This window comes from Puniceicoccus vermicola (assembly GCF_014230055.1).
Lineage (GTDB): Bacteria > Verrucomicrobiota > Verrucomicrobiia > Opitutales > Puniceicoccaceae > Puniceicoccus > Puniceicoccus vermicola.
Genome location: NZ_JACHVA010000101.1, coordinates 230,687 through 288,357, shown reverse-complemented (window position 1 = coordinate 288,357; position 57,671 = coordinate 230,687). Strand labels below are relative to the sequence as shown.

At 53.2% G+C, this 57,671-nt stretch carries 39 protein-coding genes and 2 pseudogenes (1 of these 41 cut by a window edge); 13 read left to right on the top strand and 28 right to left on the bottom strand.

Annotation, left to right across the window (positions count from 1 at the left end; genetic code table 11):
- Positions 1 to 149: 149 nt before the first annotated feature.
- Complete coding sequence (locus H5P30_RS13280; protein WP_185693415.1) at positions 150 to 1,166, bottom strand: LacI family DNA-binding transcriptional regulator; 1,017 nt, start codon at positions 1,164 to 1,166, stop codon at positions 150 to 152.
- 107 nt (positions 1,167 to 1,273) lie between these two features.
- Between H5P30_RS13280 and H5P30_RS13275 the strand changes: the two genes are divergently transcribed.
- Positions 1,274 to 2,008 (top strand): SDR family oxidoreductase, encoded by a 735-nt coding sequence (locus H5P30_RS13275; RefSeq protein ID WP_185693414.1) that lies wholly within the window; start codon positions 1,274 to 1,276, stop codon positions 2,006 to 2,008.
- A gap of 7 nt (positions 2,009 to 2,015) precedes the next feature.
- Positions 2,016 to 3,491 carry an FAD-dependent oxidoreductase gene (locus H5P30_RS13270; RefSeq protein WP_185693413.1) on the top strand — a complete coding sequence of 492 codons (1,476 nt, stop codon included), beginning with the start codon at positions 2,016 to 2,018 and terminating at the stop codon, positions 3,489 to 3,491.
- Between the two features lie 325 nt (positions 3,492 to 3,816).
- On the opposite strand, the gene H5P30_RS22085 is transcribed toward H5P30_RS13270, so the two are convergent.
- From H5P30_RS22085 to H5P30_RS13260, 3 genes and pseudogenes are all read right to left on the bottom strand, one after another.
- Positions 3,817 to 4,101, bottom strand: coding sequence for a hypothetical protein (locus H5P30_RS22085; protein WP_246459716.1), 285 nt, complete (start codon positions 4,099 to 4,101; stop codon positions 3,817 to 3,819).
- 261 nt (positions 4,102 to 4,362) lie between these two features.
- Positions 4,363 to 4,446 (bottom strand): annotated as a pseudogene (locus H5P30_RS22705) (type IV pilin protein); the annotation flags it as partial.
- A gap of 32 nt (positions 4,447 to 4,478) precedes the next feature.
- The gene (locus H5P30_RS13260) at positions 4,479 to 8,459 is read right to left on the bottom strand and encodes a sugar-binding protein (protein ID WP_185693411.1); all 3,981 of its coding nucleotides are present in this window, start codon (positions 8,457 to 8,459) and stop codon (positions 4,479 to 4,481) included.
- Between the two features lie 219 nt (positions 8,460 to 8,678).
- On the opposite strand from H5P30_RS13260, the gene H5P30_RS13255 reads away from it, so the two are divergent.
- The 4 genes from H5P30_RS13255 to H5P30_RS13240 all read left to right on the top strand — a co-directional run bounded on the left by H5P30_RS13255 (position 8,679) and on the right by H5P30_RS13240 (position 14,338).
- Positions 8,679 to 9,623 carry a helix-turn-helix transcriptional regulator gene (locus tag H5P30_RS13255; protein ID WP_185693410.1) on the top strand — a complete coding sequence of 315 codons (945 nt, stop codon included), beginning with the start codon at positions 8,679 to 8,681 and terminating at the stop codon, positions 9,621 to 9,623.
- Positions 9,616 to 10,944, top strand: a complete 1,329-nt coding sequence (locus tag H5P30_RS13250) for an FAD-dependent oxidoreductase (RefSeq protein WP_185693409.1) — start codon at positions 9,616 to 9,618, stop codon at positions 10,942 to 10,944. Before H5P30_RS13255 ends, H5P30_RS13250 begins: the two co-directional genes overlap by 8 nt.
- Positions 10,945 to 11,150: 206 nt before the next feature.
- The gene (locus tag H5P30_RS13245) at positions 11,151 to 12,077 is read left to right on the top strand and encodes a hypothetical protein (protein WP_185693408.1); all 927 of its coding nucleotides are present in this window, start codon (positions 11,151 to 11,153) and stop codon (positions 12,075 to 12,077) included.
- A 116-nt stretch (positions 12,078 to 12,193) separates the two neighbouring features.
- On the top strand, positions 12,194 to 14,338 hold the full coding sequence (locus tag H5P30_RS13240) for a heparinase II/III family protein (RefSeq protein ID WP_185693407.1): 2,145 nt from the start codon (positions 12,194 to 12,196) through the stop codon (positions 14,336 to 14,338).
- Positions 14,339 to 14,392: 54 nt separating this feature from the next.
- On the opposite strand, the gene H5P30_RS13235 is transcribed toward H5P30_RS13240, so the two are convergent.
- On the bottom strand, positions 14,393 to 15,814 hold the full coding sequence (locus H5P30_RS13235) for a sulfatase family protein (RefSeq protein WP_185693406.1): 1,422 nt from the start codon (positions 15,812 to 15,814) through the stop codon (positions 14,393 to 14,395).
- Between the two features lie 90 nt (positions 15,815 to 15,904).
- Here H5P30_RS13235 and H5P30_RS13230 point away from each other — a divergent pair, with 90 nt between their 5' ends.
- Entirely contained in the window at positions 15,905 to 16,771 is an 867-nt protein-coding gene (locus H5P30_RS13230; RefSeq protein ID WP_185693405.1) for a helix-turn-helix domain-containing protein, read from the top strand.
- Between the two features lie 355 nt (positions 16,772 to 17,126).
- On the opposite strand, the gene H5P30_RS13225 is transcribed toward H5P30_RS13230, so the two are convergent.
- Both H5P30_RS13225 and H5P30_RS13220 read right to left on the bottom strand, forming a co-directional pair.
- Complete coding sequence (locus tag H5P30_RS13225; RefSeq protein ID WP_221774362.1) at positions 17,127 to 18,740, bottom strand: alpha-amylase family glycosyl hydrolase; 1,614 nt, start codon at positions 18,738 to 18,740, stop codon at positions 17,127 to 17,129.
- 66 nt (positions 18,741 to 18,806) lie between these two features.
- The gene (locus H5P30_RS13220) at positions 18,807 to 19,937 is read right to left on the bottom strand and encodes an SGNH/GDSL hydrolase family protein (RefSeq protein ID WP_185693403.1); all 1,131 of its coding nucleotides are present in this window, start codon (positions 19,935 to 19,937) and stop codon (positions 18,807 to 18,809) included.
- A 157-nt stretch (positions 19,938 to 20,094) separates the two neighbouring features.
- On the opposite strand from H5P30_RS13220, the gene H5P30_RS13215 reads away from it, so the two are divergent.
- On the top strand, positions 20,095 to 21,888 hold the full coding sequence (locus H5P30_RS13215) for a glycosyl hydrolase family 28-related protein (RefSeq protein WP_185693402.1): 1,794 nt from the start codon (positions 20,095 to 20,097) through the stop codon (positions 21,886 to 21,888).
- Between the two features lie 3 nt (positions 21,889 to 21,891).
- Here H5P30_RS13215 and H5P30_RS13210 read toward each other — a convergent pair whose 3' ends face one another.
- The 5 genes from H5P30_RS13210 to H5P30_RS13190 all read right to left on the bottom strand — a co-directional run bounded on the left by H5P30_RS13210 (position 21,892) and on the right by H5P30_RS13190 (position 31,387).
- On the bottom strand, positions 21,892 to 22,581 hold the full coding sequence (locus tag H5P30_RS13210) for a hypothetical protein (protein WP_185693401.1): 690 nt from the start codon (positions 22,579 to 22,581) through the stop codon (positions 21,892 to 21,894).
- A gap of 80 nt (positions 22,582 to 22,661) precedes the next feature.
- Complete coding sequence (locus H5P30_RS13205; RefSeq protein WP_185693400.1) at positions 22,662 to 25,934, bottom strand: hypothetical protein; 3,273 nt, start codon at positions 25,932 to 25,934, stop codon at positions 22,662 to 22,664.
- A complete protein-coding gene (locus tag H5P30_RS13200; protein ID WP_185693399.1) occupies positions 25,931 to 28,621 on the bottom strand; it encodes a hypothetical protein in 2,691 nt (896 codons plus the stop codon). The genes H5P30_RS13205 and H5P30_RS13200 overlap by 4 nt, the downstream gene beginning before the upstream one ends.
- Before the next feature lie 283 nt (positions 28,622 to 28,904).
- On the bottom strand, positions 28,905 to 30,251 hold the full coding sequence (locus tag H5P30_RS13195; protein ID WP_185693398.1) for a polysaccharide pyruvyl transferase family protein: 1,347 nt from the start codon (positions 30,249 to 30,251) through the stop codon (positions 28,905 to 28,907).
- A gap of 83 nt (positions 30,252 to 30,334) precedes the next feature.
- Positions 30,335 to 31,387, bottom strand: coding sequence for a LacI family DNA-binding transcriptional regulator (locus H5P30_RS13190; protein ID WP_185693397.1), 1,053 nt, complete (start codon positions 31,385 to 31,387; stop codon positions 30,335 to 30,337).
- A 132-nt stretch (positions 31,388 to 31,519) separates the two neighbouring features.
- Here H5P30_RS13190 and H5P30_RS13185 point away from each other — a divergent pair, with 132 nt between their 5' ends.
- Both H5P30_RS13185 and H5P30_RS13180 read left to right on the top strand, forming a co-directional pair.
- Entirely contained in the window at positions 31,520 to 33,445 is a 1,926-nt protein-coding gene (locus tag H5P30_RS13185) for a heparinase II/III domain-containing protein (protein WP_185693396.1), read from the top strand.
- Between the two features lie 169 nt (positions 33,446 to 33,614).
- Positions 33,615 to 34,478 (top strand): hypothetical protein, encoded by an 864-nt coding sequence (locus H5P30_RS13180; RefSeq protein ID WP_185693395.1) that lies wholly within the window; start codon positions 33,615 to 33,617, stop codon positions 34,476 to 34,478.
- Between the two features lie 60 nt (positions 34,479 to 34,538).
- Here H5P30_RS13180 and H5P30_RS13175 read toward each other — a convergent pair whose 3' ends face one another.
- The 15 genes from H5P30_RS13175 to H5P30_RS22700 all read right to left on the bottom strand — a co-directional run bounded on the left by H5P30_RS13175 (position 34,539) and on the right by H5P30_RS22700 (position 53,058).
- Positions 34,539 to 35,318 (bottom strand): alpha/beta hydrolase family protein, encoded by a 780-nt coding sequence (locus H5P30_RS13175; RefSeq protein ID WP_185693394.1) that lies wholly within the window; start codon positions 35,316 to 35,318, stop codon positions 34,539 to 34,541.
- Positions 35,319 to 36,276: 958 nt separating this feature from the next.
- The gene (locus H5P30_RS13170) at positions 36,277 to 37,080 is read right to left on the bottom strand and encodes an SDR family NAD(P)-dependent oxidoreductase (protein ID WP_185693393.1); all 804 of its coding nucleotides are present in this window, start codon (positions 37,078 to 37,080) and stop codon (positions 36,277 to 36,279) included.
- Between the two features lie 3 nt (positions 37,081 to 37,083).
- Complete coding sequence (locus H5P30_RS13165; RefSeq protein ID WP_185693392.1) at positions 37,084 to 38,580, bottom strand: GH39 family glycosyl hydrolase; 1,497 nt, start codon at positions 38,578 to 38,580, stop codon at positions 37,084 to 37,086.
- 10 nt (positions 38,581 to 38,590) lie between these two features.
- Positions 38,591 to 39,757, bottom strand: coding sequence for a galactonate dehydratase (dgoD, locus tag H5P30_RS13160; protein ID WP_185693391.1), 1,167 nt, complete (start codon positions 39,755 to 39,757; stop codon positions 38,591 to 38,593).
- A 183-nt stretch (positions 39,758 to 39,940) separates the two neighbouring features.
- Positions 39,941 to 41,218, bottom strand: a complete 1,278-nt coding sequence (locus H5P30_RS13155) for an FAD-dependent oxidoreductase (protein ID WP_185693390.1) — start codon at positions 41,216 to 41,218, stop codon at positions 39,941 to 39,943.
- A gap of 50 nt (positions 41,219 to 41,268) precedes the next feature.
- Positions 41,269 to 42,045, bottom strand: a complete 777-nt coding sequence (locus H5P30_RS13150) for an SDR family NAD(P)-dependent oxidoreductase (protein WP_185693389.1) — start codon at positions 42,043 to 42,045, stop codon at positions 41,269 to 41,271.
- Positions 42,046 to 42,112: 67 nt separating this feature from the next.
- Positions 42,113 to 42,814 (bottom strand): H-X9-DG-CTERM domain-containing protein, encoded by a 702-nt coding sequence (locus tag H5P30_RS13145; protein ID WP_185693388.1) that lies wholly within the window; start codon positions 42,812 to 42,814, stop codon positions 42,113 to 42,115.
- Between the two features lie 24 nt (positions 42,815 to 42,838).
- Complete coding sequence (locus H5P30_RS13140) at positions 42,839 to 45,460, bottom strand: carbohydrate binding domain-containing protein (RefSeq protein ID WP_185693387.1); 2,622 nt, start codon at positions 45,458 to 45,460, stop codon at positions 42,839 to 42,841.
- A 31-nt stretch (positions 45,461 to 45,491) separates the two neighbouring features.
- A complete protein-coding gene (locus H5P30_RS13135) occupies positions 45,492 to 46,004 on the bottom strand; it encodes a carbohydrate binding domain-containing protein (protein WP_185693386.1) in 513 nt (170 codons plus the stop codon).
- 43 nt (positions 46,005 to 46,047) lie between these two features.
- Entirely contained in the window at positions 46,048 to 48,048 is a 2,001-nt protein-coding gene (locus tag H5P30_RS13130; RefSeq protein ID WP_185693385.1) for a hypothetical protein, read from the bottom strand.
- Between the two features lie 164 nt (positions 48,049 to 48,212).
- Positions 48,213 to 49,136 carry a PEP-CTERM sorting domain-containing protein gene (locus H5P30_RS13125; RefSeq protein WP_185693384.1) on the bottom strand — a complete coding sequence of 308 codons (924 nt, stop codon included), beginning with the start codon at positions 49,134 to 49,136 and terminating at the stop codon, positions 48,213 to 48,215.
- 392 nt (positions 49,137 to 49,528) lie between these two features.
- On the bottom strand, positions 49,529 to 50,581 hold the full coding sequence (locus tag H5P30_RS13120; protein ID WP_185693383.1) for a LacI family DNA-binding transcriptional regulator: 1,053 nt from the start codon (positions 50,579 to 50,581) through the stop codon (positions 49,529 to 49,531).
- A 743-nt stretch (positions 50,582 to 51,324) separates the two neighbouring features.
- Positions 51,325 to 51,996: a hypothetical protein gene (locus H5P30_RS13115; RefSeq protein WP_185693382.1), complete on the bottom strand. Its 672-nt coding sequence runs from the start codon at positions 51,994 to 51,996 to the stop codon at positions 51,325 to 51,327.
- Between the two features lie 19 nt (positions 51,997 to 52,015).
- The gene (locus tag H5P30_RS13110) at positions 52,016 to 52,534 is read right to left on the bottom strand and encodes a hypothetical protein (RefSeq protein WP_185693381.1); all 519 of its coding nucleotides are present in this window, start codon (positions 52,532 to 52,534) and stop codon (positions 52,016 to 52,018) included.
- Between the two features lie 338 nt (positions 52,535 to 52,872).
- A complete protein-coding gene (locus H5P30_RS22700) occupies positions 52,873 to 53,058 on the bottom strand; it encodes a type II toxin-antitoxin system RelE/ParE family toxin (RefSeq protein ID WP_185693474.1) in 186 nt (61 codons plus the stop codon).
- A 108-nt stretch (positions 53,059 to 53,166) separates the two neighbouring features.
- Between H5P30_RS22700 and H5P30_RS13100 the strand changes: the two genes are divergently transcribed.
- Positions 53,167 to 54,912: an SIR2 family protein gene (locus tag H5P30_RS13100; protein WP_185693380.1), complete on the top strand. Its 1,746-nt coding sequence runs from the start codon at positions 53,167 to 53,169 to the stop codon at positions 54,910 to 54,912.
- A 631-nt stretch (positions 54,913 to 55,543) separates the two neighbouring features.
- On the top strand, positions 55,544 to 56,089 hold the full coding sequence (locus H5P30_RS13095) for a gluconokinase (protein WP_185693379.1): 546 nt from the start codon (positions 55,544 to 55,546) through the stop codon (positions 56,087 to 56,089).
- 62 nt (positions 56,090 to 56,151) lie between these two features.
- Here the strand turns inward: H5P30_RS13095 and H5P30_RS13090 are convergent, their stop codons facing one another.
- Entirely contained in the window at positions 56,152 to 56,946 is a 795-nt protein-coding gene (locus tag H5P30_RS13090) for an AraC family transcriptional regulator (protein ID WP_185693378.1), read from the bottom strand.
- Positions 56,947 to 57,084: 138 nt separating this feature from the next.
- On the opposite strand from H5P30_RS13090, the pseudogene melA reads away from it, so the two are divergent.
- Positions 57,085 to 57,671, top strand: a pseudogene (melA, locus tag H5P30_RS22830) (alpha-galactosidase) (its annotated part continues 688 nt past the right edge of the window); the annotation flags it as partial.

Genomic DNA, 57,671 nt, shown 5'->3' with positions numbered 1-57,671 from the left:
GCTTGTAGGGAGGAGTCTCGATAAATATTCCGGTTTCCATCCTGCTCGTAGATGCGTCAAGCCTTGCTTGATGGTCTGCTAACGGTTCTGCCTAAAAATACACCACTTCTATCTTCAAACCCCATTCAAAGCGAAGGGTTTGCGCTACACTAGAATCCCCCCCTAACCCACAGCCCTTCATGAAGAACCGTCTTCGGATGGCTCGGTACGCCTCGCTCGTTCCGCAACAAATCAGCGGTGACGAGGTCCACGGCGTTCATGCCCGCTCTCTCGTTTTGCTGGTCCAGCCCCGCGATTCCCTTCTCCTCCATTTCCGGTAGCCAGTCCAGTGTGGCATAGGGGATGAATGGCTGAACTTTCTCCGACCGAGCTTCCAAGAAAGAATCGATCTCTCCACCCTGAAAAAGAACAACTTCCGGCTGGCATTTTTGCAGCCAGGCCTCGACTTCACTCTCGGCAAGATTCTCTTCGACCAGCATCAGTGACTCTGCCTCACGGACTCCCAGGGGGTGATGGAGAAGGAAGCTCCCTTCCCAACGGCGGTCCTGACGCCGAAAACTCCCGCCCCCCAAACATAGAGCGATCCGACGATAGCCCAATTGCCGCAAGTTCGAGATCGCGCAGGACATCCCCTGAAAATGATCCGGACCGGTTCGATGCAACGGAGGCCCAACCTGCCCTCCTCCGATCACGACCGTCGAAAAGCATTCCCATCGCAAATCGAGATCGAACTCCAGATGGTGGTGCAGCGGCGAGATCAACACTCCGTTGATCCCACGGGTGTGGAGAATCGTACTCAATCGATCCATACTCAGCCCCTCCTCTTCGAGATAAAACTCCTCGACTCCGTAGCCGCGCATTTCGGCCCGCACTTTAACCCCTCCCAGAATGCGCTGCGCATGCGGATTCGCGCGCACTTCGCGCTCGGTCGCATCCAGCCACAGGTAAGCTAGATTCTCCTGCGTTCGATGCTCACGGGAGGATCGCAAGTACGCCATCATCCTCGCGATTTGCGGATCGGGCCGGTAGCCTAACTCTTCCGCAATCGCCAGTACTCGGCGGCGCGTCCGTTCGGAGACCTCAGGATGCGCGCGCAACGCACGCGACACCGTCATCTCCGAGACCCCGGCGACTTTCGCAATATCCTTGAGAGAAGGATTTCCCATTTCCCGTTACCTTAACGAAAACGGCGTGTGGCAAAAGAAAAAAGATCGGAATCTACTGGTTCAAAATCTCCTACAACCCCATCTGCAAACATTCCAAGAAACATACCATGAAAAACGAAAAACTGATCGCAATCGTAACCGGAGGCTCGGGCGGCTTTGGAGCCGGAATGGCCGAGGCATTGTCGCAAGTCGGCCACATCGTCTACATCACTGGACGGAACGAAAAGAAGCTGACGGAAGCCGCCGAGCGGGTTGGAGCGATTCCGGTCGTATCCGATGCCACCAACCCCGCCGACTGGGACCGAGTCGTCACCAAAGTCATGGAAGATCAGGGACGGATTGATGTCTTGGTGAACAATGCCGGAGCCGGTGGTCGCATCGCACCTCTGGAGGAACAGACCGACGAGGAGATCGCCCACTCGATCAGCCTCAACCTCACCTCCGCGATCTTCGGATGTCGCCGGATCGGCGCAATCATGAAGAGACAAGGAAGCGGCTGCATCATTAACGTTTCCAGTGTCTGTGCCAAATACTCCTGGCCCGGCTGGTCCGTGTATTCCGCGGCTAAGGCCGGTGTAGAACGTTTGGGCAAAGGACTGTATGCCGAATTACGCGAGTTCGGTGTACGAGTCACGACCCTCACTCCCTCTTGGGGCGCCACGGAGTTTGGAGCGGCTTCTTCCATCGAAGGACATCCGACGCTGGAACCTTCGGTCCGGGAACGCTGCATTCAACCCGAAGACATGGGTCGGTTGGTCGTCGATGTCGTCAACACTCCCTCGCACCTCGAACTGCTGGAACTGACGGTGCTCCCCACGGTCCAGGAGATCGCTCCCCTCTGATCCCGCGATGTCGGGTCAACCTAACCCAGAAAAGACTTCCTATGACCTGATCGTCGTTGGCGCTGGCAGCGGAGGGTTTGGCGCGGCTCTCGCGGCGGCCCGCCAGGGCTGCCGCGTGCTGCTGGTCGAAAAGTCGGGCTCTCTCGGAGGCAACGCCGTGCGAGGTGGCGTGAACGTCTGGGAGCCGGGAGTCGGAGGCACCGGAATCCCCTTCGAACTCTACAAGCGCCTGAAGGGCCGTGAGAATGCCGTTGCGATCTATTCCTTCGGTCGGCACGTCGCGTGGGAATCTCCAGAAATCCAGCCTCATTTCCCCGGAGGCGAACTTGTAGTCGATCCCGAGAAGAGTTACCTGGATACGCTCCGTCGCTTCGGCGCGCCTCCCGATTTCGGGGAAGAACACTTTCGAAGAAAATACTGGCACGGCGTCCTCTTCGAGCCCGACCCTTATGCAGCGGAGATGGAGTCCATGCTTCGCGAAACGGGTCGCTGCACCGTACGCACCGGAACCGCCTTCTCAGAAGTTCATCGGGATGGACGCCTCATCACCGGCCTGACCCTGGACAACGGCGAACAGGTTACAGCGCACTACTACGTGGATGCAACGGCCCACATCGTCTTCGCCAGAGCTGCTGGCGAAGCGTCTTCCTTGGGAAGGGAATCCCGTTCGCTTTACGGCGAAACAGGCGCTCCCCCCGAACCCAGCCCCCAACTGAACGGTGCCTCCTTGATCTTTCGGGTTTCCGGTAGCAAGAAGCTTGGCGTAGAACCCTTACCGGATGATATTCCGTCCCACTGTTGGTGGCAGAGAGAGTTCCCGGCAGCAGTCTTCGCCCAAAGCCCCGCAGGCGATTACACGATCAATCCACTCCCGACGATGGCGGGACTTGAAGTTGAAGAACGAGGATATCCTGCCGCCTATCGTGAATGTCTCCGGCGCACACAAGCGCTGTGGCATCACATCCAAGTCACCTATCCCGAATTTCAAAATTTCCGCAAGGTCTGGGTCGCGCCGGCTCTCGGCGTCCGCGAAGGTCCACGAATGGTCGGTCGATACGTTCTCACCGAGCACGACTTGGATGCGGGCCTTTCCTACCAAAACCACAACGACCTCATCGCGATCTCTGACCACGCCAAAGATACGCACGGGGATTCCGAGGCCGGTGGCGGAGCCAAAGAGCTCAACGAACCGTACGGCATCCCCTACCGCTGCCTTCTCCCCCGAAATACGGACAACCTCCTGGTCGCCTGCCGGGGAGCCAGCTTCTCTTCGATCGCCGCATCCAGTTGTCGCCTCTCGCGCACCATGATGCAGCTCGGTCAGGCAGCCGGAACGGCTGCCGCAATCGCCTCTTCGGAAAAGATCTCCTCCTTGGTCGATGTTCCCCCTGAATCGCTACGCCAGTCCCTCATTGAACAACGAGTCGAACTCTCTTGGCCACGTTCGCCTGAATTGAACGAATGCTTGCGAAACGGAGAGTGAGACGACTTCGCTCAATGGACTGATAACCCCAAAAGGACCAAGAGCCGGTCCCATCATTCACTCTTCCGGAAGAATTTTTGGGATATCTCTCCATTGAATACCCGCAGCCTGAAGGCTGGACAACGAACCGGAGAGGCAGTTGGAGGTTGAACGAGTAAAAACCTTTCTTCCCAAGTGGTGCGAACCAAGACTTCGTGTAATTCTCGAAGAATAGCTCTCTCACGAGGAAACACGGCGTCAGCGATACGAAGAATCTCCAAGCACGGATGACTCCTCTTCAACGAGTGCGATTCTGAACGGCCCCCCTCCCAAAGGTGTTTGAAAATCAATTGATTTCCCCAAAAGGATATAGAGGCAGTTCGCGGTACTTTCGGTTGATCTTTGCGGGATCCAAAGACTCGACGTGCATGTCCACGAAGATCACATTCGCGTTCCCATCATGCCTTGGAGCGAAGCTTCTCTCGTAGAGGTAAGACATATCTCGAACCAAAGAGTCGGCGAGGAGGAAGGTCTTCTCAGGATAGGGAATCTGGGTGACTTTCACAGTCCTAGAGGGGCTTCCGTTCAGTTCGATGTTCTTGGAATAGTGAGAGCGATGGCTCCCGGTCATGGTCATATCATGTTCTTCCGGACATGAAAACGGGTCTGGAGGAAGCTTTCCTTGATTGACGGGTCCCAGAAAATCAATCCCTACGTAAGGAGCTACTCTCTGTTCCCAAAGGAAAGGAGAATCTTTTGAACCTGTATTCGCAGGGAACAAACCCCGATGGTCATTCGCATAGAGCTGAACTCCCGATCCAAGTTGCCTCAGGTTCGACATGCATCGACTCGATCGACTGTTAGCTACCGAACTGCGGACAACAGGGAAGAGAATGGCGGCGAGAATTCCAAGAATCACAAGAATAACCAAAAGTTCGACCAGAGAGAATCCTTGCGGAGATTTGAGCGTCTTCATTTTTGGAGGTAAACTGCAGTTTGCATATGCTTTCATGGGGCAACTGAACGGTTCTCGATTAAAAACACATCGTGATAGAGATAGGGACGTTCGAAGGGCTGAGTTCCGGCAGGGGTGAGAGTCAATGCCTGCGCTCGCCCTTCTCCATCGTTATCATTGATGATCAATGAGAATCCAAAAACCTGACCCGATGAAAAGTCCACCTGTGGCAGGCAAACCCGAGGGATCAGAATCTCATAGACCGTTACACCGTCCTCGCCACGCACAACGGACACCTCGACTTCTCGATCCAGTCCTTGCGCCTGATTCGCCTCTCCGACATAGCGACCCTCGCTGTTTTTCTCCAACCACGCATAGTGCTCTCCGTCTATACTCGATATGGCATAGGAAACGTCATCACCGTCGTAAAAGTCATTGCCAATCGATGCATTGTTGCGTTGGTCAAAGTATAACTGAAGCGAATCGAACTTCCACGCAGCACTTGGTGAATTGGGCGTAACATGAAGATCATCTTTTACGACCACTGCTATGGCCAGGTATTCGGGAGACCATGCCAATCCCAGAGAGGCACTCAAATCCTCCTCCCCGCCATAGGTTTTCTTTGGATCGAATACAGTCCGATGATTTTCCCCCAACGTAACCCACTGAGCTTGATTCCATTCGGATAAATCACCGTCTGAAACGATTGCGTCGTTTCTAGAGATCATCAGAGGCGAGAACGACATTTCCTTTCTGACAAAAGCCTTGTCTTCCGACTGGATCAGAGCCGTCAACGAGTATCTTTCACCCGCACTGATCTTCAAATCACCCTCGAACTCAATCACAGTTTCCTCCCCCGGCTGGAGGGACTCAAAATCCGCCATACTGCTGTCCAAGGACCATCCGAATGGAAGATTCGTCAACTCTACACGTCCACCAATCGTTTTATTCAACCGGTTGGATATGCTGATTCCGAGAGTGTCTGAATCTATCATTCTCAACTCCGCGGTGAAGGGCTCTCCCAACCCCAAAATTTCGGCCTCTCGGAGAAACGCTTCAATTTCCGAAACTTTGGTTCCTTCAGGGAACCGCAGATAGACCGGTAAGGGCGAGAGGGGGAAGGATTTTTTCAATTCACCGGACGCAATTTCATTCCCCATCGGGTCAAACACCTTCACGCAAGAAGCCGCGATGGTCATCTGTCCGTCAGTATCGAAATCTCCAACCGTATTGACGGTCAGCAAAGGTCCAGTTTGAGCATCCGGAAATAGGAAACTGCGCATTGCGCTACCGACCTCAATCTCTTCGGCGATCCCGGCATCCACGAGAAAGCGAGTCGCCGCATTGTATAACCCAAATGCATAATACAAATAATAGCGATCGTATCCTCCATAGCGAAACAAGGTTCCCGGCGGCGTAAAGAGGTAGTAGGGTATTCCCAAGGCACTATGATAAAGATAGTTTCGAATGATCTTCGAAGCCGCTTCCAACTCGCGTTCATCGGGGGAGAAATAGTTTCGAATCGCTTCGGAATCATGGGCTGCCATTATGAATTTATCCGCACCGAAATATTGCTCGCTATTGATCACCGGACCAGTGAATCCGGCGCTAGAAAGCATGTTCTTGAATCTCAACAAATCGGCGTATACGTCCGGTAAATCAGGAGACGCTCGATAAGAATGATAGGAAAAAACATCCATGTACTCGCTCCCGCCAAGATCGAGAAATTCTTGCAGGTAAGAGAAATCCGCACCGTTGAGGCAGCCCCCAACCACCTGAAGCTGAGGATCGATCTCTTTGATCGTTTCATAAGAGACCTTTAGAATCTGCGCATATTTCTCGGGAGGCATTGTCTTGACTCCCTGCTTCGGCCCCGATCGGTATCTCCAGATATTCGGTTCGTTGAGAATTTCCCAGTACTTCACTTGCCCCCTTAAAGGAGTGACTACGCCACGAAGATATTCGGTATATTGGCTCAATAACTCATTGCTAAGAATCTCAGCATCCAAGACTTCGCTTCGAATCGAATGGGGAATTACCCCCACACAAAATAGCGCCGAAGTCATCCCACCTTCCATCTGAAGTTCCAACCGCCGCCGGATGGACTCGATTAGATCCGAATTCGTAGTAAGACCTTCCTGATTTCCATGATTGAAGAATGATCGGAAAGACTGAACCCCGAGCATTCGCCAAACAGTCAATTCCTCGGCGATCATCCAATCCGGAAGCTTGGGTATTTCGATCGCCGAACTAAAGATACCAATCGGATCATCCGAAAATCGCGCTTCCTGCAACACCGCATAGCGCGACTCGCACCTCACCAACAAATTTCCGACAAAGTCTTCTACTTTCGCTTCGATGTCGAATACTCCCAAAGACTCCCCCGGCAAGCTGAGTGGGACCACATTTTCCCCTTCCCCAATTTCCACATTGAACTGCGAAGATCCAACCGAGTTTCCCCAAGCATCCCGGACAACGACAAACGCCCTTACAGAATCATATTTTTGCGAATTCGCTAAAATCTTGAGATTCAACTCAGGATTCTGCTCTCCCTGAAGAAAGAAATTTCGAGAGCTCGAAACAAGTCCGGCCTGAAGGATTCCAGCATCGTATTCACTCAGATCCCCTTCCTCAAGTTGGACGTTATCCAGCAATACTTGCCTACCATCGAAACGAGCATAGAATTTATCTCGAAGAGAACTTTCGTTCCACCGGAAATGAAATGACACTCGGCGCCACTCACCAGTCGTAAGGTTTACATTTCCTTTTCGAAAAACATTCCAGCCCGGATCAATCACAAACAGAGACAGCTGCGCATCGTCGGCCAACGCTTTGGCATACGCCGAGAGCGTATAACTTTTCCCTTCTTCCAAAGGCATACTACCGGAAACCAGAGAATTATTATTCGACAACAACATGGCCGCAGATCCATCGATACCACTGCCAAACCGTATCCCGGGAGTGTTGATTCCGAAATCATACTGGTTCCCGAAGAAATTATACATCCAGCCATTCATTCCGAGTTCGAAGCCCGGATTCCATACCATATTGCGATTTCCCGGATACAAATCTACGTAGGTTGAAGGATTCTCCGACTCACTGTTTTCTTCGGCCCAAATGAGTCGCACATCATCAATCATCGCAGAACCTCCATCCGCGAGGCTCAGGCGGGCATGACAAAAAGGATGCTCCTTCACCTGCTCGGCCACATTTGTCTCCATCGAGTATTCCTTCCATTCCGAAGTTAATCGGAACTCTTCTCGAGAGTTCCAATTGTAACGGTCTCCTAGCAGGAAAGCTTTGATCACGGTATTGGGCCGATCTGAACGCGCCCAGAAACTGAACGTGTAGACACCATTCGTCTTCATCGGGAGCAGAGAGCTCTGAATCGTCGAAGTTTTCTCGGGATCGCCCAAAAAAAGCGAGCGTTCTCCGCTGCGAAAGCTAGTACTCTCCACGATTTCCGCTACTCCCTCTTCGGTTTGATACGCCCACTGCCAAGATGGTGGCACCCAACCGATTTGCCCGATCTCAAAATCACTGTTCAGCAAGAGATTCTGACCACTCGGAACCTCAAAAGGTCGAATCCGCAATTCTTTCAAAAATACCTCAGCGCCCTTCTCAAACTTAGACGGATCCTCAATGCGAAGTACAGGAACTACAGACTCATTCAACCGAAAGTAGACTGCAAACGGAGCCCATTGATCCGAAGGTGCGACCACCTGCCATGGATTCAAGACCCCCTCCCCGTAAACATCCAATACGAACCGACCATCCGGTCGAAATCCCGTGGTCCTATACTCTCCGACCAACTGATACCAGCCGGGCTCTACTTTTTGAGCAAAGGTGGCGCGCAATGACACCTCTTCGGTCAGTTCACGGTCAGTGACCCATTCCTCATTGCTTTCGTTTCGGAACCCACGCAGCTCCGAGAATTCAAGCTTCTCCGGTCGGGAAACAGAAATTCCCAAGCAGGACTCCATGAATCCGCCAGCCAATAAAGAAGAGCAAATCAAGTAGGTCTTTAATTTCATAGTAGGGTAATTGTATCTTTGCCCCTCAGCCTGAGAAATGGACCGATTGCTCCGGTAGAGACATTCCATATCCCTCAAAACAACCCAATATCCTCAAGTGTAAGGTGTTCGCATTATAAGGAAAACAATACCGGATGTGTTAGCCTTATCATGATGCAATAGATAGCACATTCTTGACATGATCTTGATTCGAAAAAGGGAATGAGATTCAATGAAAAGATGGGAAAACTATTAGACACGATGGATCTTTCCGATCTATCCCATCTTCGCCTTCTTCCCCATAAAGATTATCTCCGAACCCCGATTATCGGACACTACTTCGCGAAACACGCAGTGGAAGAACCGAAGCACGACCACGATTTTTTCGAGATCCAGATCTGCGCCAGCGGCCAGGGATGGCAAAAGCACGAAAAAGGAGATTTTCGATTCAATAGAGGGAGAGCACTCCTCATCCGGCCCGGCGCATGGCACTATCATCACAAAAATGAACAGGTCGAATGCTATATCTGCTGCTTCGGAGCGGAGATTCTCAAAAGCGAACTGATCTGGACGCTCGAAAATCCGGTATTCAATCGACTTCTATGGAGAGACGATCCCCTGAACCATTCCGGAGTCACAGAACTTGAAATCCCGGAATCCATCCTCGTTCCCACAATCAAAACACTCCAGCTCCTCATTGATACCTACGATGACTCTGCGCTGTTTGCTCGCTATCAAAAAATTTCATATCTTACTCTAATCCTCTCGTATCTTGCCGAGGCGTACTCTCTGAAAAACCAAGAATTGATTCCCAGCGAGTCCAATCCGACTCATCCGGCCATCAAAAGATGTATCGGGATCATTGAAGAAAGTATCTCCGCCGAATGGAGCACCAACAATCTCGCAGAGAAACTCAACATCGCCCCATCCTATCTCTGTCGACTTTTCAAGAAAGCCCTGGACCTCTCTCCCATTGAATACCTGACACAAACACGAGCTCGCCGGGCTTCCCATCTACTACTGAATACCGAATTACCGATCTCCGAGATCGGCATCGAAGTCGGCTGGCCCGATCCGAATTACTTCGCCCGCCGGTTTCGAACCATCTTCGGCGTTTCCGCTACCGAATATCGAAAGCGCCAGCGGAAACACATGGAACATCTTTCCTTGAAAAACTATGACTAATCCCTCTTCTCTCCCCTCTCACGCCAAAGCACTGAACGATCGCATCCAACAAACAATCTGCGCCGAGGTCGCCGAAATCACCGATGTCGTGGTCTGCGGAGGAGGTCCAGCTGGAATCGCGGCGGCCCTCAGCGCCGCCCGTCAAGGAGCAAGGACCACACTGCTGGAAGCACAAGGATGTATCGGAGGCGTTTGGACATCCGGTTCCTTGAGCCTGATCCTCGACAGCGACAACAAAGAGGGAATCATGAAAGAGATTCTGGAAAATCTTCGGCTCTGTGGGGGCATGGGCGTTACAGAATCAGGAAAGCGATCCAACATATACGATGCCGAGAAGATGAAATTCCTCCTCGAACAAATGGCATCGGATGCCGGTATCCACATCCGACTTCACACTCGCATCGTCTCAGCCGAGACAAATCCGGATAGGCGACTTACCCACGTGGTCACGGAATCAAAATCAGGTCGCGAAGCTTGGAGAGCAAAAATATTCATTGATGCCACTGGAGACGGAGACCTCGGCGCACAGGCGGGATGCTCCTTCTCAATGGGACGTCCCGAAAACGGACAGACTCAGCCTATGAGTTTAATGGCCATGCTCACGGGCCTTCCTCCGCAGTCTGTCCAGAAATATTGCTTGGGTGGAACGGACTCCTCACCCCGGGAAAAATTGAAAGAGCTGCTCGCAAAACAAGGAGTCACACCATCTTACGGAGCCCCAACTCTCCTGCATGTGAATGGCCAGTCCTTCGCACTGATGGCCAATCACGAATACGGTTACAACTCGATACGAGCAGAAGATTTGACCCGCGCAACCCTACACGCCCGACGCGAAATCAATCAGATCGTCGATGCACTCAGGAGATCCGGCCCTCCTTGGGAAAAGGTGCATTTGGTCTCCACCGCGAACCATATTGGAGTCAGAGAAGCCCGTCGCATCCGGGGTCGCTATAGGGTCTCACGCGATGATTTAGTCGAGGGACGAGTTCACAATAATCCCATCTGCACAGCCACTTATTGGGCTGACGTTCATTCCACGGATCCCAACAGCGGCAAGACCTACGGTTCCGAGGGAACCGAAGTAAAGCCCTACCAAATTCCACTCGAAGCCGCCATCGCAGCAGACGTGGACGGTTTGATGATGGCCGGTCGCTGCATCAGCGGAGATTTCATCGCCCACTCCAGCTACCGAGTAACCGGAAACGCTGTAGAAATGGGAGAAAACGTCGGCAAAATCGCGGCATTAGCAGCAAAGACGAATAGACTCCCTCACGAAGTAATTCTTCCCGGCTCCGAGTCATTCGATACGAAAGCTTCCTAGCGAATTTCGGAAGGGATTCCGGTAATTCAATCTTCACGCATGACACTCCCGATGAGGAGATTCTACCTCTTTTCTCTACACAGAGCTTCGATCAAAATTATGCTACTGTTTTTAAAAAGCTGTCCTAACCACTTGCGGGGAAATCCGATATCATGGTTTCGATAGGCGGTCGTCCGAACCGCCCCAGAACCTCAATCCACCACATTATGGAAATCAACCTGACATCCCCCTTAAAATTCCCCAAATGGCTAGGTTTCGCAACGGCGGCAACCTGCATCGGAGCAGCCATAGCCGGCTCCACTCTCCATGCGGCAACGACGATCTTTAGCGACAACTTCGAGCGCAGCGCTTTAGCGCCCTACAACTACGCGGGCAAGGGCAACGTCTGGGCGACCTACGGAACGAGTGCCGGATCGATCGGCATCGTCGATTCCGAGTATTTGGAGGTCAACCAAACTTCAACCGATCCGGGAGGGGCATTTGCCGCCCGAGCCGACCTCCAGATTGCCGCAGACTTTGATACCTCTCAAGCGGGACAAGGAACAATGAAACTTACCTTCGACCTCGACATCAGTAGCTATCAGAATAATACGATCAACACAATAAGTGTCGGCTACTACAACGAGGCGTCACTGACTAACCTCTTTTTAAATTTCGGTGCCATTGACATTGAAGGGACCCAACACAACGCCCTCTTTCTTTCCCCTGGGCGGGACTCCTTCCAAGCAACCGAAAGCCAGATTATCGGGTACGATGCAGGCACCAATGAATGGGCGAGCGGTTTCGATTTTGGAGTCTATGACAACTCTACCTACAGCAACAACGGAACAGGATCTTTAAACGTAGAACTGATCTACGACACGCTGAACGGCGTAGGATCTATCGTTGTTACTACTGCCGGAGGCGATGTCGCCACCAAATCAATCAATCTTGAGAACTCCGGCCCTTGGAGCAATCTAACGAATAAAGCCAGCCTTCGCTATTACGGACCGGAAAACGGCGGGACCGGTAGTTATACGGTGGACAACATCAATCTTACGGCAATACCGGAGCCAGGGCAGATCGGAATGGTACTGGGAATGACCTCTATTCTGATCCTGAGTCTCCGCCGCAAGCAAAGACACCAAAAGTGAACGAGTAAGTTCATCCCGGGAACATCCATTCTCAAATCGAGATGCTGAATCCTCTCCTCACGCCCACGAATCCAATCGCTGATCCGCTCCCCTCAGAGCATGATCGAGGATCCACTTTGTTCTCTCGACTTCCGCACCCCTTCGTTTCCAGCACAGCTTCTCAAAGGGACGAAATCCTTGAAAACGTAAACGACCCTCTCTGGCAGCGCTTCCTTCTCGAGGCCGAGTCTCATTTCCAAAAGGCTGGGTCCATTGGTCAGCCAAAAGCTGGCCAGCTATTCTGCCACGACGGCAAGTTGGACGAAGTCATGGCGATGGCCGTCCTCGCCTATGTCCGCGATGACACCGGATATTGGCATCAGGTCGGGGATTGGCTTCGCTCTCTCTTGAAGATCTACGAATCCCTGAAGGATGAGTGGGAGATCCGCTATCGACAACTGACCATAGGCAGGATCCCCGAATCTGCGATGAGCAATCCACGGCAGTTCATCGACACCTTCACTCCGGCCTATTGGCTAGAGGGCGGTTTCATGATCATGGTCCTTGACCTCTACGACATGCTGGAGGCCTACAAACCGAACGAACTTACCAATGACGAGAAGCACCATCTCGAAGAGCTCTTGATCAGCTTCGCCTCCCGCTACATCTACCACGAGGAATCGAATAAATTCTCAAATCGCGGCCTATGGGCCAACAATGGAATCCTCGCTGCCGCATTAGTTCACCCGAATCCGAAGACTGCAGATATTCTCTTGGAGCAATCGTGGGAGCGATACCAGATATTCCGATCAACATTCTTCGATGACTGTCTTCACGGAGAAGGTTCAACCTCCTATCATGTAATGTCGGTCGAGGGGGTATTTTACTATGCGCTAACCGCATCCACCGTCTTCAAAGATCGCGATTGTTATGAAGGGCGTAAGCCTGAGAACCCGGAACTTCAAAACCTCCGCTACCCCGACTACGTTTCAATCGCGCGCGCTTACTACCAAACTGCCATTCCGGGCCCAACTCCCATGAGTAGTCCCCGCGGAGCCGCCTTCTTCAAACCGGTTTCGATCAATCCCGCATTTCTTCATGCATATTCAATGAGTAAATGCCCCGAACTGGGATGGATGATCCGGCAAAGAGCGTCCTCGATCAACTCGAAGATGCCGACTCCTCTCAAGGTGAGTAACTACGACATCTTGGGGTTAGGTCTCTATGAACCCCTGAAAAGCTTCTGGGTATATCGTCCTATCGAAGAAGTAAGACCACCGAGGCGACGTTTTCATGTTTTCCCGGATCACGGAGAAGTATTCAGCAGGAGCAGCTGGAAACCCGATGCTACCTGTGTCACCGCCAGATTCGGATACGAGGGAAGCGGAAAAGGACATAGGGACCACGGGCACGTGACCCTCTATCACAGCGGCCTGAAGGTTCTAGCGGACCCCTTTCCCGAGGGAGAAATTGACGGACATGATTCCAGCCTTTTTCACAATACGGTGACGTTGGACAATATGGAGCCCCGTGCTGTCATCGGATCGATCTCTACCCCTCAATCCCTTTTTGATGCGGATTCATTCATGATTTTGAATCGAGGAGGTTTCATCCCCCCTCGGAACTACCTTCATGATCTTCGAGAAGATGCAAACAGCTGGTTTTGCAATCAACCCCATGAGCCCAACCACGAGTATAAGCGAGCGGTTCTCCACATCCACGACCAAGCAGTCCTGATTTTTGATTCGGTCAGCCGAGAAACCTCGGAAACCCAATCCCCCCATATTGACTGGTTCTTCCATTCCGAATTCAGTCCCACACTTGGGACTCCCGATTCTGTCGTTCAAACTGAAATCTACCGATTACAAAAAAAGAAAATCATCGATTCAGAGCAGAACCTTCAAAGGAAATTCAAGATTTCCGAAAAACCTGTCGAACGGGGAACCTCGAAAGAAATTCAGTGGAAAAATTCTCACCACCAAGCCACGTTGAGAATCTATCCTCAAAGCCGAGCCCTACAGCTCTCGACCTCGCACGACAGTCTCGAAAGAAAAGAATGGGGAAAGGTCCGAACAGAAGCCTATTCTTCTCTACGAGCACGGCAGAACGGACTGAACGGAAGCGTGCTCTGGGTGTGGGATGTGACCACTCCCCTGATCGACGTTTCAACGAATACTCTGGAAGATGGTAAATTTGAGGTTTCTATAAAGCGGAAAAGTGGATCGAACCTCTCTTGGGTCGTCGATTTCACGGAAAATCAAACCACCCTTTCGGTCCGGTAATCCCACCTCGTTAGGGTTATCTAATCGCCAACCGCGAAAAGGGGGCAGCTGAAGCTACTCCCCTACCTTTGATGACTGAAACGGGTAGGAATCCCAGAAGGGCTTACCCTTGTCGTGTTCTGGGTCGTCCCAGGCCTCAGCGCTTGCGATCAGGCTCTGTCGCATCGTGGAGACTTTATCCTGACAATCCGCCGCCTCGGCCAAGTTCGTCATTTCCCAGGGGTCGTTCTTCAGGTCGAAGAGCTGCGTCTGAATGTGCTTCCCGTCGACGACATACTCGATCAATTTAAACTGCCGATCCTTGTAGGCCCGCTGAAAGGTCTCGTAGCCGAAAAACAATCCATCGCGAATGCGGTCGTCTCCGGTGATCGCTGGGAGAAGACTTTTGGATTCCACGGATTCCGGGATCGAAATCCCGGTGAGATCGCATAGGGTCGGGAAGATGTCCATCAGGTAGGCATAGGCTTCCGTTTGCTTTCCTTGGGGAACTCCCGGCCCGGCAAAGATCAATGGGACACGAACGCTGTGTTCGTAACAGTTCTGCTTCCCGAAGAGACCGTGCTGGCCGAGGGCGAGTCCGTTGTCGCCGGCAAAGACCAGAATCGTGTCCTCGTAGATTCCCTTCTTTTTTAGAGTCTCGATCACCCGGCCGAGTTCATGGTCCAAATGCGTAATCATCGCATAATATTCGGCGAGGTGCTGACGGACCTCTTCTGGACGACGTGGGAATGAGGCCAACATCTCATCGCGGATGTTGAGATGCCCAGTGTCGAAGGGATGACCCCCGAGAAAGTTGGGCGGCAGCTCAATCTCATCCGGATCGTACATTTCCAGAAACTCCTGTGGCATCGACCGGGGATCGTGAGGAGCGAGAAAGGAGATGTAACTGTAGAAGGGAACATCTCCTTCGTGACTCTCGATAAAATCAATGGCGGCATTACAGACCGACTGAGAAGAATGTTGGCCACTGTTGATATGATCACACTGCCGATAGGTAACCTCCCGGGATTGTCCCGGATTGCGGATGATGGGCAACTGCGTGTCATATTTGCCAGTGGGATCGTAATGGTACGCCGGCACATTCCAGTGATCACTCATCCCTCCGAAGAAGATTTCATCGCCATCGCTGAAAGATCGATTGAAGGATTCGCGACCATTGTGCCATTTGCCGGTCCCAAAAGTACGATACCCATTAGAGCGGAGGGCTTGCCCGAGGGTTGTGTGATCGAGAGGAATACTCTGCCCCGAGCCTTCCAAGTGGTACAAAGTCCGCCCTGTATTGAGCATTGCGCGGCTCGGCATACAGACCGCCGCGCTCGTTCCACTCGGGATATGCGCCTGTGTGAAGGAGCAACCTTCCTCGACCAACTGATCGAGATGTGGGGTTTGAATCGCACCGTTCCCCAACGCGCAAATGGTATCGAAGCGTTGGTCGTCGGTAAAAAAGAAGACGATGTTGGGTAATTTCTTGGTCATAACTGCAGGATTGTCTGGGTTCAAAATCAAATTTCCATGACAGTATATGATTCCATGAAACCGATTTGAATGGCATAATCCGGTATTTTCATGACAAAATCGCCTACAGATAAGCCTGAGGACAATCTCCTCCGCCTCCTGTCTCCGGTCCCGGGCCAGAACCATTTTCGGTTCACGACTATCGGACGGAAACTGGTTGTCCCCCCTCAATGGCGGATCCAGCGACGGATCATCGAGGATTTTCACCTGCTCTTCGTCTGCGGCGGCAAAGGCACCTACCGCGTAGGGGATCGGGACTATCCGCTCAAACGGGGCTTGGTGGTCTTTCTGACCAATGGAGTCCCCTATTCCGGGATCCAAGACCCCAATGACCCCCCTCAAATCAGACCCATTCGCTTTTGCCGATACGACAACCATACCGGCAAAATGAGTCCGTGGCTGGGAAAGCCTTTTTCGGTAGTCTGCCAAACCCTTCGCAGCAGCTACTTTGAGGAACTCTTCGAAGGGCTCCAACGATGCCAGATGACCCTCGGCGAAGAACACAGAGATCTCACAACTTCCTACGCCAGCACGATTCTCTTCGAGCTAGACCATGAACAAAGGACACTGCAGACGAATCACGATTCCGTCGAAAACCGGATTCAACAAGTAGCGACCTGGATGGCCGACCATCCCTTGGAGCGGGACAATCTCCAGGCTCTGTCCACTCGGGCGGGATTGTCCCCCAAGTATTTTTCGCAGGAATTCAAAAAGCGGTTTCAAGTTTCTCCGAAGACCTATCAGGTCCAGCAGCGCCTAATCTACGGACGGACGCTTCTGGAAAACACTCATCTCAATGTCGCCGAAGTCTCCGAAGAACTCGGATATCCGGATCCGTTTGTTTTCAGCCGACAGTTCAAAGAACTGTTCAATCGCCCGCCGAAAGACTTTCGTCAATCGAGCCAGCTGCGGGAATGACTGACAGAGAATCAAATAGCGGCTTCCGCCGACTCGTAGAAATGGCTCTCGCCATTCCTCTACGCGGATGCCCACAAAGGCAGGGGATCTATCGGCGCGGAAGCGCGATAGCGATTTCGGGAGGCTCCCGAGAAGTCTGATTCCCCCAAGCCATTCCGTAGAAATGGCTCTCGCCATTCCTCTCCGCGGATGACCACAAAGACAATGGATCTATCGGAGCGGAAGCGCGATAGCGATTTCGGGAGGCTCCCGAGAAGTCTGATTCCCCCAAAGCCAATCCTTAGAAATGGCTCTCACCATTCCTCTCCACGGGAAGCTGCCTCGGAAATGAGACTCCTTGGCTCGAACCGAAAAATCAGCGCAACGGAATGATCCCGAATCCATGTCCTGCGACCGTAACGGAGAGGGATTCACCATGACGCTCGCAGACACATCCTTGACCCAGAAGAACCTCACAGGGCTCTCCCGCGACCCTGAGATCGACCGAGCGCGCGTGCCGAGATGGATTGATAACGACGAGGCAACGCGCGCCATCCAACTCGCGCAAATAGGCGAAAGGATAATGCTGCTCGGTTGTATTCAAAAAGGTAAACTCGCCATCGGTTCCCAGCACAGGGTTTGCCTTGCGGAGACGAATCAGTTCACGGACAAAATTGAGCAGGGAATTGGGATCCTTGTCCTGTGACTCCACGGTCGGTCGGTCCTCGTCGGGATCGATAGGAAAATACAACCGCTCGGCAGGAGCGGTGGAGAAACCCGCATTTTTCGAATCATCCCATTGCATCGGCGTCCTCGTCCCGGCGCGTTCCCCGAGATCCGTTCCGGCGTTGACCGCAGTAATTCCGGCTAAGGTCGATCCCTCCTTTGGCTCCAGGTTTTCGACGAAGCGCATCCCGATTTCCTCACCATAGTAAATGGTCGGCGGTCCGGCTTGGGTCATAAAGAACACCCAGGCACACCGCAGCTCATCCCAACCTCGGGGGGCGCACCGCAGACGCTGAAAATCGTGACAGCCGACCGGGAGGGTGATCAACCCTTTGCCTCGGGTTGCTTCCCGCTGCTCGGAGTACGATTTCAAAAAGACATCGAGACTCCCCTGCCCCTCGGCGTCAAAATAGCAGTAGGCCTGATCCTTCGGAGGCGCCAGCGTGCCCTTGCCGTTGAAAAACAAGGACGAATACCCCGGAGTGTTGAAATGCAACATGAAGTCGAGATGGAAACCGGCATTGATCGACCGACTGGGAAAACTCCATTCGGAGAGTAAGACCCGATCAGGATACGCCTCATCCATCCATGCGCGGACTTCCTGCCAAATTGCTTTGGTTGCCTCAACCGACGCGGGAGTATCCTGCGGCTTGACCAACGAACCTGCCATATCAACCCGGAACCCGTCGCACCCGCGATCGAACCAATAGGCGAGAATTTTTCGCATCTCCTCCCGGTTCTTCTGCGGCCCGGGGGCGTGCAGCGGATCCTGCCAAGGCTCGGTGATCTCGGAATACCCGAAATTCAGCGCCGGCTGATACCAAAAGAAATTGGAGACGAAGTCGCCCTTCTGCGGTCCGGTAGCCGGGTCGAAATCCCGATTTCTCCAGATGTAGCGATTCGAATCCGCCGAATGCGGTTTCTCAGCTTCGGCCTGAAACCAGGGATTGTCCATCGAGGTGTGGCCGGCCACGAAATCCAGTACGACCCGAATCTCCCGCGCGTGCGCCTCCTTTACCAATTCCTCAAAATCCTCTTCGGTGCCATACCGGGGTGCGATCTTATAGAAATCACGAATATCGTAACCCGCATCCCCAAACGGCGAATCGAAACAAGGATTCAACCAGATGGTGTTGATCCCGATGCTGCGGATATAGTCCAGCCGCTTGATGATCCCTTGAAAGTCGCCAATCCCATCCCCGTTGGTATCCTGGAAGGACTGAGGGTAGATTTGATAGATTACGGCCTCTTTCAGCCAGTCCATTGCCTGCATATGCTATTAGATCCTTGAGAGGGTTTAAGTTCTTTATTCGAGAGGCCTTACTCGCCCCTACCCGTCGACGAGCACTTGGCCACCGGCAATACAGACGCTCTCCAATCGAAGCTCTTCGTCTCCCTTCAACTTTGGAAGGATCGAGATCGTGTGGGCTACGTCCGGCTTCAGGTCCATGGCTACGATCTGCAAGTAGCGCATACTTCCTCCCGCGCATACGGTCGGATACTCCTGCGGCTCACCTTCATCGATGCGAATTTCAAAAGATCCGGACCTCTGAGTTCCCTCACCGAAAAGAAGAATGGATTCCCCGACGAACGAAAGCATCAGAGGCTGGGGAGCCTTGCCCTCTTTGCTGCTAGCAATGGCCAAGTCGTCCATCCAACGCGAGCAGATGAAGTCGAAGGCAATGGCGTCCCGGCGTGGGACTCCCCGGCTCCAGCCTTCCGGCAAATTTTCCAAAGTGCAGAGCGGGAAGCGGTCGATCCGCATATAACGGTCTGTATGCACCATCGCCTCTGGGACCTGACAAATCCGCTTCTCTTCTACGGCAGAAGAATAAGCACCCCAAGCAGCCTTGGCATAGAGAGCATACCCCGCATCGCCAGGATGCGTCGAATCGTACGGCAAATCCCACAACTCCTCCGGAGTCACCTCGCCCGAATTGACCGCCGCCCGCATCACCGCGACCGCGTCGCCCACGGGCAGCCCGTAGGCCTCCCCAATCTCCCGATGAAGGGCGTCCAGGGGACGGTCCGTGACCTTCTCCACATCGACCTTTACAGCCAAAAGCATCTGAACCACGGGAATACCAGCCGACACCATCCTGCGAATGATCGATTCGTAGGAGGAGAGCCGATCGTCCTCGGGAATCTTCGAGGCCCCATCATTGACGGTAAAATCCAAAAAGACCAAATCCGGCTCATGGGCCAGCACATCGCGCTGCAAGCGGAATGCCCCCAGTTGGGAGCCGGTTCCACCAATCGCCGCGTCGACAAAAGTAAAATGGGCCTCCGGATAGCGCTCCTGCATCTTTTTCCCGATCAAGGCGCGATACGAGGTTTTCAGGGGATCCGTCGCTTGCGCGCCCCAAGTCAGGCTTCCCCCAAAGAAAGTCACAGTTAAACGTTCACCCGCTTCGGCTCGTTTGGCAAAAGCGGCAAAATCAAGAGTATTGGATTGGGTCATAAAAACAATGAATCTAAAGAACCGTCTCCGGAAAACCAAGTCACTGATTCCACAAAATCACGTGAGCTCCATGAAACGAGTTCAAAAACCCGGCGATTGAGGCTAGAAAGAATTCGGGCCAGAACTCTGAGAAGAACCTATTTTCAGACCCCCGTTCATGAAATCCTCCATCCCACTCGCCCTTACGGCCCTCTTTGCCACTGCTGCCTCTCTCTTTGCATCCGATGCACCCACCGCCCCATCGTCATCCTCTGAATGGCGGTCGGAGCTCTACCCCGTCGATTGGGAGCCAGGAAAGGTTTTTCTCGATGGATACTCCCTGAATGATTTCTCGTATGCTGGCTATCATTCCGGCCAAAAACCTCTCCCCATTGCGAACTCCCGGGAACCGGTATTCGACGTAACCGAAGCCCCATTCCTCGCCGACCCAACCGGAACTCGGGACAGCACCACGGCAATTCAAGGCGCCATTGAAGCCGCAAGCCAAGCTGGTGGCGGAGTCGTATTCATTCCAGAGGGAGTATTTCGCATCTCCCCGCAAACCCCATACATCGACGGAAGAAAAAGGACGGTATTTCATATCCAAACCAGCAACCTCGTTGTTCGTGGAGCGGGTCCGAAAAAGACCCATCTGTTCAACGATGATCCGATGATGCGGACCACGAGCATTTTTCACGTATCGCCTCGGATCCGGCAAAACGGCCCTCCGCTCTGGTTTGTCCCAAAGTCCGAGACCACTCCTCTCGAGCAGGACATCCCGAAGGGAGCAACAACGCTACAGATCGATGATGTCGACAAATTTGCAATCGGTGACACCGTAAGCATCCGGGAAGACGTCACCCAACAGTTCATCGATTCCTTCGCTCCCAGAGAAATCTTCAGTCGATTGCAGAAACTGAATCTCGGTCAAATCTATCCCCGCAAGATCATCGGGATCGAGCGGGAAACGAATACTCTGACCTTCGATATTCCCGTCCATACCAATCTTCGGGCAGACGCCAATCTGAGAATCTTCAAGATTCAGCCGCTGTTGGAAGAAGTGGGAATCGAGCACCTCTCGATCGGGATGATCCTAGACCCCTCCATTGCGGCAAACAGCGCCACGCGCAAAGGCAATGCACCGGGTGGCAACGATGTCGAAGATTGGATCTATTTCAGCAACGGAATCGAACACGGAGACTGGAAACAGCTTCTCAACTCCGAAACCAGCTCCCTCTACGGCCTCCATGCTTCCTATCTGATCCACTTTGAGCATGTCGCCAACAGCTGGATCCGCGACGTCCACACCTACCGCCCCGAATCCAACCGCGAAGCAGTCCACCTCCTTTCCAATGGATTCGCCCTCGACTGGTCTCGCCAGATCACGGTCACGGGGTGTCATCTAGCGAATACCGCGTTTGTCGGCGGCGGTGGCAATGGGTACGGCATATCAATGGGAGGACAGGACTGCCTCGTCGAGCAAACCAGTATCGACCGCTTTCGACGCCCGATCTCCCATCGATTCCGATCCACTGCTGGAAACGTCATCCTGGAATGCAGTTTCTCCAATAGTATCGGAGCGGACTGGCACATGTGGCTTTCGCCCGCGAATCTTATGGACAGCATTACGGTCGACCGCTGCATCATCGAGGCTCATTTTCGCGGCCCCGACCATGGATTCGGCACCACCGAAACCGTGATCTGGAATACCACTGGCAAACAATACCGCCCGTCGTGGTACGATCCTGACAATTCATTCATCATCAACACGGACCAAACGGGAAAAGGCTATGTCATCGGAACCAGTGGCCCCGCCTTCGAAGTCCGCAGGGACTCCGTCGACACTAAAGAGCCCGACTGGGTCGAGGGCGTAGGCCGTGGAGACACCTTGGTTCCCCAGTCTCTCTACCGGGACCAGCTGTCTCGCCGACTGGCCCGAGCTGAGCCCCAAAAACCTATTTTGGAAAACTAAGCCTCAACCCACCGATTCCGAAGGGCTGAAATCATCCGCCCTTTTCGGGACCTCCAGCTTCAGAATCCTCAGACGATCCCGCAGCCCCGGAACACTGTAGATGACAAAAAGATACCCCAACTCGGGCTGAACGATCAGTTTCTCGGAATGCCTCACTGTCCATCCCCCTGTAGGATCCATCACCGCAAACTGTACAGGAAGATAAAAGTCCTGAACCTGTCCCAGATCGACTGACACGGACTCACCAAAGGAAAGGACCTTCATATCTCCGCCAATGCGGCTCGCGAGGTCTTCGGTTCCCAGATTCAGAAAACGACCCTCCCCGCCGGCGATCTCGTTTCCTGAAAATGGGATTGGGATCAGGTGAACCCCCGGACCACTACTCCGGTCTGGCATGATCAGGATGAGCAGTCGTCGAACGCCTTCCGGAACCCGCACCGCGCCCAGTTTCATCCTCCGAGACGGATCTCCCCAATAGAGAGAAATCTCAGGCGGGCCTTCATACAAAAGCTCCCGGGATAGACGACCCACCGAAACTTCGATCTCTTCCCACGAATCCTTTCCCGGATTCCGATAGAGAATCTCAGTCGGCTTATAGCTACGCATTTGGGTCCCTCCCCCATCATCGGGTGCCGCGGCCTCAATACGAGCAGAGGGCTGGCTTAACAAGTATACCTGAAATTTGACTTCCACGATCGGAGTTTCCGCCCTCAGGAAAGTGCCTCCCAAAAGAAGAAGAGACACGAGAATCCACCCAGTTCGTAACGCCCTGCTCATAACTCACCCTCCTCCAACCAACGAAACCCTACGACCCGGTAGGCTCGACCAAACTGCTCATTGACTTCGTTAAGTGCTGGAATCCCTCGCACCATGGCTTCGTTCCCATCCCAGGGAGTCTCTGGAATATTCGCACTATCAACAAAGTCGGGAACGCGCTGCACGATCAACTCTCCCCACATCTTCACGGCATTCTCCTCGGTTAGGTCTTTGTTGGCCACGCCCATACCACGAATCCGAAACGTATCTGATCTAGCCGAAAGCACGCTTCCCAAGCGGGCAAAGAGATCCGCCTGGGTCAACCAACCCGGAATTCCCTCCGTCCGCCAACCGCGTTCCGCCGCAGCAATGAACCCCGCGAATCCACTTGGCTCCGCCTCGACGGAAATATCCTGAAGTCCATCGTTGATGCCTGCAGCGTCAATCGCTGCGGCGAGCGCCCCTTTCAACTGTGGCCCTTGTCCCAAGCCCGGATCGAGTTGCCGATTGACGAAACCCGCAAGTGAAGGAAACGGTCCTCGCAACTCAATTTCATCGACTATTGCAGTGGCAAGGTTCGCAATCTCATCCCGACTCAACTTCCGGTAACCGTCGTAAGCATCCTCGTCCTCAACACTGTAAGCTCCGTCGACCGCGGAGCCGACCGGGATTTCAGTCCGCAGGACCGGAACTCCCGGAGATCCACCAGCGGGATCCGTCACTCCGGACTGAAGTTCTACATCCGAACCGAAAAATGAGGAAAGCAGTGCGATCCAAGCCTCTTCCGAAGTGGAATTGACGTTAAACGAACCATCTATCATCAGTTCCGAAGCCGAAGTATAATAACCTCCGATAATTGCCCCGTTCCCGACGCCAGAGGATACCAACCTTCCGTTCGCAGGGACGATGGTTCCGGTGACCGGAAGAGTGGAAAAGAAATAGGCATCCCAAAGACTCTCATTCAGCAAATAGGAATAGTCGTAGTGAAGCCCCTGAAAATCCACGAACGATCCCGCCGAAGCCGGGGGAAACGATTCCCACTCCACGAAGGACGAATCGAGAGGTATTCGTGGGTCCGCAACGCTATTCCCGACCGCATACGCCGGAATCAGATTGTCAAAACGGGCATGATCATTTCTCAATCTGAGCCGATCGATGGTATCAGTGGGGACAGTCCCCGGTGGATTCCAACGGTAGAGAGGTGCCTGCATCAATTGCCCCACTGAATAGAGCCTGTCAAAGCCCGGAGAGCTTTCAAACAACACCGCGTTCTCCACCACTCCGAAATCGGACAAACCCACCGGGACCCGACTATCCGTTCTCTCATGAATCAATTGCCAGTCGGCATTACTCTCCAACATGCTGATCACCGAAGGATTTCGGACCAGATCCGATCCGGAGAATGTATGAAAATGAAGAGGGTCTGCCCCCATCGTCGAGGCGCGCGGATTGTGATTGCCCAACCACTTCACCCGAGCCACCAGCGGTCGATCCGTATCGTTTTCGACATAGGTCCGCAGCACACGAGGTCCTATTGCCTCGGCTGGTGCGAGGGGGATCGATGGTTTGGCCCGCATTTCCGCCGCCGGCGCCCCAATGGCTCCCGGAAAGCGGTAGTTCAGGTAGAGCACATCCGCCAACACCTCTTCCCCTTCGTCGCTCGTCTCCCGACGGAGCTGGATCGACTGGATTCGCGACTGCTCGATACTCGTCAGATAATGACGGTACTGACTTCCTGAATCGGTATCCGTGTTCAGGGTTCGTCCCGTGGGGAAATAGAAGCTCCAACCGGGACGAAAACCTTCCACCAAGTCATTGCTTCCCGGATCGCCTTCGAAGGCGTATGCTTCGTGCCCTGCATCCGGACTGAATACCTTCGACTCTCCCGGAGCCAAAACCACTCCCGGAATCCGAAAGACTAAGGGCTCTCGTTCTGGCGTAAATCTCATTTCATACCGAGTCGGGGAGAAAGAACCTGATTCGCCGGATCCCGGAAGATACTCGTATACGGGATCGCCATCCCCGTCTTCACCCGACTGCAGGCGGAGATACCAGTTATTGAAAAAATCCGCCAGATCCACCAACCCTGCGTTCAGGGTCAAACTCGAGGACCTCCCCGCCCGTATCACGTAATCCGTGAGCTCGAGCGGTCGATCATAGGGATTCCACAGAACGACCGCTGGAGACATGTGCATGTCGACTGTCCCGTCCGGATTAAAGGTCGGAAAAAGATAGTTCTGAAATCCCGCCAATACAGGGAAAAAGCCCACCGAAGTATCGGTCGAAGCCCGAACCGGCAGCGAATTCCCAGTCGCGTAGGAAGCCTGCACCCACGACTCCAATTGACTCCAAGCCGGTCCTCCCGGATCCCTCAGGGTTGGGGCGTCATCCAGCTGGGGGCCAAAAATCGAACCACTGGGTCCATCCGCAGCCCCCGGCCGTAAACCCGCGGTAAGATCCTTTTTCAAACCGCCCCTCACCGTATCGGCCAGAACTCCGTGACCATGAGCCGACAGATTATGGAAATGTAGTGGCAACACCTCATCCTGCCCGAATGTCGTCGCCCATTGCTCAACTTCTTCCAGCCCGACAAGGTCCCTTGTCTTCGTCGCCTCCGGATCGAACCAGCCCAGATCACGCATTTCCTGAATTCCAAAAACCTGAGGATACAACAATCCTTCATTGATCGCCCCCTGCGAGGCGCGTCCGACTACGTTCACCTTGGCTTTGATTCCTTCATCGCCCACCCAAAATGCAAACGAACCCGCATCCTCTCCATTTTCAAGGATCGATTGCAGCGGAACGACTACTTCGTCCCCTTGCCCCGCTTCCGTCTCCGTCACGAGAACTGCGGATTCCCCAGCGGCAAAGGTTATTCCACCACTGACCGGATTCCACTCCAGCGGCAGATCGCCTTCATTTCCGCTTACCAGCCAAGTCTGAACCGCCCCACTTTCATCCCAAACTCCCGTCCAATAATCCGGTAAATTATCATTCGCGGGATCATCCCCTTTGATCAGGTCCGAACGCGCACTGACCGCCTGATCCGGGCCGGTAAATTTCTGCAAGTGACCCAAGGCCACCGAAAGAGAAAGGATGGTATTCTCACGCGCGGAACGAATCGATTGATCACCTCGAGAAGTCCGCACCTCCACGTTGAGGTGCGTGTAAAGCGTGACCAAAAGGAGCAGCATCAGTCCCATCATCCCGAGGGCCGTAATGAGAGCAAACCCTCTGCGAGGGTCGGGATCCGAGTCGCGACCCCAAGTTTCGAAGGCGAATTTTCTCATGGCGCAGCTTCACTTTGAGGTTCATCGCCCCATTCATCCTCCACCGCAAATTGCAGCGTCAGCGGCTCCCCGTCCCGCGGGAAGGGAATCACCAATCTTCGAATTTCCTTCAACGCCGACGTTTCCAGGATTCCGGATTGATCGGAATTCCAGGAAATCCGGACTCGCCCCGATCCCCGGTGAAAACTCAGCGATGACCGATCCTCCGAGATTCGCACTCTTGCCTCTTCCGAGACCAGAATCGGCAGATTCAATCGATTGTCATCCGAACTTCCTTTCGTCTCCAACGACACACCAAGTCTCAAACCATCCGGCTCCTCTTGATAGTTCCACCGCAGATCGGTGTCCTCTCCCAACCGGGAAACGAATTCGGTCAAGTTCTCACCGCTCGTCTCCGCCCTCCCGACCGGCTCTTGTGCATTGTAGGCAAGGGATCCGGTCGCCGTCTCTCGATACACACAGCTAAAGGTGAAATCCTTGGCATTCTTGACGGCTCGATTGGCAACTGGACTCGAAGGCTGCATCGACGCCAGGAAAGTGCCGACCTCCGGACTCCAGAGCACAGTCGGTCCGCCCCCCGCCAGCAGCCCCAGATCTCGCGTCGAACCGGGCACCTCATAGAAAACGACTCCGTAGATGCGATTCAGATTCCAAGCGAAAAGCCCCGGAAGATCCCAAACTCGATCGTTTTCTTCAAACGGCAAGGAGGCTGCCCCGACCTTCTCCGGCAAGGAGAAAGCTTGGGCCAAATAAGGCAGCCAGAGTCCCCGGGCAGACTTCCCGGGAGCCTCGGCATGGATCCCGCGACGTATTCCCTCTTTGATGACATTCACGGCCTGCCCATCGCTTTTTGCAAGATAGGAAAACGTCCATGCCTCCCCGGGCTCGTCGTCTTCACTGCCTTTCACGAGATCGAAGCGGGCCGCGCCAAGCGGAAATTCCGACCGGCTCATCATATCTCCCGGATATCCGTTCCCCGCGAACGGCCCCTGAGTTCGGCAATTCATCGAAGTGGGCGAATGCAAACGGCCGGAAGGCTGAGGAAGCCAAAAGAACTTTCGAAACTCCAAGTTCTTTTCAATCCCTTCCCGCATCATATCCACAATCTCAGGATCGGCTTCAGGCAACTCTTGGTATTCCCAATAGGAGGACACCAAGCAATAGGTGTTCAGCCGATCATAGTTCCCGTCCGGTCCACCGTTCTCTAGAAAGTAACCCGCCGGATGCTGTCCAAAATTCGAATTCACGCCGTGTGCCCCTTCCAGATACGCGGTCATCATTCTCTCGAAGTAATCAAGAAAACGCTCCTCTCCGGTCGCAAGAAAGACCTCCAGATGCCCTCTCATCATATGTGCCCACTGGTTGGACATATAACCGGTAAAATCGGCCGACTTGTCTCCAACCGCCATCATCCCCTGCTTCCAGATCGAACGAACCTCCGGAGAGAGCCATGGCTCCAACTCCCAGTATGCTTGAGAAAGAGCTCCCGGATAGATGAAGAAAGTGAGCACGATCGGATGAGTCGTTTCATACAAGTCATTATCGCGCAGAAGATCATCTCCCTGCATCGAAGCGATGTGGAAAAATGCGAACAAAGTGGCTCTCCGGATCAACTCTTCATTGCCATACGCTGGGTTCCCCTCGGAATCGAACGCGACGGCGGAAGCGATAGCCGACGCGTCCATCCAGGCCAACCGCTTCGTATAACGAAAGTTTTGCCAAGTAGGTTCCCCTTCGAGGTAGCCGTCAGGAGCACTGATCCCATACCAGGGACTTGAAGGATCAAGGTTCCGATTTTGCGCCTCGAGGATCCCCCCCAGATTATTGATCGGACCGTATTTTCCATAAGCCAATGCGTCCCATCGAGGTTCTTCCAACGCCTCAGGATCAATCTCTGAAAAATCAAGATTCGGATTCCCAATCTCTCCACTTTGACGAACCATCCAGTCACGCGCCCGGGCCTGCAGGGGTCCACCGACCCAGATCCCGTGGCTCTCGACCAATCCTCCTTTCAGGCGCTCCGCCGCTTCGGGGGTAGGACAGATCAAACCGGGAACCCCCTCAAAGAACAGGCCTCCCGCAAATTGCTCTGGAACAACGACCTGAACCACAGAATCCAGCTCTGGAGAATCGACCTCCACCCGGCCAATGCCACGAGGAGAATCTTCCCGGATACCCTCAGTGAGAATTTCGCCTGCTTCGGTCAGAATTCGGAATCCCCGTGGGCTTCCTGATTCCAAAGCGACCAGAAAACCCTCGGCTGATGGCGGCACCCAAACATAACCAGGACGCGGCATTTCTGGAGTCACCCCCAGGCCCATCTCACCCCGCACTCCCCAAGTATCGGATTTGGGAGCACAGATTTCGACCAAATCCCCAGACCGCCCTCCTGAAAAAGAAATCCTCCAAATCCCCCCACTCCCTTCTGGAATCGGCAAATCCGCTTCAAATATCCCGCTCTCATCGCCGGGGAATTCGTGAAAAGCCACGAGATCTCCGCTCGGCGAGAACACCCGAACAAGAGTGATTGGAGGATAAGTCTCATTCCTCGGCTTCGACGTACTCCAACGCACTTCCATCGTCTGAGGACCAGGCGCTGGATACTCGATCAACATCCCCACCCCGCGGACTCCACCAGGTTGCGAGACGATTTTTGCCGTTTGGCGCAAGGATAGGTCCTTCTTCATTTCCATGAATTCTTCCGCTCTCCCTGACAGCAGACACCCAGAGAAGAAAAAAATGCTCGCGAGGAAACAACGCGGTACCGCACGAGAAGAGAGCAAAGAGGTAGTCATCGAAAGGGGTAAAAAGAGTTTAAAACAGAAAACAGTAAAATTCAGGTATTTTTCAGAATCAAACAAGCAGGACAAAGTTCAACATCGCCGAACCCGTCGCAGGTTCACTCCGGAGCAGAGAATCCATGAGATATTCTGAACCATTCTCTGAAGCCCACTGGGGATATGCCGGAACTCAAACATTCTGATGATTCTCAACCGGAGCTGCCGTCGAGCTTTCGAGAACCTTCTCTCTCACGATCGCCATCGACTGGCGATGTCCCTCTCGCACCCGCACCATAATTTCATTCACAAACCGGAGGGCCGATTCACGGTCTTGGTGGATCTTCAAAAGACACTCCACGACTTCGTCGCTGGAGGTCTCATCCATCTCAAAGAACCAGTCGTCCATTCCGATATCGGGCCACATCTGACCCTTAATCGTATCCGTCGCATGACGAAGAAAAATCGTAGGGACGCCTACCGAGAGTGCAAAGATTGGCGAATGGTTGTCCATACTCAGGACCGCCTCTGATCGAGCATAGACCGAGCAAGCCATCCCCGGAGACCAGAAATATGGCAACCAGACCACGGAAGAGCGAACATCATCCGGCAGTCGGTCCACGATCTCCTCCCGGCCAAGTTCTACCTGATAGGTCATTTCCGGACAGATCAGCACCTTTCTTCCCGTCTCTCGAACCCACCGAATCACAACCTCTCGCATCAAATCGAAATCGTGTTTCCGATACCGTTCACTGACCTTCGCTCCTCGAAGATCACGGCCCGTCGGAGTCCGGCGATGGATTTTGTGATAGGGAGTATATCGCAATCGCGGAATAACGGCGAGAAAGCGCCCGCTCTCCAATTGATTCCCGACAAGAAAGCGCTCGCTTTCCTCCTCCTCCCTTAGGTCGATCTCGAAAGCACCATCGGGAGTAAAATCCAAGACCTCACACGAAAGATCCTGACTGCGCAAATACCGAAGACTGAGAGAGTCGCGGCAGAGAACGAACTCCGCCCCATTGAGGATTCTCCGCAATTTTTCCGAGAGATCCGAGGAAGGAAGACCATCCACCTGCTTCTGCTGTTCCGCTAAACTCCCTCCCTCTCCAGGTCCTCGTTCATCCTCTGCCGGAATCGTCAGAGGATCAACCGTAACGCCAAATATTCCGTAAGGCTTGCCCGTCATTGCCGACCAGGCAACCAAATCGTCTCGGGCCACAATTCCGGGACCTGATCCATGAAGCAGGAAATCGGCCTCCCGAAAGATCCGCTGGAGATCCGGGTTTGAATGCGTGCCCGCTTCATCAAGCTCTCCGCGGATCAACTCCACTTGAGGGAATCGCTCCTGCAGAGCTCGCTCATCCTCCAGATTCGTCCAAAGAGTGACGCGGGCCTCCGGAAAATACATCTCCAACAAGTGAAGGACTCCCGGCGTGTGACCGATATCGCCGATATTGACGGCCTGCCATGAGGACCGCAACAGAATGTGGGGACTCCGTTGTGCGGAGGTGGAATTCGAGGGACAGAGAGGCGCTGACATGACCCCACAACCTCGGATTTACTCCCTCGGATGCAACAGGCTGATCTCTGCACCCGTTCAATTGTGACGAGTAAACTTAAAGCCTATGAGTGTTCGGGAAAGGACTTCCCCGGATTCCAAGCTCCCTTCACCGCTATCGTCCGAGGATATTGAGGGATCCCATACTGATTGCTCTGCAAAAGCGAAATCAACAATTCCACCGCAGCGCCCCCAACCTCGGAAGTTTGCGGATCGATTCCCGCTAAACCGGCCTCACCCCGCTTCACCAAATTGATCAGGCGAACATCATCTGGAATGGAAACCCCAGCCTCCTCGAGCCAATTTCGCACTTCATCGCCCGCGACCAACAACGTGTCCGGAGTATGCTTCTGGAACCATACCAGGAATTCTTCTTTCCCAAAATCGCTCCCCTTTTCCGGGACAAACGGAATCCTCCGACGCACCGGAAGCTCCCGCTGATAAAGAAGAAAACGAGCCATCCAGTTATAATCCGAACCCCGATTGCGGCTCTTCGGAATCGCAAACCCCACACGCTCTCGATTGCTTCGGTGCAACATCTCGATCGCAATATTCACATCATAGGTGTAGTCTGGAACCACTTGATTCAGCTCCTGATAGTTCCCGTTAAAGCCCACCAGAACCGAGACGAAATACTGCCAGTCCAGTTGAATATCCAAGCGCTCCCCAGAAGCCGTAGATCCACCGGGAAAAATCAGCACCCCGTGAATTCCCCGGGACAAAAAAATCCGACTCAGCCGACTCGCCGACACGCCCAACTCATCAGCACAGAAAAGGTCGACACTGAATCCTTGTTCGGCCGCCTTTTTCTTAATCGAATCGTATAGCATCCCGTAAAACGGGCTCGCACTTGTCATCTGCTCGGCAACATACGCGGTCTTTACCAAGACTGCAATCGTCTCACGATAATCTTTATGCTTCCCTTTAAGCTGTGCCATCAACACCGAGACCAACGGGTTTGGTCGATAGCCAAGCTTCTCCGCCTCACTGCGAATTTTCTTCCGAGTCGATTCCTTGATGCTCGGATGATCCCGCAACGCCAGCGAAACCGTCGAGCGACCATAACCGGTCTTGTCGGATATATCCTGCAGGGTAACTCTTGTCGATTTTCCGGCCATCAGGGCGAGTACTGGGGTGTGGTAGTGGGAGAGGAAAAGGTCGGGAAAGGTCCCTTTTCAATCGAACAATTTGAACGAATACAATAATTCAGGAATTGGGGTTTGCCCCGAGTCAACCATAAAGGATTTTCCATGATCACCCCTCCTCAACTATTTCGCTGGGCGTCCGTCGCATTCGTAGCCTCCATGCACATATCCACTCAAGCCTCCCGTGCCGAAACCCAATCTTTCGGCGAGCGTCTCGATTCGATTCACCCGGAAAGTGCCCATGTAGAGACCACTCAGATTCTTGAGAAAGCGGCAGCCATTGCCCAAGGTCCGATTCTCGAGAGAGCCGATTCGGTGGCCGACATGGAACCGAACAGCGGGAAACGCGTAACCGACAGTCGCGCCAAGTGGAAATCCCTCCTCGAGCGGAAACCCGATGCCGCAGAACCGTTCGCGCTCGCCAGCGGAGACATGGGGGCCTCCCGTATTCTTTTCGAAGAACTTCCTCTCCTCGCAGCGACCTATCGCATCAATGGTTCTCCCGAAGTCAAAGACTACATGATTCGACAACTGGAGGAGATCGCCACTTGGTCCCCATTCCAACGCCCCGGATGGACGCTTCCTCACCGAAAAGACGAGCTTCCCCCGGAGGGAGATGGTGTCTGGCTCGCCACGGGAACCATGCTTCAAACCCTTGCCCTGGTCTTCGACATCCTTCCCGAGGACACCCTTCCCGACGACTTGGTTGAATCCATCCGCACAAGAATGCGGGAAGAAGTCGAACTGACCTACGACCATTGGGTGCGGGAGATTCCTTGGTATGTCCAAAAGGAAGCGTCCCACTCAAACCAGTGGATCGTTCCCGCGAGCGGAATGCTGATCGGAGCGATTTCCCTCGGAGAAGAGGATTTACAAGACGCCTATGAACTCGGGCTCAAAAGTCTGACCCTAAGCCTAGCAAATACCGGATCCGACGGCTCCATGAACGAAGGCTACATCTACGCCCTCTCCTGGAGCATGCGCTCCCTCATTCTCGCGAATCACTTTATGAACGAGACCGGGAATCAACAGTTCGCCAAAAACAGATTCTTCACGAACCTTCCCGGCTGGATCGCCCTCTTCTTTCAACCCGGTGGAAACCTCGTGAATGCATTCGACGGTTTCCGCACTCAGACCGGAGAAGTCAATGCGGTACGCCCCGATGTCACTTTCGTAGCGGGAATCACTGGCGATGCCTCACTTCAGTGGGTCATCAATAACATTCTTGAGGGACCCAGTCCTGATTTCTCGGGATTGCTCGTCCTTGCAGAATCGTCACAACCCGTTCAACCCTCCCTCTGGGGAGTGTTCGAAAAATCCTCTCTTCTCATTTGGCGAAGCTCCTGGAATACAAATGCAAGTGGTCTCTGGGCTCGCGGTGGAGACGTCGACGACTTTCATGACCATCACGACCGTGGACATGTGAACTTCATTGTCGATGGAGTGCCCATCCTAATCGAAAGCGGAACGCCCGGATATTCTCATCCTCAAAAGAAGCAGAACTACGACTCTGCTATGGGCCACAATGTACTCCTCTGGGGAGAAGAAATCTATCCTGCAAAACAACCTGCTGGAATTCAGGTGACCCGGCTGAGCGAAGAAGGAGGAATCGCGGCGATCGATCTCCAATCCGTTTACAACCAATTGGAGAGCTACACAAGGCACCTCGAATGGAGCACCCGCAATCTTATCGTCAAAGATACCCTCACCGCCTCCGAATCAGATGCACAACCTGCGTCGATTCGCTGGCATCTCTCCTCCGATTCCCCACTCGAGATCGAAGAAGAAAACGGCCAATTCGTGGTCCGAGTTCCGTCCTCAACGAAGAATCTCAATCACGGGAAAAAGCTCGAACTTCCAGCCGTTCAAATCTCCATTCGCTCCAACATCGGAATCACCGTTCAGGAACAAAAACATCCGGACCACACCCTAAAGTTCCGCTCTCAGAACAACCTTCATACCGTTCTCGAAATCAGAGCCGATGCGCCCGTCACCGACTGGACTCTGGAAACCGAGTTTGACGTGCAGTAACCCCCAAACAAAGGGCACTTGAACGAGTGCAAAAACGAGCGACTTGCTAATTCAACCTCACGCTCTTCACTCCCAAACAGTCATTCAATAACTCGATCCGATCCGGTTCCGGCATACCCATTGTTCACCGATCGGAATCTCACCATCATAACCTCATCCATCCCCAATTATGCACAACCTCGTAAAAACCTCCCTCCTCTCCTCGACACTCCTTGCTGCCAGCGGCATCTGCTCCCAAATGGTTGCTCAAGTTTATGTATGGGAAAATCCGACACGTCAGACTGATACCGGAACCATCTACACGATCCCGAAGCTTGTCGAAGCGAGCAACGCTTCCTCCGTTTCGGCCGTTCGGGGCTCTGACCAATTTGGAGCAGTTCAGGTCTGGGGAGATACCGGCACCGATTGGTTGGCTGGAAATGCCACGATCAACGGACTGCAAAGCAACGATGGAATTATGAATTTCTCGGACAGCAGTCTTCCTGACGTTCGTTTCAGCTTCTCGGGAACCCCGAGCTCTTCGGCAGGCACCCTGATCGCGAGTAATTACGCATTTTCTTCAGCTCCCGGTGAATCCTCATCGATGCGAGTCACTGCAGGAAGCACCACCGTGCCCGTTTCCACCACTTTGACGATTGATTTCGGAAACTGGAATGGATCGATTTTCGACAGCTCCGTGAACGCCGTGAGGGCCGCAGGATTCACTCTAAATTCCACAGAAGACCGTTGGAATGATCTCGATTCCCTATCGGTCACCTTCTACGACACCGAAGGCGGGGCCCTGAGCACTCAGGCCTTCCCGGTCGGGTTTCCTCCCGCGGATTCCTCTTCTCTCTTCTTTGGATACGAATCCACCTCGGCAACCGTCGGATCCGTGGAGATCACGATCGTCGGCACGAATAGCGAGATTCTCGGCCTCGACGAATTTGGATTCTCCTCAATCCCAGAAGCATCGACGATCCTCTACGTCGCTCCGATTGCCATCATGGGAGTCCTCCTTCATCGACGCCGCAAGAATTCATTGAGCCGCTGAACACGGCTCGAAGGCCGTTGGGAAAATCCGAACCCCATCCGACGAGACTCCAGAAGGAAATTAACGACGAGAAAAACTACGAAGGAGAAAATTCACAACTGGCGTGGGGTCCTCCAAACCATGAGGGTGATGCTTGCCGCCGGGTTTGAGAATCTCCTCGTAGCTTCCTCCCAGTTCCTTGAAGCGATCCCGAAGAACGACCGTATTCTCCTCGTAAGGAACCGTCTCGTCGCTGTCCCCACAAACGTGAAAAACCGGGATCCCGGCCTCCGCGATCGGTTGCAACACTTTGGTTGACAGCGGCTGCTTCTCATAAGCCCGGGCCTCTTCGTCTGTAAGGTCGTAAACACCGAGAAGGTTCTGCCAATCGCCCTCGCTTCCGGGACCAACTCCCGCGCCACCAGGCCAACTGCGGAAATCGCAAACCGGATTGTCGGCATAGATCCCACAAACGTGGTCCGGATGCTCGGATGCATAATTGTAGGCCGAAAGCCCGGCGCGGCTCAGGGCGACAATGCCCATTTTTGGGGCCAGTCCCAGCTTGCCGGTGACAAACTGATACATCTCCTCAAATCGCTCGACCGCTTTCGGACAACCATAGTGGTTGGGAAGATCCAAAAAGACCCGAGCCCACCCTTTCTCCAAGAGCATGACATCCGTATTGGCAAAAGGCTCAAAAAACTCGGGCCTCCAGAACCACGGACGCCCATCCGCAAATTCACGGGGTAGAACGATTCGAAGGGAAATATCTCCCAAAGGAAGAATCCATCCTTGAAAGCCCTGCCAATCGGCACGCTCAGCTCCCAGCTCCTGAAGGGTAATACAACAATTTTCGATCATAAGGTTCTCGGATCATTCTCTGCTTCGCTGTCAAAGACAAGAAAGAGATCCTCTCGCCCAGAGCAAATATTCCCAGACGGTTGGAATTCGAACAATCCAGATGTCTCGCCTAGTGTTTGAACCGTCTGCCCAAAACCGTACCGTGTAGCTTCAGCAAACGGATCCTGCCTCACCGGCGTTACCTCTCCAACGAGTCCGGATCTGCTGAAACAACTAAGACTCAATCCAGTTCTCATCCGAATATCCGTCGGAGGGGCAAACGCGGAGGCGCAGCTGAAGCTGCGGCCTTACTTCCCGAACCTTGTAGCTTCAGCAAACGGATCCTGCCCCTCAGACGTTACCTCTCCAACGAGACCGGATCTGTTCAAACGGCTAAGACTCAATCCAGGGCTCATCCGAGTATACGGCGGAGGGGCAAACGCGGAGGCGCAGCTGAAGCTGCTGCCCTACTTCCCCGTACCGTGTAGCTTCAGCAAACGGATCCTGCCTCTCAGGCGTTACCTCTCCAACGGTACCGGATCTGTTGAAACGGCTAAGACTCAATCCAGTGCTCATCCGAGTATCCGGCGGAGAGGCTGGCGCGGAGGCGCAGCTAAAGCTGCGGCCCTACTTCCCGTACCGTGTAGCTTCAGCAAACGGATCCTGCCTCTCAGACGTTACCTCTCCAACGAGACTGGATCTGCGGAAACGGCTAAGACTCAATCCAGGGCTCATCCGAGTATACGGCGGAGGGGCAAACGCGGAGGCGCAGCTGAAGCTGCGGCCCTACTTCCCGTACCGTGTAGCTTCAGCAAACGGATTCTGCCTCTCAGACGTTACCTCTCCAACGAGACTGGATCTGCGGAAACGGCTAAGACTCAATCCAGGGCTCATCCGAGTATACGGCGGAGGGGCAAACGCGGAGGCGCAGCTGAAGCTGCGGCCCTACTTCCCGAATTCCGTATCGGCCTTCTTCGTTCTACACCGCAACTGTCGCTGGCAGTTGCTGGATGTCCATGCCCCCGTCTAAGACGATTTGGGAGCCGACGAGAGTTGGCGCGGAATCCGAGGCGAGAAAAACCGTGGTGCGGGCGATTTCTTCCTGAGAGCTCGGTGCGTGACTCGGAATATTCGCCTTTCGGCGATCCGCGACTCCTTCATCGAGATGGTTCCAGCGCTCCGTCCACACATAGCCGAGGACAAGCGAATTTACCCGAATCCCATCCCCCGACAACTCCTGGGCCATCGACCGTGTCATCGAATCCAAGGCGGCCTTGCTCACATTGTAGCCGCTGCGACCGTGGATACCTCGGCGCCCCGCAAGGGAGGAGATATTAACGATTGAACCTTTCTTTCCCGTATCCTTGAGATACTGCGCAGCGATCTGCGAGCAGAGAAAAGCCCCGAACAAGTTCACCTCAATGACCTCTCGAAAGAATTCGGGTGACTGCTCGAGAAAACCCGATTCTCCAAGCCCCAGATGGGCCGCATTGTTGATCAGAACATCCGGCATCCACCCCTCGGACTTAAGTTGATCGAATGCTTTCTCAATCGCCTCCGGCTGACCCAAGTCAAAACTGATCGAATACAATTCCGCTTTCGGATAGTCGGACTCCATTTCGCTCTTCGTCGACCGCAGATTTTCTTCAGATCCGTGAAGAATGACTCGGCCCCCCGTTTCAATAAAGGCGGCAGCAATCGTTTTTCCCAGGTTGCGGGAAGATCCCGTGACCAGAACGGTCTTACCGGAGAAGTTCAGATGGGGAATGGTATCCACTTTCATAAATCAGCTAATTTCGGGGAACAGGGAAGCGTCGGTCAGGACCAACGGATAATCGGCAAAAGGAAGACGGAACTTCATCCCTACGTGTGCATCATCGCAGATGAACGGCTCGCCATGGCCGGAAAGATCGTACACCTGCCCGGTCATGAGGTCCGCGAGAACCGGTTTCTCGAATTGAAGATCACTGTCCGACCAGAAGACGAGATCGATACTCTGAGCCGGCATCTTCTGCTGGGGATCGGCCGTATTCCAAAAGGCCAGGAGCGGACAACCGCTCCGCACAAACGAAACGCCCATCGCCGTCGCCAGCACCCCACTTTGCTGCGGATGTTGCTCGTCCGGATTGAGGAATCGATAGAAGAGCTCTCGCCGCTCACTCTCATCATCAAAGAGAGAACAAACCCGCTGAAACACTTCGAACGAATACTTCGGTTCGTAGGTCGCTCCGTTGATAAGGCCCATCATCACCGGCTTTTTGACTCCCCCATCCGCTTGCCGATACGGACGCCCCATCAGATCGATGGCGTGGAAATACAAAGACATATCGAAGCCGGCTTTCAAATCGGCGAGCACCCGACGAGCGACCCACTTGGCCTGGACCACCTCGTCCGTATCATAGAGACCCAGCCAATCGTCGTTATGACCCGCGGTCTGCGAAGGACAGCCATTCTCTCCCTGCCAGACGTCAATCACCTTTCCTCCGGAATATTGCTTCAACAAACGCCGCACCAGATCGTGCATGTTCTGCAAGTTCGCCTCGGGAACCGACTGATACGGATGGAAGGAGAAAACATCGATCTCCTCGGTCAACCCGGCCTTCAGGGCCGCTTCGAGAAAAGGAGGGTCCATCTTCGACATGGCTCCACCGACGATCTTCGCATCCGGAATCGATTCCCGGACCGCGGCCGCAGTTACTTTAACCAGCTCCGCATACTCCGCGCCGTCCGGCTTCGACGGATGCCAGAACTGAGGAATGTTCGGCTCATTCCACACTTCCCAGAAACGCACCTTGCCCCGAAAGCACTCGCCAAGCGCTCGCACGTAATCCACCCAAGCGGCTTTTCCTTCCTCGCCGTAGTAGAGTGGCACATAGCCCACGGCCGATTCGTGTGGAACATCCGGCATGTAGAGCTGATTGCCGAAACTGACGCAAAAGAAAGGCTCCACCCCGACCCGGAGGAGGTTGTCCACAATCTCCTCCAGCCAGGCAAAATCATAGCGCCCTTTCTCGGTTTCACAGCGACTCCACCCCGTCTGCACCCGAGCCCACTTGGCTCCGAGCTTCTCCATGAGCGGATAGACCCGGTCCGGGTCGAACATGAAACGGTCCAGCGTCTCAAACCCCACCCCGATTCGGGACGACCGAATATCAGTCGTATTGCACGTGCTCATCTCTCCGATACGGGAGTATCCGAGCTCCTCCAGATTCGCAATCTGCTGCTTTTTCAACGCCGGAAGATCCTGTTCTTCGACGAAGCTCTTGGGGTCGATGGTTTCCATCGGGGCGATCCTAGTTTTTGAAAATGTAGCCGCTGTCCTGCGGACGGATGTCGGTCAACGTTCCGTCGTAGTGGCGCAAGGCCCGCGGTTGGTAGGGATGCTCCTTCATCGCCTCGATATCGATATCAACGCCCAGTCCCGGAGTGTTCGGGATGGTCAGGAATCCATCAGCAAACTCCGCATCCTCCCGAGCCACATCCTTCCGCCAGTTCACGTCCGTCGCCATCGTCTCCAGGCGAATGACATTATTCGAAAGGGCCGCCACATGCAGGGTCGCCGCATTGGCCACCGGTCCGCAGGGATTGTGCGGGCAGCACGGAATGTAGTGGGCTTCCGCCATGTCGGCGATCCGGCGCAACTCGAGGATGCCCCCGGCGTGAATCACATCGGCTTGCACGAAATCGGCCGCTTTTGCTTCGAAGAAAGGAATATATTCCCAACGGCTGTACAGACGCTCCCCGGCCGCGATCGGCACCCGCGAGTAGCGTCGCACATCCGCCAGAGCTTCCAGATTACCCGGAGGAAGCGGCTCCTCGAACCACGCCACATTGAAGGCCGACAGCATATCCGAAATCCGTTTCGCGGTCGGGACGTTGAAACGCCCGTGTCCTTCAATCAGGAGCTCGGCCCGTCCGTCCACGACCTCGGCCACGGCCGCCACACAGGCTTCCGCAGTTTTCATCACCTCGGGCGAGGCATCGAGATAGGATTTCCCAAACGGATCCCATTTCAGTCCCTTGTAGCCGGACTCGATGGCCACCTTGGCCTTTTCGGCAAACTCCTCCGGCTTGCGGGCTCCTGTAAACCAGGCGTTGGCATAGCACTGAATGCCGTCGCGCACCTTCCCACCGAGCAGTTCGTAGACCGGCACGCCCAAGGCCTTGCCCTTGATGTCCCAGAGCGCCATTTCCACCGCGCCAAGAGCCGACATGTAGACCGGTCCGCCCCGGTAGTAAACTTCACGATTGACATCATCCCAGATCGACTGGATGTCGCCGGCATTGCGTCCGATCACCGATCGTCCAATCTCAACCATCGCCTCGGCAACGGTCTGTTCACGGTATTCCAGAGAGGCTTCCCCCCAGCCGTAAATTCCCTCGTCAGTCTCGACTTTCAGGAATACCCAGTTGGTGCGAAAGCAATCGCAGATGTAAGGAGTCAGCGCAGTAATCTTCATAGGAATCAAAAGGGGTGAATGAACTAGAAGCATCACAAACCCTTCGACTGAGAGCAACCGAACACGCTTAGCATTGATGCGCCAAAAGTTAATAATTTTGGGCGTAGAGGAGAGCAGCGAATCCTCCTCTCGCCGAATTGTGCCAGTGACCTACCCGATCCAAGACATCCGCCCGTTCCCGATTCAGGACGTGATCTGCTTACTGTAGGTGGAGAGCTTTTCCTGATCTGAACAGATCGTGTGCGGAGTGGTTTCATTCGCCAGGCAATAACCTGCGAAGGAACCCGAAGCCTCTCCCATCGCGACCGCATTGCCGGTCACCCTATAGGACGCATGAGCCCAGAAATCCCCGCTAATACAACGGCCCGCCATGAGCAGTCCATCCACATTTTTCGCAACGAGTGCACGTAGGGGTATGTCGTAGGGTTGGGTTTGAACTCCGTCGGAATCATAGCTTTTGCCCGCTTCCGGATTCGTGGAATGGACATCCACGCAGAAGGTGGCACGGGCAATCGCATCGTCAAATCGTACCCCCCGCACCAGATCATCCACAGTCAGCCGATACCACCCATGCAAGCGCCGGCCTTCTCGCACCCCGATTTGCTCAGCGGTGGCGACCAACCTCAACCCAGCAAAAGCCCCTCCCTGTGATCTCAATGATCGAACAATCTTGTGAATTTCTCCTCGTGCTTCCCGGGTTGCCTCGGAGATACCCTCGGCATCATCACAACGAACGGAATATTGGTGATTGGTCATCAATCCGTAGACATCCGGATGAATGCGAAAGAGACTCGGACTTCGATAGGAAGGAGAATGCCCCCCGGACTCGATGGCCTTACACAACACCTCTTTCGGAGAGTCCGAATACTCTCCATTCGACTCAACGACATAGGGATCGATCTCGGGTGACGAGACCCCCGTGACGATCGCCATCAGAGACATCGGCTGAACTTCCCCCGACACCGGGTGCCCCATTTCAAAGCCGTTTCCAGCCAGAGCGCCCAAATCGCCGTCCCCCGTACAATCAATAAAGACTTTCCCCTCCCAGGATTCAAAACCCGACTTACTGTGCGTTTCTACCGAGGTCAAACGCCCTTGAACCATTCTCGCTGCCGTCACCTGGGTATGCAGCCGAACGGCCACTCCCGCCTCTTCACAAAGCTCGTCCAGCACCCACTTCATGACCTCGACATCGTATCGGTTACTGGGAATCGCGGACCGACCTTCGTATTGAGACAACCGTTGGTAAATCTCCTCCATCAATCCGGTCTTGTTTTCCGAATCCAAAATTAAGGTCAAAGCCCCGGCCGTCCAGACCCCTCCCAAGCAACCATGCCCTTCGAGTATTAGCACCTTCGCCCCCGTCCGACTGGCGGCAATCGCAGCCGCTATGCCAGCCGGTCCTCCGCCGGCCACGATGACATCGAAACTCCGCGAGTGTGAGGAAGAAGGCAGTTTCATAGAATGACTTTTATGGAGAGAAAAAATTGCCGGAAAGACGAAACCATCGATTACCGGAGGTACATCCCTCCATTCACATCCAGGGTCGCTCCCGTGATGTAGTCGGCGGCGGCGCTGCAGAGGAAGGCAACGGACATCCCCACATCCCGAGGCGCACCCACGCCGAGTGGAACCGATTTCGCCAACTCTTTAATCCCATCCGCTCCGTGCGAACGTTCCAGCAACTCGGTCAAAATGATCCCCGGCGCTACCGCGTTCACATTGATCCCTAGCGGAGCCCCCGTCCTGGCCAACGTTTTCGTAATGCCAAGCATCCCGCTTTTCGATGCCGCGTAATGAACCGGCCCCATAAATGCCCCGCGATGGGCGACGACCGAAGCGATGTTCACGATACGCCCGAACTTTTGGTCCCTCATTAGCTCCATCGCCCTCTTCGAGCACAGAAAGCAACTCTTGAGATTGGTGTCGAGGATGCGATCCCACTCCTCTGTCGACGTCTCAAAGATATCTTGAGTAATCGCGGTTCCGGCATTGTTCACCAAGAAATCCAATCTCCCGCAATCCTTTACGATTTTCTCAAAGAGAGCATTCACCGCAATCTCGTCCGAAACATCGGCGGCCATATTCCAGACTTTGTGCCCTTCTGCCTTTAGCTCGCCAACCAATGTTGCAGACGCACCCTCAGCTCTTAGGTCGTTGACGATGACCGACGCACCATTCCGAGACAGTTCCTCAGCAATCGCCCGTCCCAAGCCTCTCGCAGACCCAGTCACCAGGGCAATACGACCTGAAAGATCAAAGGGAGATTTTTTGTGCGAATAATCCATATTCCAGACAAAGTTGATACACCACCATCAAGGCTCTACTAGAACAAACCAGAAACGGAATACAGAATCAGTCCGTATCCCGAATGGTCCAACCCCCTCCGGGGGCCGCCATTGTTCCGTCGCCAATGGTTTCTTCAGGGTTCAAGAATTCGACATGTCCATCCATGTACAGGTAGTTAAATTTTCCACCATACATATCGGCTCCATGCGTTAATTGTTGATTGGGATTGTCAGTCACTGCCACTGAATCACCAAAGACGACATTCGTATCCGAGCTTCGTTCGACCAGCAAAAGAACCTTCATCGGCTCGGGAATATTCAACCCACGAGCCACCGGAGGAGCCTCCTTTTTGCGTGATGTCGCAGCAACCCCTAAGCCATTGGCGCGAACCATGGAATAAGTGCGAGGCTCTTGGTTATTCCAACGACGTTTCAGGGTGTCCGCTGGGGAGTGCAGCAACGCTTCGATCTCCGAGTCATCCTCCAAATACTCGGCTAAATAGTGGTCCCACACCATTCGCCTCCCGTCGTAGGAATGGGAAGCCGGTGGCAATTCAAAATCGTGATTAGCTTGGTATTGCTGGAACAATACCCCAAGCTGTCTTAGATTCGACTGCGATACCGTAGCAGCCATACGAGTACGAACTGTCTGGGTCACGGGTATAATGATGGCCGCGAGAATAGCGATAATCGCGATCACCAACAATGACTCGACCAGGGTGAAAGCTCCATCGGAACTGAAATCAGACCTTGCTCTCGGATTGTGCATGCGACCATTCATTCGTAGCGGGGATTAGGGTTGGCTCTTTTCCACAAGATAGACGGGAGAGAGGGATAGGACAATATTTTCGATTTCTTCTATGGGATTGCCCATCAAATCAAAGGCATCCCAACGGCTTAAGTCGAGCTCCGGCAGATTCTGAATTCCCACCGGAGTTCTTGACCACAGGGCCGAGACCTTCCGGGCACCGCGCTCGAACTGCGCGATACGAGGCTCAGCTTCTCCCAGTGAGATGATTTCAAACTCCAGAGGTTCTGCACCTTCCAGGAAATAAACCATGGCCGCAAATGCGGCAACGCTCGGCTGCGGAATGCCGTCAACATCGACGATCGCTGTTTCGCGGCGATAGCTAATCGAACCCGAAGGGTTCGCAAACCCTTCGTAGTGGAAAAAACGTTTCGCTCCCACGGCTTTGAAAAAGATCGCGGAACGAACGAGCGTGTGAGCATAACCGGCAATCGTCGTCTGCCTCTTTTGGGCGATATGCATGGTATCCAACCAGCTAGGAGCTTTCACGCCGGCCTCCGTAACCCAAATATTCAACGGTTTCCCATCACGGTTTTTGAATGACCGGATATGCTCGATCTCTTCAAGGTCTGCCGTCTCGTCCGGGCTTCTTTCCCCCACATAACCTCCATAGTAATGAAATGAGTAGGCATCAATATACTGCCCAGCATCAAGATTCAGAACATCGCGAGTAAATGGTCGGTGCAAAGTCACCACGGCCCCCGCAATCAACTGAATCTGTTCCCGCACATCGCTAAGGGCCTCGCTGGCCGTGCGCAGTAAATCTAAATAAACAACCGGTTTTTCCTGAGATCCGGGAACTTGAAGAAACTTTCCATCCGGCTCATTCCAAACTTCCCAAGTTTGAATATAGGGACCGAAGGCCTCTTGGGTCTTCTTCACATAGGTCTGCCAATCACTCCATTTTGCCGGAGGCCAACTCGACCACCATCGGGACCGGGCGGCGAGTTTCGGCGAGACGCCGGCGGCCCATTCTGGAGTGCTGGAGAATCCGGCCATCAACTGAAAGCCCATGTCGTGAGCCCGGGCGGCTCCACGGGTGTCGAAATTCCACTCCCCCGGTTCCGGCTCGACCGCCATCCATTGCGTCACCAAGGGTGGATACAGCCGCAACCAACGATACCCCATTTTCTCCGCAATGTGCAGGTTGTAGGGCGTCAGTTTCGCATGCCCCCCAAAGAAAGAATCCTCCACATCCGCGACGGCAGCCAAGCGCGGGAGGACCACATACAGCACTTCAGCCAGAGCCTCACTCTCTCCGTTCGCATAAACCGAGCATTTGAATCCTCCCAGCCTCGTCGTAGGCATAGAAAGAACAGTCTGCTCGATTAATCCGTTCGATTCGAAATCCGTAACGGAAAACTCGGCTAAGACATTGTCCCACAGGTCAATCACGCGAGCCGTAAGTTCCATCCCGTCGCGATTGAGCACGTTCAGCCGGAAAGCGGCCTGATCCTCCAAGTGGTAGATGTGAGCCGGATCACCATCTTCAACGTCCTCAAACCCTGCCTCCATAGGAGCGAGGTCATCCACACTCACAGTTGACTCCGCATCCATCACCGTCACTTGATCAATCTCGTACCGACCGGGAACCCGAGTATAAAATTGCAGCACGTAGGTGCCGTGTGCATTCGGTTTTGGTGTCGCCGTAAAGCGATAGTAGCGCCAAGCCTTATCGTCACTCTTCGCCATATATTTGTCCCAAACCATGTTAGGAAAGGTTCCACCCCCGAGCGCCGCTTCGACCGCCAAACCCGGAACGCTGGTCTTCATCCAGAATCCGACTTCCACCGGATGTCCATACCGAAGCGGAAAGAATCCAGAAGTAATAGCAACCGAACAATCGTCCCTCACCTTGAAGGTCATCACCCGTGATCCATCCGGAGCTTCCTCTTGAAAAACGGAATCTAGAGAGGTACTGATATTGTTCTCATCCCCGTAACTAGCTTTAGCTATACCTCCTGCTTCGCGGAATGTGGCGACCCAACCATCGATCCCCACTTCGAATGAATCGTTGCGCAACGGATTCCCTGGGAACGCCGGTGCATCACTTTGCGGACTGATTCGCGAAAGACTGACATCATCCAACCAGATCGATGTTTCATCCCCCAAACTGAACAAGAGCACGAGCTCATCACCTGCATCAAAATTGGATGGCATCGTGACATTGAAAAGATGCTCACTCCAAGCCTCAGTCGCGGTGAATTCCGCCGAGAAATATTGCCTATACGGGTGTCCCTTCCTTCGAATCTGTAAGGATACGGGTGCCGAATTGCTGAAACCTCTGGACCAAAACCGAACCTGTACGAGATCTCCCGGGTTCAGATCGACATCCTGGGCAAATTGTAAGTCCGATACCCCCTCGACCTTTTTTAGCGTCACTTTCTGCGAATAGGATCCCGAATGGGGATTTACCGGGTCGCGTAGAAAATCTGCATCCAGACTCGCCCAGTTATTCTCATTCCAGGAACTGGTATCACCAAGGTCCTCGAATCCAGGATTGTCCAATAGGTTCTCACTCGCGCCCAGAACGGGAACGGCCGCGCACCCGAAAGCACAGGAAAGTCCAATGAACTTCAATAGATGGTTTGCTGAGGTTCTAAACATAGGGAGATAAAGCATTGGGGAGAGATTGGGATTATTCTTCTAATTTGAGACCGTTAAAATATAAAACCGTCCCGGGAATCGGCTTCGTCCCGTAATTGCTCATCACTTTCAGATAGGAAACGCTGGACCATCCATCCGGGCCCCGGACAGGAATGAAGTCGTCGAGCTCCACCTGTATCTCTTTCCACCCTACCCAATCTACGGTGAAGCGATACACGTAGTATGAGTCTCCGGAAGACCCATCCGCCCCCTGGGCTCCATAGGCTCCAATCGCGATACTGGCTCCATTATCCTCCTCCGAATACAACCAGAAGCTAATTCCATTGAAATCACTCCAGTCTTCTGAAGCCAGTTGATCGATCCGAAAATAGGAACTGTCGGCTGCATCCCAACGGTAGGAAAAGTCACCTTCCTTGACCTCTGAAGTCGTTTTTTTCAAAGCTCCGCCTCTCCAATTGCTACTCATTAGGCTAGTGGACTCCGCAGATAGTTGCGACAGGAACGCCGCATATCCGAGCACGAGAAGTATGTTTCTAATCTTCATAATAATCTATCTAATCTGTTATTTATAGGGTGTGGCATTCCGGCTAAGCATGCCCAAACGCCGGGTTCGACAATTGGAAAATTTTTGTTCCTTCGGGCTTGAATGAATAAGACCAGTTTCCTTCGACTTCTGTCGCTTCGAAGCGACCAATTTTTCCACCGCACGTCCAGATTCCAGGTTTGTCGAAAACTTCCGGAGGAGTTCGTTCTCCTCCGATTTCCATGCCAACAAACAAGCTTTCGCGGAAATGGAACTGCTTCGAAGTTTCTGAAAGGACAATCTCGATCCGATTCGAGTCTTTCTGCTTGCTCCACAATTTTCTGTTTCTCGCCGGGAAACCGTCAAAAGCATCTTCGCTGGGACGAACAAATTGCATTGGAGTGGAGGCGCGAATGTATTGATCCCCGATTCGCAGGAAGTCCACGCTCCTCAAAGATTGCTGCGGTCCGAATGTATTCACTGAACAATCCGAATTGGATACCGAAAACACAGGCTTCACGACTCCCTCCGTTTCTGTCAAACAAGGGTTGCCCAATACGAATTTCACCTGATCGCTTCGAACCGCGTTGTGCGCGATGAGATGAGCAATTCCCTGCAGCCGATGCCCATCGGTAATCCACCACGTTCGGATCTCCCAATCGCTTCCCCGCTGCATCGTCGCGCGCAGCTCAACCCCGGAAAAACTCTGTCCAAGGACACGGCCATAGCGATGCAATGGACTGGGAGGTGGTGGCTTCGCCAATATCGAATCTTCCACCCAATTCCCATTTTGTTTCCACAGCAGAGGACTGTTCAAAGAATCCGGTAAATTCGCCTCGATTAGCTCCAAACCATTCACCGAAATATGACGTGAAGTCCCATTTTCGTTGAAGCGGACCGAACAGCGGTTTCGATACAGAGTGTAGACACTCAGCGACAATGAAGTCCTCGCAATTGAAGGCTGCTTTGCAAAGAGCATCATTTCGGAAACTAGACTACGACCATTATGACCATCATAAATCAAGTCGCGCCATTGATCCGAAGGCTCGGGCAGTAAGAGCCGATCAAAATTGAAGACCTGCCCCCGCAACCAAAATTGGTAGAGAAAAGTCTCATACCCCGGTTCATCCCGGCGGGAGCCCCCAAAGTAATAGCCACCCGCTGAGATCCGGTCGTTAAAGGCTGCAGCCATTTCCATAGCATCTTCCTCGAAAAGTGATTCCCCGCTCTCCACCCACAAATGCTCCAAGGCATACCAAGAGAGCAATGCGTAGTGCGCACACCAACGGTTAAACTCGGTATAGATCCAGCGTCCACTATCCTCAATCCGCAGTTTCCTAAGCACGCTCTTGTAATAGTCCAACACATACTGGCAAACTTTGGGTCGGGCGGAAATACGACCATAGGTGTAACCGATTGATGCATACTCCAGGAGTTGGTTGTGGCAGGGATTCTCGTCGCGAGCGGGATAGTTAGTCAGATGCTCCCAGAAATCCCGCCCGAGCTCCAAGGCTTCCCGATAGAGTTCTCGGGGGAGAAAAGGCTGGCCGAATTCCAAAACGAAATTCAGGCCCTGTAGACTCCAGAGTGTATTGCACCAGTCCAAGGGACTGTCTCGTTCCAGATAATAGCGAACGTAACGCCCACTCGTATTCGGAGCCGTCGCGCACAGGTGATCGATTTGATAGCGCAACCCCCTGCCTAAGGCATCGTTCCAATCCGGATTCTCTTCCGTCAGGCTCAGGTAGTAGGCAAGCATTCCGGCGACTCCGAGATGGTCGTCGCTCTTATCCGGGAGAAGAATTTCTTCTGAGGAAAGAAAGCAACCATTCTGCTGCTGGCGTGGCACGATCTGATGGAGCGTACGCTCTAGGCAGGCGAAATCCGTTTCAAACCCAGTCGGACGGTCCGCAAGACGGATGAAGCGACGATCCCGCCTCCCTTCCGGCGTCTCCTCCAAAGGCCAGTTCGCCGGACTCTTATAAAGGACTCCAGCCGGCACTGACACCTCAGGAGAGGGATGATTCCTCGCTGAATCTGTCGATAAAAATTGATGGACTGGCATAATATGTTTAAGAATCTCGGCTGTTGGCTGGGCGGAAATCAAGTGCTCGAAACACGCGATGTGATGTTACCAGCGTCAATCGAATGCAACCCCTCCTCCTATGATTAGCTGCTAATCCCAATAAGCCTGTAGGGTCCCCTATTCGGAATGCCGATCGCCCTCGATTATCTACGCCGACGAGCGAGCATGACAGCACCCAACGCGATTGAAGCTGCGATTAAAGAATAAGTTCCGGGCTCTGGAATCACCACTGAGTCCCAAGTCGTCCCGATGCGCAAATCGTCCATGTATACTTTATAATCACCACCGAAATTGGTATTATTGAGAAAGCGCATGGCAATCCCTGAGAATTGATCAGAACCAGGACCTGTATGCGAAGCAGTGATGGTAGGATCTGTAGAAAATTCATCAGTCTTCGCAGGATTCAGCCAAGCTTGCGTCGTTGTGTAGTTCCCATTGATGTCGTCCCATCCTGAAAATTTAGCCACCACCAGATATGTCGTCTGAAGCTGCAGAATTGTAGAAACGTCTGTGTTCGATCCTCCGCTGCGAGCTTCGATCCTACGCCCACCACCATTAGCAAAGACCATGTTATCACTCGAGGCATACGCCCCACTACTATCCAGAGCTGCAATAGTAAAGCCATGCTGAACATCAACTTGCCCCGTTTCCGTCCCTGACGGCCCCTCATATTTGACAAGGAAACTTGTATAGTAATCCTGCCCACTAGTATCCGTCGTCATCGTTCGAATCGCTGCGTTGTTATTCCCGGCACCGGTCAGCAAGAACGAATTGCCACCGCCATAAGTAAACCCATCTAAAGTGTAAGTTAGTGATTCGCTAGAGACCTGCGTCGTTGTCGCCGTGGAAGCGTTCCACCCTCCAGTCCATCCAGTTCCACCATTTAAGGTATCAATGTTATCCCCTGCCGTATAATTGTTAAAGTTATCGATTGCGAGCAAAGAGGCATTGGCGCTCAGCGAAAAGCCGCTTAGCAACAGTGAAGCAGCCAGAGCGCGGAATAAATACTTCATTCCGAAGCATATAGAAATTAGCAAGGAATCACGTTCTGAGGTTACTGTATCCATGGTGTGGTTTTCTTTGGGGTTTAATTTTGGGAACACGGTCTTGCGAGGAGCTTTAGCTTAGATTTAAGTCAAATACTATTTTGATTCCTCGTTGAATCAAAAGAATAGAAGGAACTCTGACATTACTTCAAGTACTATTTTTAACCACCCAATAAAAATACAAAGATCCACCTGTTATAGGTAGTTTAAGACGGCGATTACGATCTGCTCTTGAAACAAGCATCAGATAACAGATTCCCAACTTTGAGTCTCAACGAATCGGTCGCACTCAGGATACACAGGAGGCCAGAATCTCTCCTGATTTAGTAAGCCTGCTCCACGCACAACCCCAAGGACAAGCAATTCCACTTTTTCCCCACCACTCGCCGGAAAGATCAACTGAAAATCAAGTGCTAGGACGACGGCGGACAAGTCGAACTACGGACAATCATCTCAGGCTGAATCACCACGGAGGGAAACTCCGAAGACGGCTTTGCGACAAGGTCCAGCAACATTTTCGCAGCTTCCAAGCCCAACTGATAAAATTCCGAACGGACCGTCGTCAAAGCCGGATGGTTCAAGTAGACGTACGGCAAATCATCATAGCCGACGATGGAAACATCCTCCGGCACCCGTACGCCCGCCCCCAATAAGGCCTGGCTCACATGGAGCGCATTTATGTCGGAATAGCACAGAAACGCAGTGGGCTGCTTCTCACGAAAATATTCAACGATCCCCAGAGACTCCGCTCGCCGCTTGGAAATCCGACTTTTCTCGGATTGGTCTGCAACGGGACCCGTTCCGTAATGCCATACCTGCGGCAGCAAACCCGTCTGGCTCATCCCCTCAAGATAAGCGTTACGTCGAACCCCGACCGAATGGTGACTCTCCTCTTTTTTACCGACATAGACAATTTTCGAATGCCCCAACTGAATCAAATGCGTCAATGCCTTCTGAATTCCAGCTACGTCATCCAAGCAAATGCTGTTGCTCGGAGAACATCCGTTCAGCACAACATGAGGAATCTCAAACTTGCGAAGCTCTTCCAGGATTTTCGCATCCTTGGCGGGAGAAGATGAATTCAAGATCAATCCATCAACGGAGTGTTCCCGCAGATAACGGGGTAAGCGCGAGGAATCCAGCCCCCCTCTTTGTTCCCGGCAAATGCTTAGATTCCAATCTTTCTCGGCAAGATAATCTCCAATCCCGAGAACCGCTGGCATTCCGATCACCGGAGGGACCCGCCCATCCAAAAATTCGTATTCGAGAATAAACCCGACCTGCCGCAGTCCCTTCCCTTTCATGGCTCGAGCGGAAGCACTGGGACGGTACTTCAAAACCTCAGCGGCTTCTCGAACTTTCCAGGCCGTCTCCTCACTGACACGCGTCGTCGCATTCTCGCTACCGTTGAGCACCTGGGAGACAGTCCGCGGGCTGACATTCACATAACGCGCAACATCAGCCAATGTCACTAATCGCTTCGTGGATGTCGGTTTGGGAGCCATATTTCAAGTGCATGCAAATTCGATTCAAGGAAGAATCACAGGATCAGAAACCCATACCTTCTCAACGGGGTCAACCCGTTTTTCACTATCATCGAAATACCGAAATTGATCCACGACTCGGGCGTGCAATACCACACGAAATCTTCGAGAACGTGAAAACCAAAATCTCATAGTTCGAAAACCAGGATTATGTACTCTAGTAATCCACGTTCAGCTCGGCTCGCGAGATCTGCCCGATTCGTCTGGCCGGTCTCCAATTCCCCAAGGCCAATTCAACTGAACACAATTTAAGTGCTCCCAAGGGAAATAGGGATACTCCCTTGATCTTTTCTCCCCCAACAACGGAATGGTATGCGACAAAGGAGCGGATTCATCAGACTTCCACTTTGGCCAATCGATTGGAGAGCGGTTGATCTCTGCAAATCTCGGAACGGGACTCCCCGGAGTCCAGGAAATCTCCATCTCCAACTCATTCCTCGCCTTCGACTTCTCACGCAAAAAATAAGCACTCCAAAGGACGTCACGTCTTGATTCTTGAATAATTCCCATCTCATTCATATCCAATACGATCTTAAAGACCCTCCTCTTCTCCGCTCCCCCAGCACCCTATACTTGGCGCATAATTTCATCGATTTCGGATTTCCAAGTTCGGAATAGCAGCAAAAGCAAAATGCGGAAACTCTGAAGGGGTCGCGCTTTTTCGTTCACCGGCGAATCTCCCGGATTTCGATCAAGGAAATCCCTTCCAACTTTTTCCTGAGCAAAGGGAGACGGGACTGGCTTGCCGAATCGCTGAGAAGAAATCCAGGCAAAGCTTCCCGGAAATCCGGTTCAGCCAGCAGAGAACGGACTCCGTCGACCAGATAGTTCTGAAAATCTCTTCGCGACGCTTGGATTTCTTCAACGATCCTACTTCTGCCGTCAATGACAGCGATAAAGTCCTCCAAATCGTGGCTTCCCAAAAAATCTCCTTTTCCTCTTTCGGTGAAGGTCAGGTATTTGGTTGCCAGAAATCCGATTGGCGAAACGATGCGAAGCGTCGTGTGGGCATATCTCACCGTTTCTGCCGTCTGCAAGGCTTCGGCAAACCACTTAGTATTCAAGCCGTAGCGTTCCCCTGAGGTTGGCATCACGTCGACAACCAGTTTCCCCAATCTCCACCGGCAGAGCGGACCGTCCGTCGCGTTTTTGAAACCCGCATTCCGCAAGGATTCCTCCACAGCAGCGTAGTCCCGACCACTGACAACTTCGACGATGACATCCACATCATCGGTGGGACGGGCCGGACCCAACTCGGGATCATCGAGAAGGAGGTTCACAACCGCTCCCCCCGTAAAGGCATAGTTGATTCCAATCGGGTCGAGATGCCTCGCCACGGCGCGTAGGGCTCCGATGTTAAGCTGCGGTATGGTGCAACAGTTTTTCTTTGAGAACTTCTTTGGCGATCTTTCGATCTCGAGCTCTTCCGATGCGGAGTGCATCTACCAATGCGAATAAATCATAGAGACCGGAGTCTCTCTGGGATGCCTTCGGGACACTCCGATAGAGGGGGCGGACCGCGATGCCTTGTGTTTTTCCCTCCGGATCCGGCCAAACCGGAGGCAACTCCGAATTCTGTGTAAATCTATCAGCCATTACGGGAGCCGCCCAAGCCGTTGGTATTCCGCGGGTCACCTCACCGGGCCTTTCGGCGAAGGCATAGGGAACGCCATGCTCAAGAAAGTCGATCAACGGAATCCGACGCACCACTCCGGTTTCGGGATCCAACAACCGGGCCTTTTCCAAGCGGCGAACTGCAGCATGGACCTCGGAAGCACTCATCCCGAGGCGCGAGCCACGCTCCGCATAAGTGCTCATTGTTTTTTCGAAACGGCAGAGATCCAGCGCTACGATTACATCTTGGGCCTTAATCATCAGCATTATACGCTATTCGCGAATTGCGAATACGCAAGAGAAAATCAAGCCACCTCCCAGAAGCACGTGCTGGGCAACCTGACATGCAATTGAGGGAAGATCCGGATGGGGTCCACAAGTTCCTTGGAGGACCATCAGAAGACGTCACGTCTCGATTCTTGACTGACCGGGCAATGAGACTTCTGACGTTCTCATTCGAAAGCCGAATCGCGGTCCTGCCTGGCGTGCAGGACTAGAAGAATTTCCACAATCCCATCATCGCCCACTCGAAAATAGACCGCGTGCATTCGCTTGGTATGGATCTGTTTGCGAAGGTCGGGCCGAATGTAATCCGCGCCTTAACTGGACTGCGGCGAAATCGTGATCCGCTCAAACAGCGAAAAGATTTCCTCGATGTAAGTCCGACACGGGGAATCCACCCACTGCCACCTCGTGTATCGAGCAATCGAGACTAGATCTTCGTCCGCTTCCCGCGTGAAGCGAACCCAAAAACGTCCTACAAGGTCTTGATTCTTTAGAGCTATTCTCTTCTGCTAAAGCAATGTAAATTCTGGAAGACCTTTTTCTCTATCGTTCAGTTCGCCTACGAAAAAAGTGGGTTGTAGTAGCGATAGGAAAGGACGAGAAGCCTGATGTACAAGATTATTGAGGAAGGAAACACTCTGGAGAGCCTTGATGAATTAGTTCACGAGACCAAGGTGACTGCACTATTGGGTTCAGGAATTTCGAGTTGGTCACCCACCTCTTTAGCGACAGGAGCGAGTTTCACCTCGGCCATATATGACCTTTTGTTTCCAACTGGACCAATTTCAGACCGTCTTGAAATAGATGATCAGTTCCCGGACAAGATCAAGAGCCTGCCTTTCGAGGTCATCCTAGAAAAGTCCCCTGACGAGCGCCGAATACGATTATTCCTGAGAAACCTGTATGGCATAGCGAAACCTAATCCGCTTCACGAGCTCTTAGCCCAACAGGTTAAGCTGAACGTCATTAGTGACCTAATAACAACGAATTACGATACAGCGCTAGACACTGCACTAGCTCATGTCAGCAGTTGTGAGGGGGAGCGATTCGGCTCTCTGACGCGGGTAGTCAATGAGCCTACTTTGAGCGACACGCACACTCGCTACTACTTCAAGATTCATGGCAGCGCGGACGATTCCAATGGTGAAACACTAATCTTCGCCTTAACTCAAGAGGCCAGAATGTCGGGTAAAAAGGCGGCTCTTTTTAAGTCATTGATTAAAAACCGCACCCTCTTGGTTATAGGATATTCAGGACGAGATTTTGAGATTTGCCCGGAAATCGAGAAACTACCCATCAACCGAATCATATGGCTAGCTTATAGACGTGAAGATCTTGGAATTGGCGGCAAACGAGTGCTGACACGGCATAATGGCACGTTATTGGAGGGTGATCTGAGATATTGGCTTCCGCTTTTGTTTGGAGAAGAACTCAATCTTCAGAATTCCGAAATCAGTTTTCCAAAAGAACGGTTGGCGCTAATATTCTCAGATGCCGAATTGGCTTTGTGGCGCGTAGCGTTGCTGAATCATCTGTCGTACGCGGCCAAGGCCGCACGCGAGATTGTCGAAGTGGATCATCACTCACTCGAGACGGCGGAATTAGTTGCTGAAGCCCATGCGCTTCGGGCTGATGCTTTGCATAAAAGTGGAAAGTATAGGTGCGCGGCGCGTGCGTACGCAACTGCACTGGAGCTGGTTGAAGACACTGCCTCTATAGAAACAGCTTCTCGATATCTCGTGGGTATCAGCGACAACTCGCGCATGTATGGTCGTTTACTCCGGGGTGCGATTGCGGCTCGGCGCGCTAGCGCAATAGCAGAGGTGGATTTTGGTCTGTCTGCTGAGGTGAGACAAACGCGACTCTTGGCTCTTAGCTTTATGTATCGAGTTTTTGCACACTACAGAGGCTTTGCATGGCTAAGACGGGCTATTCAACGAATAGCTGCAAAAAGACTTCAGTCTCAGGAAGACGTGCTACTTGAGTCCGGAGCCTATGCGAACTACCATCATTTGGTGCTCTGGGTCGCCCGTTTCGATGTCGGCAACATAGTGAAGATTTCCCAGCGAACTTATTCTGCATCTGAAGGTTTCGAAGAAATTGGGTATACCTTGGCTCAAATGCAGGCGTTTCGAGCCCAAGCAGACTCTCGGACATCTGAGTGGGAGGAAGAAGCTCGAAAGTGGAGTGAGTTGGCGGCGGAGCTAGGTGTGCACCCCGAAGCATACAAGCTCTTTCGCCTCCGGCGTCAATTTCGACCGGACGACGCGGCTTTGAAGTCTGCTGAAGAATACCACTTTGCACAATGTGAGTATTCGCCTTGGATGAGATTTCTCCGACGGAGATGGGCTTGATATTAGGGAAGCCAACGGGACTCAGTCGAGGTCGTGCGAGCAAGATTGATGCACGCGGTTCCTCAGAACATGGTTTCGCTGGGAGCGTATTCTTGATAGGGATGAACAATTCGAGGAGGAGCCAACCCTCAGCCTTACCGGAAACGCTATCCTTCTCAAGAGTACCGCCCCACCCGATGCATGTCTGGGTTGGGTCGCTTGGGGCACAGTACAAAATTTAATCTATGTTAGCGCCAATCGTCTCAGGAGGGTAAGCCGTCCGATGAGATGCCCTGCGATTGGTCTGGCGGAGTAGAAGCTGGATATCAATGGTTACGAGCTGCAATGGGGTTACCCGCTCCCCCTCCGGTAAAGTGACGACAGAAGTGCCTGCGGTTATGAATTTCGTAGAAATGGCTCTCACCATTCCTCTCCGGTCGTAGGTGGGCGCTCAAGCAACCCACCCACTGAGTCGTCATGAATAGAATTCGAAACTCTCCAATAAGGACATTAAAAAAAAATGGGCTTTAATCTGTCGGCTTGAATCGCAACTTTAAAACACAAATTCAATTCTTGGGCTATGCACGCTTTTGCGTGCTCGTTAAATTGTAGGAACCCCGCGCTTGCGACTCGAACCTTGTAGTTATTCTGTATGCAAAAAGTTTCTTTACCGACCCTTTTCCTCGTCATGGGAGTCAGTGGCTGTGGAAAAACGACCGTCGGGCAAAAGCTCGCCGAAGAGCTCCATATCCCCTTTCTCGACGCCGATGACTTCCACGGAGAAGCCAATCGGGCGAAAATGGCCAACGGGATTCCGCTCACCGACGAGGACCGAATTCCTTGGATGCAACGGATTCACGAAGAGGTGCGCAGACATTTCGCTGCGGGCGAATCCGTTGTCCTCGCCTGTAGTGCCCTCAGAGAGAGCTATCGCTCCATTCTCTGTGCCGGGACAAATTGCATAATCATCTGGCTCGATCCCAGGGAGGAGATCCTCGCGAGGCGGCTCGCCGAACGAACGGGCCACTTTATGCCGGCCAGCCTACTCGCCTCTCAGCTAGAGACTCTCGAAGCCCCGAAGAACGCCATTCGCATTCGGGGCGACCTGGAGATTGACGAGATTCTTCGAGAGATTAAAAGTCACATCTCTCCCACTCCCGAAGACCAACCGCCATCCTCTTCGGACCCAGCAAACTGATCACTTTCGGAAGGGCTGGAATTTCACCGTCAACCCCTTCCGTAGACCATGCCCGACCCGCATCAGTCGCCCGCTCTCATCTCCCGAGGGGATCGATTATAGTATTGCTTCAGGGCACGGGAAAAGCTGTTGGCATCGGCATATCCACATTGCAGGGCGACCTCGGCAATTGGTGCGAAGGATACCTTGAGAAGATCCTTCGCCCGATTCATCCGAAGCTGGTTACAATAGCGCCCAGGACTGACTCCGTAGACCTCACGAAAGCGCCGGCTCACATGCTCCCGGCTGAGCCCGAGATGATCCGCCAAGTCATCCTGCGAAAAAGGATGCTGGTAGTGGTTCAGAATGAACTCCATCGCCAGCCGGGCCACGTCGTTCTCGTACTCCTGACTCGAAGGAAGACGGAAACAAGCCATCAAGAGGGAATACGCCATCGTCGACTCATGAAAACGGTCTTCAAAACTACGCTGCTCACATTTCTCGATGATCGTTTGAAGGAGCCGGGTAGCCTGACTTCCCTCCGGCATGGCGACCCTCCGGCCCACATGGTCCAGCAACCCGCGAAACAACCCCGGAGCCTGCTTTCCACTGATGCAGACCCATTCATGTTCATACGGAAGAGAATCCCGATCCGGGATTCCGTAGCGCGAGTCTTCTCCATACTGAAATAAGATGGCCTCCCCCGCTCTCGCGATCTGACGATTCGTGCCCTCCTCGATGTACGAGGCTCCCCGTTTCGTTCGCTGAATCACACAGACAACCGGTTCATGAGGCCGATGGGAATTGTCCCAAAAATAATCGGGATTGTTCCGGATTTCCAAGCTGGAATAAAGAACTGAAAGCAGTGGCAACTCCATAACAGAATATCACAAATTGCATAAAATAGATCACAAAGCAATTGTTGAAGAACCCTCCGATCTATCATCCTCTACAGTCCAAGATTCTTAACCAAGAAACACCTTTGACCCGAAACCCTTTCACCCAAGAGCAATAAAATGAGCTGCAAAATCACCCTCATCGGCGCCGGATCGGTCGTCTTCGCCAAGACCTTGATCGGCGACATCCTCCAATTTCCCGAACTGTCCGACTCGACCATCTGCCTGATGGATGTCGATCCGGAACGATTGAAAGTCGCCGATATCATGATGAAACGGGTCGCCCGCAAACTCGGAGTCAACCCGACCATCGTTTCCACCCTTGACCGGCGCGAAGCCGTGAAGGACGCGAAATACGTCATTTGCACGATTCAAGTCGGAGGATTCAAGCCGTCCACGGTTGTCGACTTCGAAATCCCAAAAAAGTACGGCCTCCGGCAGACCATCGCCGACACTCTGGGAATTGGCGGAATCTTCCGCGGTTTGAGAACGATCCCGGTCCTTCTCGGGATTTCCCGGGACATCGAGGAACTGGCCCATCCCGACTGCCTATTCCTCAATTACACGAATCCGATGGCCATGAATTGCTGGGCCGTCGACGAGGCCGTGGGCATTCCCCATGTCGGTCTTTGCCACTCGGTTTTTGGGACCGCCAGAATGCTCGCTTCCCACGCGAATCTGAATTATGACGATGTTTCCTATCTCGT

Bases quoted from the DNA above. Each gene is read 5' to 3' on its own strand.
- H5P30_RS13280 (WP_185693415.1), bottom strand. From the start codon at position 1,166: ATGGGAAATCCTTCTCTCAAGGATATTGCGAAAGTCGCCGGGGTCTCG.
- H5P30_RS13180 (WP_185693395.1), top strand. From the start codon at position 33,615: ATGCACAACCTCGTAAAAACCTCCCTCCTCTCCTCGACACTCCTTGCT.
- H5P30_RS13175 (WP_185693394.1), bottom strand. From the start codon at position 35,318: ATGATCGAAAATTGTTGTATTACCCTTCAGGAGCTGGGAGCTGAGCGT.
- dgoD (WP_185693391.1), bottom strand. From the start codon at position 39,757: ATGAAGATTACTGCGCTGACTCCTTACATCTGCGATTGCTTTCGCACC.
- H5P30_RS13135 (WP_185693386.1), bottom strand. From the start codon at position 46,004: ATGAAGATTAGAAACATACTTCTCGTGCTCGGATATGCGGCGTTCCTG.
- H5P30_RS13260 (WP_185693411.1), bottom strand. From the start codon at position 8,459: ATGAAATTAAAGACCTACTTGATTTGCTCTTCTTTATTGGCTGGCGGA.
- H5P30_RS13270 (WP_185693413.1), top strand. From the start codon at position 2,016: ATGTCGGGTCAACCTAACCCAGAAAAGACTTCCTATGACCTGATCGTC.
- H5P30_RS13195 (WP_185693398.1), bottom strand. From the start codon at position 30,251: ATGTCAGCGCCTCTCTGTCCCTCGAATTCCACCTCCGCACAACGGAGT.
- H5P30_RS13235 (WP_185693406.1), bottom strand. From the start codon at position 15,814: ATGACCAAGAAATTACCCAACATCGTCTTCTTTTTTACCGACGACCAA.
- H5P30_RS13145 (WP_185693388.1), bottom strand. From the start codon at position 42,814: ATGCACAATCCGAGAGCAAGGTCTGATTTCAGTTCCGATGGAGCTTTC.
- H5P30_RS22085 (WP_246459716.1), bottom strand. From the start codon at position 4,101: ATGACCGGGAGCCATCGCTCTCACTATTCCAAGAACATCGAACTGAAC.
- H5P30_RS13250 (WP_185693409.1), top strand. From the start codon at position 9,616: ATGACTAATCCCTCTTCTCTCCCCTCTCACGCCAAAGCACTGAACGAT.
- H5P30_RS13155 (WP_185693390.1), bottom strand. From the start codon at position 41,218: ATGAAACTGCCTTCTTCCTCACACTCGCGGAGTTTCGATGTCATCGTG.
- H5P30_RS13150 (WP_185693389.1), bottom strand. From the start codon at position 42,045: ATGGATTATTCGCACAAAAAATCTCCCTTTGATCTTTCAGGTCGTATT.
- H5P30_RS13190 (WP_185693397.1), bottom strand. From the start codon at position 31,387: ATGGCCGGAAAATCGACAAGAGTTACCCTGCAGGATATATCCGACAAG.
- H5P30_RS13205 (WP_185693400.1), bottom strand. From the start codon at position 25,934: ATGAGAAAATTCGCCTTCGAAACTTGGGGTCGCGACTCGGATCCCGAC.
- H5P30_RS13100 (WP_185693380.1), top strand. From the start codon at position 53,167: ATGTACAAGATTATTGAGGAAGGAAACACTCTGGAGAGCCTTGATGAA.
- H5P30_RS13225 (WP_221774362.1), bottom strand. From the start codon at position 18,740: ATGGACTGGCTGAAAGAGGCCGTAATCTATCAAATCTACCCTCAGTCC.
- H5P30_RS13165 (WP_185693392.1), bottom strand. From the start codon at position 38,580: ATGGAAACCATCGACCCCAAGAGCTTCGTCGAAGAACAGGATCTTCCG.
- H5P30_RS13110 (WP_185693381.1), bottom strand. From the start codon at position 52,534: ATGATTAAGGCCCAAGATGTAATCGTAGCGCTGGATCTCTGCCGTTTC.
- H5P30_RS13220 (WP_185693403.1), bottom strand. From the start codon at position 19,937: ATGACCCAATCCAATACTCTTGATTTTGCCGCTTTTGCCAAACGAGCC.
- H5P30_RS13170 (WP_185693393.1), bottom strand. From the start codon at position 37,080: ATGAAAGTGGATACCATTCCCCATCTGAACTTCTCCGGTAAGACCGTT.
- H5P30_RS13090 (WP_185693378.1), bottom strand. From the start codon at position 56,946: ATGGAGTTGCCACTGCTTTCAGTTCTTTATTCCAGCTTGGAAATCCGG.
- H5P30_RS13185 (WP_185693396.1), top strand. From the start codon at position 31,520: ATGATCACCCCTCCTCAACTATTTCGCTGGGCGTCCGTCGCATTCGTA.
- H5P30_RS13125 (WP_185693384.1), bottom strand. From the start codon at position 49,136: ATGGATACAGTAACCTCAGAACGTGATTCCTTGCTAATTTCTATATGC.
- H5P30_RS13130 (WP_185693385.1), bottom strand. From the start codon at position 48,048: ATGCCAGTCCATCAATTTTTATCGACAGATTCAGCGAGGAATCATCCC.
- H5P30_RS13095 (WP_185693379.1), top strand. From the start codon at position 55,544: ATGCAAAAAGTTTCTTTACCGACCCTTTTCCTCGTCATGGGAGTCAGT.
- H5P30_RS13140 (WP_185693387.1), bottom strand. From the start codon at position 45,460: ATGTTTAGAACCTCAGCAAACCATCTATTGAAGTTCATTGGACTTTCC.
- H5P30_RS13200 (WP_185693399.1), bottom strand. From the start codon at position 28,621: ATGAAGAAGGACCTATCCTTGCGCCAAACGGCAAAAATCGTCTCGCAA.
- H5P30_RS13275 (WP_185693414.1), top strand. From the start codon at position 1,274: ATGAAAAACGAAAAACTGATCGCAATCGTAACCGGAGGCTCGGGCGGC.
- H5P30_RS13230 (WP_185693405.1), top strand. From the start codon at position 15,905: ATGACAAAATCGCCTACAGATAAGCCTGAGGACAATCTCCTCCGCCTC.
- H5P30_RS13215 (WP_185693402.1), top strand. From the start codon at position 20,095: ATGAAATCCTCCATCCCACTCGCCCTTACGGCCCTCTTTGCCACTGCT.
- H5P30_RS13255 (WP_185693410.1), top strand. From the start codon at position 8,679: ATGGGAAAACTATTAGACACGATGGATCTTTCCGATCTATCCCATCTT.
- H5P30_RS13245 (WP_185693408.1), top strand. From the start codon at position 11,151: ATGGAAATCAACCTGACATCCCCCTTAAAATTCCCCAAATGGCTAGGT.